Below are 56597 nucleotides of genomic sequence, written 5' to 3'. Positions count from 1 at the left end.
CCTACCCCCCCCCTTCACTCTTAACTTAACGTGTTCGGGTTGTGTTTCGTGGCCGGGGTGGGGGGGGGGGGGTGCCCCCCCCCCCCCGCGCCCCGACGCGCGTCACACGCCGGGGCCGTACCTCGGCGCGTCACACCCCCGGACCACGCCCTGGAGGCGTCACGACGCCAGCGTCAGCGCGATGTCCACGAGCATGTCCTCCTGGCCGCCCACCAAGCCGCGGCGGCCGCACTCCATGAGCAGGTCCCGGACGCCGACGCCGTAGCGCGCCGAAGCCGCCTCCGCGTGCCGGAGGAACGACGAGTAGACCCCGGCGTAGCCGAGCGTCAGCGTCTCGCGGTCCACCCGTACCGGGCGGTCCTGCAGCGGCCGGACCAGGTCGTCGGCGGCGTCCTGCAGCGCGAACAGGTCGCAGCGGTGCGCGAAGTCCGACAGGTCGGCGACCGCGACGAAGGCTTCCAGCGGGCAGTTCCCCGCCCCCGCTCCGTGTCCGGCCAGGAACGCGTCGACGCGGAAGCAGCCGTTCTCCACCGCGACCACCGAGTTCGCCACCGACAGCGACAGGTTCTCGTGCGCGTGGATGCCGATCTCGGTCTCCGGCCGCAGCACGTCGCGGTAGGCGCGCACCCGGGCGGCGACGTCGTTCATGGTGAGCCGGCCGCCCGAGTCGGTGATGTACACGCAGTGCGCGCCGTACGACTCCATCAGCCGCGCCTGCTCGGCGAGTTCGGCGGGCGGCGCCATGTGCGACAGCATCAGGAAGCCCGACACGTCCATGCCGAGTTCGCGTGCCGCCGCGATGTGCTGGGCCGAGATGTCCGCCTCGGTGCAGTGCGTGGCCACCCGGACCGAGCGGACGCCGAGGTCGTACGCCTGCCGCAGCTCGCGGATCGTGCCGACCCCGGGCAGCAGCAGCGTGGTCAGCCGGGCGCGTTCCAGGACCGAGGCGGCCGCCTCGATCCACGCCCAGTCGGTGTGCGAGCCGGGGCCGTAGTTGAGGGAGCTGCCGGCGAGGCCGTCGCCGTGCGCGACCTCGATGGCGTCCACGCCGGCCCGGTCGAGGGCGGCGACGATGCGCTGGACGTCCTCGGTCGAGATGCGGTGCCGGACGGCGTGCATGCCGTCCCGCAGGGTGACGTCCTGGACGAAGATCGGGGTGCTCACGAGGTCGCCTCCACGGGCTGCCGGACGGTGCTGCCGGACGCGCCCGAGGCCGCGATGCGGTCCCCGACGCGCAGCGCCGCCGAGGTCATGATGTCGAGATTGCCCGCGTACGCGGGCAAGTAGTGTGCGGCGCCCTCGACTTCGAGGAACACCGAGACCTGGTGGGTCGGCCGCGCGCTGCCCGGCTCGACCAGCGTGTCCAGCGGCTGGTCCGCGGGCACCGGGGCCACCTGGACTTCCTGCTTGAGCCGGTACCCGGGCACGTACTCGGCGACCGAGGCGACCATCGACGCGACGGCGCCCCGGATCGCTTCCTCGATGTCGGACCCGGCCTCGGAAGCGGCGTCGCCGCCCGGCGCGTGCACGAGCGCGAACACCGTGTCCCGCATGATCAGCGGCGGTTCCGCCGGGTTGAGCACGATGATCGCCTTGCCGCGCCGCGCCCCGCCGACCTCGACGATGGCCGCCGACGTCGTCTCGGTGAACTCGTCGATGTTCGCGCGCGTGCCCGGTCCGGCGGACTTCGACGCGATGGACGCCACGATCTCGGCGTACGCGACCGGCGCCACGCTCCCGATCGCCGCGACCACCGGAATCGTCGCCTGGCCCCCGCAGGTGACCATGTTGACGTTGTCCGCGTCGAGGTGCGCGTCCAGGTTGACCGCCGGAACGACGTACGGCCCCAGTGCGGCCGGCGTCAGGTCGACGAGCCGCTTGCCATACGGCCGCAGCCGCTCCGCGTTGTGCTGGTGCGCCCTCGCCGACGTGGCGTCGAACACGATCTCGATCTCGTCGAACCCGGGCAGCGCGATCAGCCCGTCGACGCCCTCGTGGGTGGTCGGGACGCCGAACCGGCGTGCGCGGGCCAAGCCCTCCGACTCCGGGTCGATGCCGACCATCGCGCCCATTTCCAGGTGCTCGCTGGTGCGCAGCACCTTGATCATCAGGTCGGTGCCGATGTTGCCGGACCCGATGACGGCGACCTTGGTCTTGCTCATGCGTCCTCCTCGACAGAGCCAACCGAACCGACGGACCCAACCGGACCGGCCGCTCCGACGGACGCCGGTGCGCCCGACGGCCCGAAAACCACCGCCACCGTCCCCAGCCCGCCGATGTCCGCCGTGACCGCGTCCCCGGCGCCCACCGGCCGCATCGGCCCCAGCGCGCCGGACAGGATCACCTGTCCGGCCCGCAGCGGCTCGCCCAGTTCGCGTGCCAGGCGGGCGAGCCAGGCGACCGCCTCGATCGGGTCGCCCAGGCAGGCGGCGCCGCTTCCGGTGGAGACCACCTCGTCTCCGATGCGCATCACCATCGCCGCGTCGCGCGGGGTGAACGCGTCGAGGCCCTGGTGGACGGTGCCGAGCACGTAGGCGCCCGCCGACGCGTTGTCGGCCACCGTGTCGGCGAAGCTGATGTCCCAGTCCGCGATCCGGCTGCCGCAGATCTCCAGGGCCGCCACCGCGTAGTCGATCGCCGCGTGCACCTGGGCGTAGTCGAGGGGGCCGTCGGCGAGGTCGGCGCCGAGGACGAAGGCCACCTCGGCCTCGACACGCGGCTGGAGCACGGCGTCGGCGGGCACGACATCGCCGTCGGCGTACGCCATGTCCGCGAACAGCACGCCGAAGTCGGGGCGGTCCACCTTGAGTTGCCGCTGCACGGCTTCCGAGGTCAGTCCGATCTTGCGGCCCACGACGCGGGCGCCGCGGGCGAGCCGGTCGTCGACGGTCCGTCGCTGGACGGCGTAGGCGGCCTCGAGGTCGTCGGGCGCGATCAGGTCGCGCACCGGGGCGCACGGGCGGCCCTTCGCGGCGGCCTCGAGGAGCCGTTCGGCGGCGTTCCGCACCGCGTCGGCACCGTGGGGGAGAGCACTGGTCATGGTCAGCATCGTCGGCGGCGCCGGGAAAGCGCGGCAAGCACCTCGTCTCGCTGAGCGATACGCTGCACGGATGTCCGCAAGCCCCGACCACGCCACCGTGCTGAGCAAAGCCACCGCGATCCTGGACGCGTTCACCGTCGACGACCGCACCGTCCCGCTCGCCGAGTTGGTGCGCCGCACGGGCCTGCACAAGGCCACCGTGCACCGGCTCGCGAACGAGCTGGTCGGCTTGCGGCTGCTGGACCGGGAGCCGGACGGCTACCGGCTGGGCGGAGGCCTGTTCGAACTGGGCATGCGCGCCTCGGCCGAGCGCGGGCTGCTGGAACTGGCGATGCCGTTCCTCCAGGACCTGTACGAGCGCACCCACGAGATCGTCCATCTCGGCGTCCGCGAAGGCACGGACGTCGTGTACGTCGCCAAGATCGGCGGCCACCGCCAAGCCCGCACCCCGTCCCGGGTCGGCGGCCGCATGCCCATGCACTGCACGGGCATCGGCAAGGTGCTGCTCGCCCACGCGGGCGACGACCTGCGCCGCGAGGTCCTTTCCGGGCCGCTGGTCCGGCGGACCCCGCACACCGTGGTCGCCCCCGGGGCGCTGCGCCGCCAGTTGGACGCGGCGCTGGAGACCGGCGTGGCGTTCGAGTACGAGGAGTCCACGGTCGGCCTGGTCTGCGTCGCCGCGCCTGTCCTCGGCCCGGGTGGCGAACCCGTGGCGGCGATCAGCGTCGCCGGCCCGTCGCCGCGGTTCCGCCCCGACACGCACGTGGCCGCGCTGCGCGCCGCGGCGACCGCGCTCGGCGGCGTGCTGGCGCGCCGCGACGCGCGGAGCTGACCCGGCCGGCCGGGCACCACCGAACGCCCGCCGCGCACGGCGCAACGCCGCAAGGCGATGTCGGCACCGCGGGCAGCGGGAGCCCGACGATGCCTGCCTTCAGATCGGCGGCTTCGGCGGTCCCCAGTCGGCCAAACGACTCGCTAGACCGCCCTCTGCCACGTCGCCGCGATCACGAACTCCGCGATGGCGTGCACAAATTCATCGTCGAGGGTGCGGTCGGTGACGACCGATCGGTGGACCATCGGGCCCGCGATCATCTCGATGACGAAGTCGGGGTCGCAGTCGGCGGCCACGTCGCCGCGGCGGCGGGCGCGGAGTGCGGGTTCGCGGAGTTGGCCGGCGATGCGGCGCCAGGTGGTGTGGAGTTCGTCGCGGAGGCCGTGGTCGTCCACGTTGGCGAAGACGATGGTGCGGAGCAAGGCCCGCGTGTACTCCTGGCGTTGGAGTGCCGCGAAGGCGGTGCAGAAGGCGCGGACGTCGTCGGGCCACGAGCCGGTGTCGGGCAGGTCGAGGTGGGTGCGCTGCCAGTCGGCGGTCGCCTCGCGGACCAGCGCGGTCCGGGTGGGCCAGTGCCGGTAGAGCGTGGCCTTGTGGACGTCGGCGCGTTCGGCGATGCGTTCCATCCGGAACCCGGCGTAGCCGTGCGCGACCAGTTCGTCGCGGACCGCCCCGAGGACGGCGTCGCGGACCCCGGCGGCCGGACCCGGCGGCCTCCCGCGTCCGCGTGCGGGGCGCTTCACCGGGATGCCGGTAGGCACGTCGGCCGGGGCGCCACTCGGGCCGTCGGTCGGAACGCCGCCCGCGACGTCCGCCGCATGTGCCGTCATCTCGATCCCCTCCCTCGCGTGCCCGTCACCCCTCGTGCGCCGCCTGCCGGTCGGAACGGTATCCCTTGCCGCCTCATCCATTATCTGCGACCATCCGTCGCAATTAATAGGGGGCGGCGTTCCGGGCCCGGGCAGGGCCTCGGCAGGGCGCCGCCGCGAGGACGGTAGAGGACGGTAGGAGACCCGTGACACGAGCAGTCCTGGCAGGCGCGGCCGGCGATGCGTCGGTGCTCGAGACCGCCGAGATACCCACGCCGAAGCCCGGGCCGGGCGAGGTCCTGGTGCGGACCGCCTACGCCGGGGTCAACTTCGCCGACGTGTTCATGCGCAGCGGTGCCGCCCACACGCCGTTTCCCCTGGTGCCCGGAGTGGAGGGCTCGGGCGTGGTCGCGGCCGTCGGGGACGGCGTGGACACGGTGGCGCCCGGCGACCGGGTGGCGTGGGCGCCGGTGAAGCAGGCGTCGAGCGTGGGCTCGTATGCCGAGTACACGGTGATCGGGGCCGCCCAGGCGATCCCCGTGCCCGACGACGTGTCGTTGGAGACCGCCGCGGCGGCGCTGCTCCAGGGGCTGACCGCGCACTACCTCGTGCACGACCAATTCCCCGTGGGGCCGGGCGTGTCGGTGCTCGTGCACGCGGCGGCCGGCGGGACCGGTCGGACAGCGGCGCGCTGGCTCAAGCGGCTGGGCGCGACCGTGTACGGCACGGTCGGCGGGCCCGCGAAGGCCGCCTCGGCCCGCGCCGCCGGGGTCGACCACGTCGTCGACTACACGAACACCGACTTCGCCGCCGAGATCCTGCGGCTGACCGACGGCCGCGGCGTCGACTACATCATCGACGGGGTCGGCGCCGGCACCTTCCGCGGCAATCTGAAGGCCGTCGCCGACCGCGGGCGGATCTGCGTCTTCGGGCAGGCGTCCGGCGCGCCCGAGGCGTTCTCGCCGCTGGAGCTGGTGCCGCGGTCGATCACCGTGTCCGGCGGGTACATGACGAACTTCCTCCGCGACCGCGCCGAGGTCCTCAAAAAGGCCGACGACGTGTGGCGCGGGGTCCGCGAAGGATGGCTGGCGCCGCACGTGCACGCCGTCCTCCCCTTGGCGGAAGCCGCGGAAGCGCACCGGCTGCTGGAGAGCCGCGGCACCACCGGAAAGCTCGTCCTGGCCGTCGGCGTTGCGGAATGAGCATCGAACTCACCACCAACTGCCTGCAGATCGAGTCCGCCGTCCGCGATGTCCCGGCCGCGTGCGCGGAGTTCGAGAGGCTGCTTGGGGCGGGGCCGATCGAGCAGGAGCTGGTGCGCCGTATCACCGGCGTCGTCCTGGACATCGACCACCGCGGGTGCGGCGACGCGATGTTCCAGTTCTGCAGCCCGCTGCGTGAGGGCATCTTCACCGCCGAGGAGCTGCGCCGTGCCGGGCCGTGCGTCAGCAACCTGACCTTCTTCGTGGCCGACGCGCCGGACACCCGCCGGATCCTGGAAGACGCCGGCGCCACAACGCGCATGGCCTGGCAGACCGTCGGCGGCTCGTGGACGAAGTACCTCGGCGAGGGCAACGCCAAACCGGACGGCGAACTCGCCGAAGGCTTCTACATGGGCGCCCGGCACCTGTTCGGCTTCGACTTCGAGTTCTCCGAAGCGCCGTGGATCGACGCGGCGAAGCAGCAGTACATGTACCCGGCCTTCACCTACCCGCGCCCCCGCATCGACGCCAAGGTCGGCCGGCTCCGGCGGCTGCGCGTCCTGGTCGACGACCTCGACCACTACCTCGGCAACCTGGTCCGCCTGATCGCCGCCGGGGACCGCACCGACCCGTACGGCCACCGGGCCGACGCGGCGTCCCGGTCCGCGCGCATCGCCCTGCGCGGCCTCGAACTGGAGTACGTCCAGCCGCTCGCGGACGGCCCCCTCGCCGAACGCCTGAACGAAACCGGCGCCGGGATCACCACCGCGGTGTTCGCGGCCGACGACCCCGCCGCCTGGCCGGCCACCGCCTTCACCCGGCGTGACGTCCTCGGTTTCGACGTGGAACTGGAGGGCCCGTCCGGGCCGGCCTGACCGGTCGGGGGTGAAGACCTCAGACGGCCCGCATCCCCCGCGCCTCGGCGATCTCGGCCCCGGCCGCGGAGCCGAGCAGGCCGAGCACCTCCCGGGCCCGCGCCGGATCCTCCGACACCGTCATCACGGCCCCGCCGAACGTGGACGCGATGGCGGTGTCGCCCGGCAGCGGGCCGACGACGAACACGCCAGGCAGATCCATCAGTTCGCTGTGCTGCTGCAACGCCAGGCCGGCCTCGCCGGACGCCAGCAGCGTGCCCACCGGCACCCCCGGCGGGGCCTGCACGAGCCGGTCGCCGAGTGCGTCGGCGAGCCCGAGGCGCGCGATCAGCTCGATCAGCGCTGTTCCGCTCGGGCCGGTCGAGTAGGCGATCCGCTCGGTGTCGAGGAGCGCGGCGCGCAGGTCGGCTTCTTTGGCCAGCGGCGGGACGGGTGCGCCGGTCGGCACGGCGACGACGACCTGCGACACCCACAGCGGCCGCACCGTGGCGGCGACGACATGGCCCTCGCGCGCCAGCTCGGCCAGCGCGCCTTCGGCCAGCACGGCCACGTCGCCCGGCGCGCCGTCGCGGACCCGCTGGGCGATCGCTACACCGCCGCCCGCCTCGAACTCCACGGGGATCCCGTGCGCTTCCCCGATGTGCGCGGCCAGCTCGGCCAGGATCTGCCGCGTCGCCATCGAGGACAGCCCACGGATCTGTCGGTTCTGCCGGTCCACGTTGTCGCCTCCTTGCGTCGGCGCGCATCGTACGGCCTGCGGCGGCGTCCGCGATCAACCGGTCGGTGCGATCACCCGGTCTGGGACACTGACCGGGTGAGCACAACGCGGAGCACGGCGGCGGGCAAAGTCCTCAAGGTCCTGTCGACCTTCGACCGCGAACACCAGACGCAGACGCTGTCCGAGATCGCCCAGCGCACCGACCTGCCGATGAGCACCGCGCACCGCGTCGTCATGGAACTCGCCGGGTGGGGCGCGATCGAACGCGGAGACGACGGGTCGTGGCACGTAGGGCTCCGGCTGTGGGAGATCGCGTCCGGCTGCCCGCAGACGCAGATCCTGCGCGATGTGGCGCTGCCGTTCATGCAGGACCTCTACGAGGGCACGCACGAGAACATCCAGCTCGCCGTCCGCGAGGGAACCGAGCTGGTGTTCGTCGAACGCATCGCCGGGCACCGCTCGGTCGAGCTGGTGACGATGGTCGGCTCCCGGTTCCCCATCGGCTCCACCGGCATGGGCCGGGTTCTCCTCGCACACGCCCCCCGGCACATCCAGGACGCGGTCCTCGACGCCCCGCTGCGCTCGTGGACCCCGCACACCGTCACCGACCCGAAGACGCTGCGCGGCCAGCTGGTCCGCATCCGCCGCGAGCAGGTCTTCGTCAGCGACCGGCAGCTGTCGGAGAGCACCGTCGCGGTGGCCGCCGCGGTGCGGATCGGCCGCACCGGGCCGGTGACCGCGGCGCTGGGCATCGTCATCGCGGCGGGCAACGCGAGCCGGGCGCGCGGGCTGCGCGAACCGGCGCTGCGGGCGGCCTTCGCCATCTCCGACGAGCTGGGCCGCCGGGCCAAGACCACCGGCTGACAGCGTTTCCGCCTGCCGGAATCCCGGCCGATCCGGCGGGTGGGTTTCCGTCTGACGGAAACGCGGCTGACCGCGGAGGGTGAAGGCTGCCAGCGTTCCGGGTAACCGCGCAGTTCAGCAGTCACCCGGGAGAACCCCATGGCCGATGCCGCCGTCGATTCCGTCACGCCGGTCCCCGTTGCGATAGTCGGGGCCGGTCCGGCCGGCCTGATGCTCGCGCACCTGCTCGGCCGCGCCGGAATCGAGACGATCGCCCTCGACACACGCACCCGGCACGAGATCGAGAACACCCAGCGGGCCGGCATCCTCGAAGCCGACGTCGCCCGCGACCTGGTCGAGACCGGCGTCTCCGACCGGATCCTGGCCGACGGCTACGAACACGAGGGCGTCGAACTGCGCTTCGGCGGCCAGGCGCACCGCATCGACTTCCAGGACCTGGTCGGCGAGTCCGTGTGGCTCTACCCGCAGACCGACGTCTTCATCGACCTCGCGAACGCCCGGCAGCGCGACGGCGGCACGGTCCTCTTCGGCATCAAGGACACCGAAGTCCTGGACATCACCACCGGCAACCCGCGGGTCCGCTACACCGCGGCGGACGGCACCCGGCACGAGATCCGGGCCCGGTACGTGGTCGGCGCCGACGGCTCGCGCAGCATGTGCCGCGGCCTGGTCCCCGAGGACCGCCGGGTGCGCTACGGCAAGGAATACCCCTTCGCCTGGTTCGGGATCCTGACCGAGGCGCCGATGAGCGCGCCCGAGCTGATCTACGCCCACTCCGAGCACGGCTTCGCGCTCATCAGCCAGCGCACCGAGACCGTGCAGCGCATGTACTTCCAGTGCGACCCGGAAGAGAACGTCGACGCGTGGCCGGACGACCGCATCTGGGAGACCCTCCAGGCCCGGGTGGCCGGCCCGGACGGCTTCCGCCTCAAGGAAGGCCCGGTCTTCGAGAAGTCCGTGCTGAAGTTCCGCTCGTTCGTGCAGGAGCCGATGCGCTGGGGCTCGATGGTGCTGGCCGGCGACGCCGCGCACACCGTCCCGCCGACCGGCGCCCGCGGCCTCAACCTGGCGCTGCACGACGTCAAGGTGCTCGCCAAGGTCCTCGTGCGGGCGCTCGGCAGCGAAGGCGAGAACGCGCTGGACGACTACCAGCCGCAGGCCCTGCAGCGGGTGTGGCGGGCGCAGAACTTCTCGTACTGGATGACCCAGATGCTGCACACCGCCCCCGGCGGCTCCGACTACGACCTGCGCCGCCAGCTCGGCGAGCTGGACAACGTGGTCGGCACCCGGGCGGGCCGGACCTACCTGGCCGAGCAGTACACCGGCTGGCCCATCCGCCCCAACGCCTGACCCGCCCCAAAGCCTGACCCGCCCGGACCCCTGACCCGCCCGACGCGCGACCCCCGAGGAGAGCACGCATGATCATCGACTGCCACGGGCACTTCACCACCGCCCCGCCGCAGCTCGCGGAATGGCGGGACCGGCAGGTGGCGGCGGTCGGCGACCCGCGCAACGCCCCCGACCCCGACGACCTGGTCATCAGCGACGACGACCTGCGCCAGGCCGTCGAGGGCAACCAGCTGCGGCTCATGGACGAGCGCGGCAGCGACCTGACGGTCTTTTCCCCGCGCGCCAGCTTCATGGCCCACCACATCGGCGACTTCGCGGTCTCCTCGGCCTGGGCGCGGATCTGCAACGACCTGGTCCACCGGGTGAGCACGCTGTACCCGGACCGGTTCGCGACCGGCGCGATGCTGCCGCAGTCGCCCGGCGTCGACCCGGCCACCTGTCTGCCGGAACTGCGCCGCGCGGTCGAGGAACTCGGCGCGGTCACGGTCAACCTCAACCCGGACCCGTCCGGCGGCAAGTGGACCGCCCCGCCGCTGACCGACCGCAGCTGGTATCCGATCTACGAGGCCATGGCCGAGTACGACATCCCGGCGATGATCCACGTCAGCACCTCGTGCAACCCGGCCTTCCACACCACCGGCGCGCACTACCTCAACGCCGACACCACCGCGTTCATGCAGCTCGTCCAGGGCGACCTGTTCCAGGACTTCCCGACGCTGAAGTTCGTGATCCCGCACGGCGGCGGCGCGGTGCCCTACCACTGGGGCCGCTTCCGCGGGCTGGCGATGGCCCTGGGCAAGCCGGACCCGGAGACGCTGCTGGACAACGTCTTCTTCGACACCTGCGTCTACCACCAGCCCGGCATCGACCTGCTCACCCAGGTCATCCCCAGCAGCTCGGTGCTGTTCGCCAGCGAGATGATCGGCGCCGTCCGCGACATCGACCCGCGCACCGGCCACTACTTCGACGACACCAAGCGGTACGTCGAAGCCACCCCGAACCTCACCGACGCCGACCGCGAAGCCGTCTACTCCGGCAACGCCCTGCGCGTCCACCCCCGCCTCGCCGCCCGCCTCGCCGCGGCCGGCCGCTGAACCGCCGATCCCAGGAGACAGGACACATGGAGCACACCGAGATCGGCGTCGTCCACACGGCGATCACCCGGGCCGAACCGGAAGCCGTCGCGGCACTGTCGCAGTTCGGCGTGGCGACGATCCACGAAGCCATGGGCCGCGTCGGCCTCATGCGCCCGTATATGCGCGGCGTCTACCCGAAGGCCCGCCTGTGCGGGACCGCGGTGACCGTGCTGCTGCAGCCCGGCGACAACTGGATGCTGCACGTCGCCGCCGAGCAGATCAAGGAAGGCGACGTCGTCGTCGCGGCCTGCACGACCGAGAGCGAGGACGGCTTCTTCGGCGAGCTGCTCGCCACGTCGTTCCGCGCCCGCGGCGCCAAGGGCCTGGTCATCGACGGCGGCGTCCGCGACGTCGCCGACCTGGAGGACATGGACTTCCCGGTGTTCTCCCGCGCGATCAACGCCAAGGGCACCGTCAAGGCCACCCTCGGCTCGGTCAACGTGCCGGTCGTCTGCGCCAACGCCCTCGTGCGCCCCGGCGACGTGGTGGTCGCCGACATCGACGGCGTCGTCGTGGTGCCGCGCGAGCGCGCCGCCGAGGTCGCCGCCGCGTCCGCGAAGCGCGAAGCCAACGAAGAAGGCAAGCGGCAGCAGTTCCGCGCCGGCGAGCTGGGCCTGGACATGTACGGCATGCGCGGCCCACTGGCCGAGCTGGGCCTGCGGTACGAGGACTGACCATGACCGACACGTTCGAGAAGACCCCCGGCTGGCTCGACTGGTACGCCGATCCGAGCCGCCCGCGGTACGAACTCCCCGAAGGCGCCGTCGACGCACACTGCCACGTCTTCGGCCCCGGCGCGGAGTTCCCGTACGCCCCCGAGCGCAAGTACACCCCGTGCGACGCGTCCAAGGCGCAGCTCTTCGCGCTCCGCGACCACCTCGGCTTCTCCCGCAACGTGGTCGTGCAGGCGACCTGCCACGGCGCCGACAACCGCGCCATGGTCGACGCCCTGAATGCTTCCGGCGACCTGGCCCGCGGCGTCGCCACGGTGAAGCCCGGCGTCTCCGACGAGGAGCTGCGCGAGCTGCACGAGGCGGGCGTCCGCGGCGTGCGGTTCAACTTCGTCAAGCGGCTCGTCGACGCGGCGCCGCGCGAGGACCTGTGGGACGTCGTCGAGCGGATCAAGCCGTACGGCTGGCACGTGGTCGTCTACTTCGAGGCCGCCGACCTCGCCGACCTGCGCGACTTCTTCCTCGGCATCCCGGTGCCGCTGGTCGTCGACCACATGGGCCGCCCGGACGTCGCGAAGGACCCGCACGGCCCCGAGTTCGAGGCGTTCGTCGACTTCATGCGCGCCCGCCCGGACATCTGGTGCAAGGTCACCTGCCCGGAGCGCCTCTCGGAGAGCGGCCCGCGCGCCCTCGACGGAGAGCGGAACGCCTACCGCGACGTCGTACCGTTCGCCCGCCGCATCGTCGAGGAGTTCCCCGACCGCGTGCTCTGGGGCACCGACTGGCCGCACCCCAACCTCAAGGACCACATGCCGGACGACGGCCTGCTGGTCGACTTCATCCCGCACATCGCCCCCACCCCGGAACTCCGGCACAAGCTGCTCGTGGACAACCCGATGCGCTTGTACTGGCCGGACGCCGGCTGACCCCCGGAACGATTGGAGCCGCCGCCATGGCATTGGACCGGACGTACCGCCTGGTTCCGGGGACGACGATCTTCGACGCCGACCAGGCCGCGAAGGGATACCACCTCAACCAGTTCTGCATGTCGCTCATGAAGGCGGAGAACCGCGCCCGGTTCCTCGCCGACCAGCGCGCCTACCTGGACGAGTGGCCGCTGCGCGAGGAGCAGAAGCAGGCGCTGCTCGACCGCGACCTCAACGCCGCGATGCGCGAGGGCGGCAACATCTACTTCCTCGCGAAGTGGGGCGCCGCGCTGGGACTGTCGTTCCAGCAGATGGCCGGGTCGATGACCGGCATGACCGAGCAGGAATACCGCGACATGATGGTCGGCGGCGGACGCGCCCTCGAGGGCAACCGCATCGACCACGCCGTCCTCGACGCCGCGTACGCCGACCAGGCGCCGCCCGCCGAGCACGCCGTGATCACCGGCGCCGTGTTCACCTCGCACGTGCCCGCGATCGGCGCGGCCCTCGACCACGGCAAGACCGAAGAGCCTTACTGGAAGCCGGTCTTCGCGGGCTACGACTACGCCAAGCAGTGGGAGAAGGACGACCTGCCCGACGTGGTCTTCCTGGTCTACAACGACCACGCCACCGCGTTCGACTCGTCGATCATCCCGACGTTCGTGCTCGGCACCGGCGCCGCCTACCCGACCGCCGACGAGGGCTACGGCCCCCGCCCGGTGCCCGGCATCGAAGGCGACCCCGACCTGGCCGCGCACATCGCGCACTCGCTCATCCAGGACGACTTCGACCTGACGCTCGTCAACGAGATGCCGGTCGACCACGGCCTGACCGTGCCGCTGTCCCTCATGTTCGGCGACGTGGCGAAGTGGCCGGTCAAGGTCATCCCGTTCCACGTCAACGTCGTGCAGTACCCGGTGCCGTCCGGCGCCCGGTGCTTCAAGCTCGGCCGGGCGCTGCGCAAGGCCATCGAGTCCTACGACCGGCCGCTCAAGGTCCAGGTGTGGGGCACCGGCGGCATGAGCCACCAGCTCCAGGGCCCGCGCGCGGGTTTGATCAACCGCGAGTGGGACAACGCGTTCCTCGACAAGCTGATCGAAGACCCCGCGGGCCTGGCGCAGGTGCCGCACCTGGAGTACGTCGAGCAGGCGGGGTCGGAAGGCATCGAGCTGGTCATGTGGCTCATCGCGCGCGGCGCGATGAGCGACGTCGACGGCTCGGGCGAGGTCGAGGTCAAGCACCGCTTCTACCATGTGCCGGCGTCGAACACCGCCGTCGGCCACTTGATCCTGGAGAACCACCCGCGGGCCGCGGAGCCCGCCGAAGGAGTGTCATGACTGACGAGCAGACCGTCCGCATCGCCCTCGCCGGAGGCGGCGCGTTCGGCGCCAAGCACGCGGCCGCGCTCAAGCGGATCGAGGGCGTCGAGGTCGTCGCCGTCGTGAGCAGCACCCTGGAGAGCGCCGAGCGGTTCGCCGCCGAGCAGGGCGTCGGCCGCGGCGTCGCCACCCTCGACGAGGTGCTGGCGATGGACGACGTCGACGCCGTCATCCTCGCCACCCCCACCCAGATGCACGCCGCGCAGACCATCGCGTGCCTGGAAGCCGGCAAGCACGTCCAGGTGGAAATCCCGCTGGCCGACTCGCTCGCCGACGCCGAGGCCTGCCTGGAAGCCCAGCAGCGCACCGGCCTGGTCGCGATGGTCGGGCACACCCGCCGGTTCAACCCGAGCCACCAGTGGGTCAAGCGCCGCATCGAGGCGGGCGAGTACGGCATCCAGCAGATGGACGTCCAGACGTACTTCTTCCGCCGCAAGAACCTCAACGCGCTCGGCCGGCCGCGCTCCTGGACCGACCACCTGCTGTGGCACCACGCCGCACACACCGTCGACCTGTTCGCCTACCAGACCGGCTCGCCGATCGTGCAGGCCAACGCGATCCAGGGCCCGATCCACCCCGAGCTGGGCATCGCCATGGACATGTCGATCCAACTGCGCGCGGAGAACGGCGCCATCTGCACCCTGTCGCTGTCCTTCAACAACGACGGGCCGCTCGGCACCTTCTTCCGCTACATCGGCGACACGGGCACCTACATCGCCCGCTACGACGACCTGTTCACCGGAAAGGACGAGCCGATCGACGTCAGCGGCGTCGCCGTCTCGATGGACGGCATCGAACTCCAGGACCGCGAGTTCGTCGCCGCCATCCGCGAAGGCCGCGAGCCCAACTCGTCCCTCGCGCAGGTGCTGCCCTGCTACCGCACGCTTGCCGCCCTCGAAGCGCAGCTCACCGCTGCCGCGACCGCGTGATCCCCGCCCCGGCGGCCGGTCCGGCCCGCACCCCGCGCCGGATCGGCCCCTTCGAGGTCCCCGCGATCGGGCTCGGCTGCATGAACGTCAGCCACGCCTACGGCATCGCCCCCTCCACGGAGGACGCCGAACGGCTGCTGCGCACGGCCGTCTCGGAGGGCGTCACGCTCTTCGACACCGCCGCGCTCTACGGCTTCGGCGCCAACGAGGAACTCGTCGGCCGCGTGCTCGCCGACCACCGGGACGCGGTCGTGCTGGCCAGCAAGTGCGGCATGACCGGCGTGAACGGGCAGCGCGTCATCGACGGCCGCCCCGACACCATTCGGCGCACCGCCGACGAGGCCCTGACCCGGCTCAAGACCGACGTCATCGACCTCTACTACCTGCACCGGTTCGACCGGCAGGTACCGATCGAGGACAGCGTCGGCGCGATGGCCGACCTGGTCGCGGCCGGGAAGGTGCGCACGCTCGGTCTCTCCGAGGTCTCCGCCGACACGCTGCGCAAGGCGCACGCCATGCACCCGATCGCGGCGCTTCAGAACGAGTACAGCCTGTGGTCGCGCAACCCGGAGCAAGGCACGCTCGCCGCGGCGGCCGAACTCGGCGTCGCCCTCGTCGCGTTCAGCCCGCTCGCGCGCGGCTTCCTGACGGCCGCTCCGCCGGATCCGGCGACGCTGCCGGAGAAGGACATCCGGCGGAACATGCCGCGGTTCGCCGCGGACAACTACGCCGCGAACCTGGAGCTGCACGCGCGGATCGCGGACATCGCCCGCGACGCCGGCTGCACCCCCGCGCAGCTCGCGCTCGCGTGGGTACTGTCGCGCGGCGAGCACGTCGTCGCCATCCCGGGCACGCGTTCGATCGCCCACCTGCGCGAGAACATGGCCGTCCTGGAACTCGACGTGCCCGCCGCGGCACTGGAGGCGGCCGGGCAGGTGCTGAACGCGGAGACCGTGCACGGGTCCCGCTACAACGACGCCACGCTGGCGGAGATCGACACGGAGCGCTGCGGCACCGCCGGGTGACCTGGGGCGACCTGGGGTGACCTGGGCTTTTGTCGGCCCCGGGCGGGAGGTTCCCCTCCGGCCCGGGGCCGTTTCGCGACCGCGGATGCAGTGATCAGGAATCGAGAAGCGCTGCCGTAGGCCCCGTCCCTAGCGTGGTTCACGAAGGAACGAACACAACGCAAGGGATACGGCATGAAGGCGAACGTCAGCGCGATCCTCCTCGGCGTCCGGGACATGGAGGCGTCGAAGCGGTTCTACACCGAAGGCCTCGGCTGGAAGATCGAGAACGACTACGGCATCTCGGTCTTCTTCGCCCCGGACGGCGGCACCCCCGTCGGCTTCTACGGCCGCGAAGGCCTCGCCGACCTGGTGGGCACCAGCCCCGAGGGCAACGGCTTCAGCGGGCTCGTCCTCACCTACGTGGTCCGCGAGCAGACCCGCATCGACGAGATCATGGAGGAAGCGGCCAAGGCCGGCGCCACGATCCTCAAGCCCGCCGGGGACCTGCAGTGGGGCGGCTACGGAGGCTCGTTCGCGGACCTCGACGGATACATCTGGAACCTCGGCTACAGCGCGCAGGGCGACAACCAGAACTACGCCGAGTAGCCCCGGAGACCGCCCGCCCCCCCCGCACCCGCGTGGTGCGCGGGGCCGGGCGCAAACGGTGCACTTCGCCTACGAGTTGGCCCGGAAGGACGTTTCCGGTTGGCCACCGTGCGGTTGGGCAAGGCATGTGACTATGCCTCTCGGACTCGCGCTCCCGCAGTACGGCCGCTTCGCCGACCCATCCGCGACCGTCCGCGTCGCCGCCGCGGCGGAAGACCTCGGATACGACCGCTTGTGGGTCGGCGACCGGATCCTCGTCGCGACCGCACCGCAGACCGGCTACCCGGGGGCCGGGACCGCGATCCCCGACGCGCACCGCACGTTCCTCGACCCCCTCACGCTGCTGACCGTCGCCGCCGGCGCGACCCGGCACGCCCGGCTGGGCACCAGCACGCTGAACGCCTTGTGGCAGCCGCCCGTGCTGTTGGCCCGCACCCTGACCACCCTCGACATCCTCAGCGGCGGCCGCCTCGACGTCGGCATCGGGCTGGGCTGGTCCCGCGACGAGTACCAGGCCGTCGGCGTGCCGTGGACGGGCAAGGGCGCACGGCTGGAAGAGACCCTCGACGTCCTGGACCGGGCCTGGACCGGCGGCGCCGACGTCCGGCACAGCGGCGAGCTGTGGACGGTGCCGCCGTCGGCGATCCTGGCGCGTCCGGTGCAGCATCCGCGCCCGCCCGTTCTGCTGGGCGGCCGGAGCCCCGCCACCTTCGCCCGCATCGGCCGCCGCGCGGACGGCTGGGCCGGCATCGCCCTCCCGGTTCCGGCGCTCCGGCAGGTCCGCGACGACATCCGCGGCCACGCCGCGGCGGCGGGCCGCGACCCCGAGGCACTGCGGTTCGTGGTGCGGGTCAACCCGGTGCTCACCGCGACCGCCGCGCCCGCCGACCAGGTGCCGCACCGCGGCACGGTGGAGCAGGTTGCCGCCTACCTCGGCGAGACGATCGAGGCCTTGGGCGCGGAGCCGCTGATCGACCTGCACTACGCTGCCGACGACGTGGACGAATACCTGGCGTTGGCCGCGGAGTTCCGGCGGTTGCTCGGCAAGGCGACCGGCTGAGGCACCCGGCCCGCGCTCGCCGGCCCGCGCTCACCGCCCCGTGCTGCCGTCCGCGAGTTCGCGGAGGATGTCGGCGTGGCCGGCGTGGCGGCCGGTCTCCTCGATCAGGTGGGTGAGGGCCCACCGGACGCTCGGCCCGCTGCCCGTGCGGCCGGCGCGGGGGAGTGCGGCGCCGAGATCGGCATGGGTGTCGAGGACGGCGTTCGCGCGGGCGACGGCGTCCCGGTAGCGGGCGACGACCTCAGCCGCGCTGTCGTCCGGGTCCGCGTGGAACGTGGCCTGCCAGTCGGCGACTTCGGCACCGAGGAAGGTCGCGCTCTCGACCGCGGTCAGGTGGGTGAGCAGGCCGAGCAGGTTGGTGCCCGACGGGACGGCGGCGGCGCGGGCCTGCGGCTCCGGCGCGCCCTCGACCTTGCGGGCGATGGACGTGCGGAGGTAGTCGAGGAAGCCGCGGAGGACGTCGGCTTCGGTGTTCGCGGTGCGCGGCGGCGGGGTGTCGGTGCGACGGGTGGGCATGCGTTCTCCGGGGGCTCGGGGGGCTCGGGGGCTCGGGCGTGATCGCGTGGTCGGGCGCAGGCCGCGTCAGGCGTTGCGGCGCAGCGCGATCACGTTGTCGGTGACGGTGGCCGTCTGTCCCTGCGGACCCGTGGCGGTGCGCTGCGGCGCATCGCAGCGCTCGACCCGCCAGCCGTCGCCGAGCTGCAGCGACGCCACGGTCTCCTCGGGGGTGGGGAAGCGGACCTCGGCGTCGGACCGCCAGGACCACGGCGCGAGCGAGGCGTGCTCCACGATGAGCAGCAGGCCGTGCGGGGCCACCGCATCGGCGGCGCGGCGCAGGACGGCCTCGCGGGGGATGTCGAGGGGCGTGTGGAAGTAGGCCGCGCCGACCAAGTCGAACGTGCCCGCGGGGAAGGTCCTGGCCAGGTCGTGGGCGACGGGGTGCACGCGGTCCGCGACACCGGCCGCCCGGGCCCGCTCGGCGACGCGGTCGAGCGCGGTCGGTGCGACGTCGACCGCGGTCACGTCCCATCCGCGGGCGGCCAGCCACAGCGCGTCGCCGCCGTGTCCGCAGCCGAGGTCCAGCGCGGCGCCGGGGGCTCCGGAGGCTCCGCGCGCTTCGGGGGCGAGTGCGGTGACGACCTCGGCGACCACGGGGTTGGGATTGGTGCCCCAGGCGCCGTCGAGCCGTGCGTAGTGCTGCTCCCAGAAGGCGGCGGAGTCGGTGTCGGTGTCGGTGGGCATCGTGGGAGCCTCGTTTCGGGGGTGGGCCGCCGATCGGCCCGCTGCCCCGAGATTGCGCCCCGCCGTGCCGCAGTTGCAAAGCTTCGTGCCGTTTCGGCAAGGTGGAGGGCATGGCGCACGCACGGAAGGACGTCCTGGACGCGGTCGGACCCCGCCTGCGCGAGCTGCGGCGGCGGCGCGGGCTGACCCTTGCCGACCTGGCACGGCAGACCGGGATCAACGAGAGCACGCTTTCCCGGCTGGAGGGCGGCACCCGCAAGCCGACCCTCGAACTGCTGCTGCCGCTGTCCGAGGTGTACGCGGTCCCCCTCGACGACCTCGTGGGCGCGCCCCGCACCGGCGACCCGCGCATCCACCTGCGCCCGGTGACCCAGGACGGCATGACGTACGTACCGCTCAGCCGCCCCGGCGGCATCCAGGCGCACAAGCTCCTCATCCCGCCCCGGCCGGGCGCCGAGCCGGAGACGAAGACCCACGAGGGGTTCGAATGGGTCTACGTCCTCGCCGGGCGGCTGCGCCTGGTGCTGGGCGACCGGAGCCTGGTCCTCAAAGCGGGCGAGGCGGCGGAGTTCGACACGCACGTGCCGCACTGGCTCGGCGCCGACGGCGACCGGCCCGTCGAACTCCTCGTCCTGTTCGGCCACCAGGGCGAGCGGGCCCACCTGAGGGCCCGCACTCCCTGAGCCGCAAGCGTCTCGTCCGGGCGCGTCGTCGGCAGCCGGACCGGGTCAGTGCGTCGTCGCGCGGGCGGAGATGCGGCCGGTCTTGTCGGCGCGGAAGAGCGCGTCGTTGTAGTGGCAGCCGGACGGGATCCACGCGAAAGTCTTCTCTTCGGCGAACTTGTAGTACAGCGCGCGTCGTCCGGCATCGGGGCCGGTCGGCGGCGGGGTGCTGTGCATGATGTCGCCGAAGTGCACGGTGAGGTCGCCGGGTTCGGTCTCGATCCGGACCACCGGCAGGTCGCCTTCGTCGCCCCACTTGAGCCAGTGGTTGACATGGCGGTGCGAGCCGGCCAGGACCATGAGCTGGCCGTTCTCCGGGTTGGCGTGGTCGAGTTGGATGCCCGCCTGGATCAGCGGGCACATCGCGGGGTGGCCGCCGATGCCGTCGTCGGTGTGCCAGCCGAGGTCGCCGTCGCCCTTGACGATGTGCGAGGACTTGACGAACACCATCGGCCCGTCGAGGCGGTCGTCGCAGACCCGGAATCCGGCACCGGCCAGCCGGGCGAACTCGGTCAGCCGCGGCTCGAAGCACAGTTCCTGGAGCAGCGGGGAGAAGCGGCCAAGGTAGTTGATCCGGGTGACCACCTCGTCGCCGGCGGCGTTGAGCGACCACCACGAGAAGCGGTCGCCGGGCGTGGTCTGCGTCCGCGCGTGTTCGACCTCCGCGCCGAACCGGGCGACCTCGTCGGCGCTGTAGACGCCCTTGACGTGCAGGAAGCCCGCGGTCAGGAGGAAGTGCCGCATCTCCTCGCGGTCGCCGTCGGCCGGGAAGCCGCGGTGCAGGTCGAGCGGCGCGCCGTCGCGGTCGACGAGGCCGTCCCGGACCGCGTTGGTGTAGATCGGCGTTCCGCTCAGCAGGGCCCGGATGGCGGGCTCCCACCGCTTCCAGTCCTGGAGCGTGCCGCGGACGAGTTCCGCCCGGTCCGTGCGCACGCAGCCGCTCGCGGTGAGGAGTTCGTTCAGGTGATCGGAGAACGTGCGTTCGTCGAGTTCCACGAGGGCGCCCGCGCCCGCGTCGCCTTCGACCGCGGAGATCCCCTCCGGGCCGGCGATCCACGTGTACGTGGGGCCGTCCGGCAGGCGGAACGCCAGCGGCGGCACGCCCGCCAGGTCGGCGGCGACCAGAGCGCCCCGCCCGGCGTTCAGCGCGGGCAACTCCGCGGTGTGGAACGCCCGGAACGAGCGCCGCGGAAAGGAGTCCGCGATCGCCTCGACCCAGGGAAGGCCGGTGCCGGTGGTGTCGGCGCCCATGCTGACACTCCTCATCCGTGTTACTCTGTAACACGATTGTGTTTCTTTTTGATGCTGGGAGTGCCGGGTGTCCTCGGTCAAGGAAATCCAGTCGGTCAAGAACGCCTGCCTGCTCCTGGCGGAACTCGCCCGGCGGCAGCCGGCCGGAGTCAGCGATCTCGCGCGGAGCACCGGGATCGACAAGAGCGCCGTGCACCGCCTGGCGGTGACGTTGGGGTCCACCGGCTGGCTCCGGCGCACCGCGGACGGCCGCTGGTACTTCGCCCCCGGGCTCCTCGCCGTGCTGCGCGCGCCCGCCGCGGCGTCGCTGGTCGAGGCCGCGCGCCCGTTGATGGAAGCGGCGCGCGACGCGACCGGGGAGACCGCGATGCTGGTGGTCCCGGACGGCGACCGGCTGGTGATCGCCGACGCCGTCGAAAGCACGCACACCCTGCGGGTCGCGGTCCCCGTCGGCACCGAGATGCCGGCGAAGTCGAGTTCGGCGCTGCGGGCGATCGCGGCCCTGCTGCCCGCCGAACTGCTGCCGGCCTGGCGCCGCGTCGACCCCGGGCTCACCGACGGGGTCCTGCGGGCGACCCGGAGCCGCGGATGGGGCGCCAACGACAACGAGGTCACCGACGGCACCCGCGCGGTCGGTGCCGCCCTCTGCGGTGCCGGCGGCGTACCAGTCGGCGCACTGGTCGTGGTCGGTCCATCCACCCGGTTCCGCAAAGAACTCATGCCGGTTTACGGTGAGTTGGTTGCGCGAATCGCCGCCGACTGGGAGCAAATCCACTCTCTCCAAAGATAGTTCGCGACCGTCGACAGCTGCCGTCCGGGCGAATTGCAGCACCGATGCAACCCCGGGTGAGCGGTTGGATTCGCGTGCGGGATCGCCGAGATTGATGGCAAGTGAACGGCGTGAAACGCGACTTGACCGAGAGGCGAAGCTTTGACGACGGTTGGTGTGGAAGAGGAGTTCCATCTTGTCGACCTTCGGACGCGCTACCTGAAGTCGGGTGCCCCCCTGCTCCTCGCCGAGCTGCCCGACGACGTTTTCTCCGCGGAGGCCAAGCAGGCCTGCATCGAAACCCGGACCGTGCCGCACACCGACATGGACGGCCTGCACGCGGAACTCCTGGCCACGCGCGGCACGCTCATCGCCGCCGCGGAAGAACTCGGCCTCGGCGTCATCGCCGCCGGGACCGCGCCGCTCATGCGCCTCGAGGACTCGGCGCTGTCCGACGGCGACAGGTACGCGCACATCGAGCACAGCTACGCCCGGCTGTTCCACGAGCTCCAGATCTGCGGCCTGCACGTGCACGTCGAGGTCGCCGACCGCGACCTTGCCGCCCGGGCACTGGCCTGGATCAACCCGTGGGTGCCCACGCTCACCGCGCTGACGGCCGGCTCGCCGTACTGGCTCGGCCAGGAGACCGGGTACGCGAGCTGGCGCACCATGATCTGGCACCGCTGGCCGAGCGCGGGCCCGACACCGGTATTCGCGTCGGTCGACGACTACGACCGGACCGCCGACGCCCTCGTCGACTCCGGCGTCATCCGGGACCGCGGCATGCTCTTCTACGACGTCCGGCTGTCCGACCACCTCCCGACCATCGAACTCCGGGCCTGCGACGCCGTTCCGGACGCCTCGACCGCGGTGCTCGTCGCGTCGCTCTTCCGCGCGCTGGTGCTGCACGCCTGCCACCGCGCCCAGACCGCCGAGCCGCCGCCGGACGTGCCGGAACGCTGGCTGCGCGCCGCGAGTTGGCGGGCCGCCCGCTCCGGCCTGGAAGGGAGCCTCCTCGACCCGTTCACCATGGTCGCCGGATCGGCCGACGCCATGGTCCGCCGCCTGATCGACACGGTCGCGGCCGAACTCGCGCAGTCCGGCGACCTCGACCGGGTCCGGTCCCTCGCCGGCGCCATGGTCGCCGCCGGTTCCTCGGCGAAACGGCAGCGCGCCCTCGGCCGCCGCCAAGGCCTGGCGGCCTTGGTCGACTCGCTGATCGCCGCCACCAAGCAGACCCGGCCGTACGACCGCCAAGGCCGGCGGATTCCGCCGAGCCGCCGGGCCGCTCCGTCACCCGGCGTGGGGTGACCGGGGCGGATCCTCCGCAGGCTCAGGGCGCCACGTCGGCACCGTCGCGGCGCCTCATGAGCGCGTCGATCATCGGGGCGAAGCCCGGCGAGGTGAGCCAACGCCCGCGCAGATCCGCCGGGAAGGTGACCTCGGGCGCGTGCCAGGACACCGGCACGGTGACGTGCGCGAGGTTGGCCTCCAGTCGTTCGGCGAGGTGGGCGCGGCCGGTGTTGCGGAGGTGGGCGGCGTAGGCGACCGGGTCGTTGTACTGCGGCCCGGTTTGCAGCGTGGACTGCATCGGGTCGGGGAGGCATCCGGGGCGGCCCGCGTACGCGAAGATCCATTCGGCCAGGTGGGAGCGCATCCGCGCGGCGAGTTCGGGTTCGTCGGGGAGGAGGTCGCGGGTGAGGTGCGGGTCTTCGGTGACGTTGAAGAGCTGCTCCCACTCGGTGCTGAAGCAGCCCGGGTGGAACGTGCGGATGTACATGTGGTCGCGGGTGCGCACCGACCGCTGGTAGGTGTGCGCACCGTGGCTGAGTACCAGGTAGTCGCGCGACGGGATGGCCTCGCCGCGCACGGCGTCCGCGAACGACGTGCCCTGCCAGGCACGCGGGACGTCGAGGCCGAGCAGATCGCACAGCGTCGGCGCGAGGTCGATGTTGTAGAGCAGCGCGTCGTTGCGGCGCGCCTCGTCGGGGAGTCCGTCGGTCACGCCGGGCCAGTAGAAGACCAGCGGGAGGCGGTGCGTCGGCTCGTTGGCGAGTCCGTGCTCGGCGTATGAGCCGTTCTCGCCGAACGACTCGCCGTGGTCGGCGCTGACGATGACGGCGGTTTCGTCGGCGATCCCCAGCTCTTCGAGAGTCGCCATGAGGCGGCCGAAGTAGTGGTCCCAGTAGGCGATCGCGCCGTCGAACCCGTTGATCAGGTGCTCGAACTCGGCGCGGTCGCGCACGGCGTCGGGCATGTTGTGGGGCACCGGGGACGAGGACTGCGGGCCGAAGCCGCTGTGCAGGTCGAGCGCGCTGTGCGGGCCGAAGGTCTCCGCCTTGTGGTGCTCGATGGTCTCCTGGTCCGGCCACGCGGGGGCGGGACCGGAGGCGGCCATGCGCTCGGTCCACTCGACGGGCTGGGTGTAGTCGGTGTGCGGCTCCCAGTAGGTGAGGTGGAGGTACCAGTCCTCTTCGTGCGCGTGGTCCCGCAGCCACTTGATCGCGGCACGGTTGACGTCCGGTGCCTCCTCGTCCCCCTGGTTCGCGGTCGCACGGATCGACTCGCGGAAGTTGGCGTGGAAGAAATACGCCCGATGCCGCTCGGCGAACACCGACACCGCCGCGGTGTAGACCCCGGCGAGCCCCAGGTGCTGCCCGAGCATCGGACGGTCCGGATCCGACATGTGCCCGCAGTCGAGCCGGAACTGCGCCGCGGCGCCGAAGTGGCCGATCACGCCGTTGGTGATGCCGAACTGCCCGCTGGTCAACGCCGTACGGGACGGCAGACAGGGGGAGTCGGAGCAGTAGTAGCGGTCGAACACGACGGACTTGTCGGCGAGCGCTTGGAGGTGGGGGGTCGTGGGGCGGTGGTAGCCGTACGGGGTGGTGTGGTCGGCGCGGAGCGTGTCCACGTCGACGTAGATGATGCGCACGGGCGGAGTCTCCTTGGCGCTTACTATGTACTCAGGAATCTATAACGTGAGGAGAGACTGCTTGTATTTGTTGAGAGAGTCAAGATTCTTGAGTACCTAGTTGTGTCACGCGAGCGCCGCACTCCGGCCGTCGGGCGCGGCGACGTGCGGGGCGCCACCGCGGTGTGCCGGGGGAGAGGTCAGTCCGCGTTGGGGCCGTTGTCGGGGTGGGGTTCGTCGCCGTTGCCGTTGCCGTTGCCGTTGCCGTTGGTGCGGTGGCGGAGGCGGGGGCCGGGGTGCTGTTCGCGGGCGGTGCGCCAGCGGGCGGCGCCTTGGGCGCGCAGTTCCCGCCACTGGCGGCGGACTTCGTCGTCCGGGGGGCGCTCGCCGCGTTGGATGCGGGCGAGTTCGTCGCGGATCTCGTGTCCCAGCGCGGCGGCGGCGACGAGCGCGACCATGGCGCAGAAGAGCGCGGACAGCATGGCGAAGACGGCGCCGATCGAGCCGTAGCGGTCGGCGTACGAGTCGAACAGGCGGGGCAGGTAGAGCGCGGCCACGATCGAGCCCCCGGCCGAGACCGCCGTGATGACCGAGCCGAACGGCAGCAGGTCGCGCCACGGGATCCGCTTGGCGGAGAGGACCCAGCCGCCCCAGACGAAGAAGACCCCGGTCAAGGGAGCGCAGACGATCGAGGCGGCGATGTCGCCGCGGCCGGTCTCGATGAGGGCGTGCAGCCAGCCGTTGGCGGCGACGTAGGCGATCAGGCCGGCGGTCCAGACGAGCCCGTTGCGGGTGTTGCGGACGCTGAGGGGGCGCAGGTCCCAGGTCCGTTCGAAGAGCCGTTGGACGGAGCGGGAGAAGCTGAGCAGCGAGATCACCAGGAAGACGAGGCTGAACACGTCGCCGCCGGTCCCGGCGGTGTCGGTGGTGGCCAGCACGTCCTTGACGGCGGAGGCGCCGCCGCCGGTGAGGCCGTAGCGGTTGACGATGCGGTCGGCGATGTCGGAGTTGCCGAGGTGCGACAGCAGCGAGCCGATCAGGATCGCGCACGGGATCAACGCGGTGAGGGCCGCGGACGCCAACGCCATCGCCCGGTCGAACCCGGCCACCCGCTGGAACCGGTTGGCGACCCGCAGGGTGAACGCCGGCCGCAACCAGAACGTCAACGACGCCACGACGGCATCGCGGTTGACCCTGGCCGTTGTTCCTCCCCCGATTGGTGGCGGTTGATGGTGGTTTGACGATAAGGGGAGGTGAGGGTGGGGGAGGGGTGCGACACGGCGGGTTCGGTCCCGCCTCGGTGCGTCTGCAGCCAGGGCCCGCCCCCTGTGCCGGAACGTCACGGCCGAGCCGCTCGCCCCGAGGTCGTTCGCCCCCGCCCGTCCCGTTTGAGGGCGGTTGGTCGACGCGAGGCGACGGGGCGTGTGCGGCTACCGCCTGGTCGCCACCCCGCGTGGCTCGATCCCCCGGCCCTCGATCCCAACCCCGTGGGTGGGCTGGGCTGTCCGCGAGGTTCGGCGGGGCCGGGTCTGGGCTCTGCTGCCGCGTGGCGTGCGGGTTGTGTGGCGCCGTTGGCCGTGTCGCGCGTCCGGCAGGTCCGCGCCGAGGCGAAGCGTTCGCGGGCGTTGCCTGTCTCTCGGGACGGTCGTGTCGTGGCATCGACTGCGTTGCTCGCCTGGCAGTCCCGTGCCGGGGCCCAGCCGCCCGCGCGATGCCGACGCCCCGCGAGCGCCGCACTGAGCCCGGTGGTGCCGCCCGCCCTTGACTTTCCCAGCAGGAAAGTGACACGCTTACTTTCCCAGCAGGAAAGTAAAGGGGGCGTCTCATGGACAACATTCCGGCCGATCAAGCTCGGGCCGCGCTCGATGTGGCCGAGCGGGCTCAGCAGCACGTCGCCGACGAAGTCGGACTGCCGCGGGGCTATTGGTGGGCGATGGCCGCGGGCTGGATCGTGCTGGGGGTTCTCGGCAGCGAGACCCCCGCCTGGGTCGCCGGTACGGCGACCTTCGTGTTCGGCGCCGGCCACGCCGCGCTCGCGTCGCGGCTGCTCGACGGACGGCGGCGGACCGGCGGCGTGCAGGTCAGCGCCGCGGTCGCCGGGCGGCGGCTGCCGCTCGTGGTGATCGGCATGCTGGTCGTGCTCGTTGCGCTCACCGTGCTCGCCGGGCTGGCGCTCGACGCGGACGGTGCCGGCCACGCCGCGATCTGGGCGGCCGTGCTGGTCGCTTCGGTCATCGGCTTCGGCGGCCCGGAGATCCTCCGGGTACTGCGCCGGTGGGTGCGGGCATGACCGACGCACGGTTCGACGAGCTGATCCACCCCAGCACCCGCCTGTCCCTCATGGCGACGCTGGCGGCGGCGGACTGGGCGGAGTTCGCGTTTCTCAAGGACCGGCTCGACCTGTCCGACTCCGCCCTCTCCAAGCAGCTCACGACCCTCGAAGAGGCCGGCTACATCGCCACCGAACGCCGGCTCAGCGGCACCCGCCGCAAGGTCCGCGCCCGGCTCACCGACACCGGCCGGACCGCCTTCGAAGGCCACATCGCCGCCCTGCAGGCCATCATCGCGGGCGCCGCGACACCGTGACCCGCGGCAGCACCCGAGCCGCTCCGCCGACCGACACGGCGGGGCGGCTCAGCCGCGTGTCCCAGCCGTGAACACCGTCGGCCGTCCCGGGCCCAGCGCCAGTTCCAGGCAGTGCCGCGTGTACGCGTCCAGTTCCGGCAGCTGCTCCAGTCGGAACCACCCCACGGCCGCAACCCCACCGACAGCCCCCACCCCCGCCCACACACCACACCCCCCACCCGCGTTTGAATCGCCCCCTTTCCGGGTTTCCTTCCCGCATGGCTGATCGCGGTGGATCCGGCAGGTGCCGCCCGGCCTGTGCGGGCGGGGGTGTCTCGTGAGTCGGCCGGGGGACGGGCTGCCGTTCGGGGTGTGGCGGTTGGCTGTGTGGTGGGTGATCGCAGCGCTGCTGGTCGTCTGTCTGCGCGTAATCACCGCGTCGTTGGCGGTGGCGCTGCTCGGGTCCGCGCTGCTTTATCCGTTCCGTCAGCGCCTGGTCCGGGCGGGCGGGTGTGTCGCGTGAGTCGGCCGGCGGACGGGCTGCCGCCCGGGGCGCGGCGGTTGGCTGCCTGGTGTGTGGTCGGGCTCCTGGTGGCCGCGGTGTTCGTGGTCGCGGCACTGCTGGTCGTCTATCTGCGGGCGGTCACCGCGCCGTTGGCGGTGGCCGTGCTCGGGTCCGCGCTGCTCTATCCGCTCCACCAGCGCCTGGTCCGCTGGCGGCTGCCGCACTCCGCCGCGGCGGCGCTGACCTGCCTGGTGCTGGTCGTGCTCATCGTCGGTGTCGGCTGGATCCTCGTGCGGCTGATCGCGGACAGCGCGCCCAAGATCGGGCGCCAGCTCTCCGAGGCCGCCGACCGGTTGCGCGAGCAGTACGGCTCCGCCGCCGACCCGGCCTCGCAAGCCGCCGACGGCATGCGCGCGTTCGGCGGCAAGCTCGCCTCCGCGCTCGCGTCCGGCGTGGTCGGCGGCGTCGGGATCGCGATCCAGCTCGCGACCGGCGGCATTCTCACTCTGGCGCTCACCTTCTTCCTGCTCCGCGACGCGCACAAGCTGCCCGCGTTCACCCGGGCGGTCGTCCCCGGCCGCTACACCGACCTGACCGTCAAGATCCTGCGCCGTGCGTTCCTCGCCGTCGCCGGGTTCATGCGCGGCACCACGCTGATCGCGCTCATCGACGCGTTGTTCATCGCGCTGGGTCTCGCGCTGCTCGGCGTGCCGCGGGCCGAAGGGCTGGCGGCGCTGGTGTTCGTCGGCGCGTACGTCCCCTATGTCGGCGCGTTCCTGTCCGGCCTGGTCGCGGTCCTCGTGGCGTTCGCCGACCAGGGGCTCGGCACCGCGCTGTGGGCGCTGGCCGTGGTCCTGGCCGTGCAGCAGATCGAGGGCAACTTCCTCCAGCCGGGTATCCAGAGCCGCACGGTGTCGCTGCATCCCGCGGTCGTCATGGTGTCGGTGGTCGCCGGCGGTGCGGTGCTCGGCGTGCTCGGCGCGATGCTGGCCGTGCCGACCGTCGCCATGGTCACATCGATCATCGCGTTGCTGCGCGAAGAGCGGGCCAAGCCGGACGGGCCGGAGAACGCAGGTGTGTCCGTGTGCGATACCTGACAAATGGTGCAAATCTATCGCCATGGCTTCGACGCCCAAGCAACCCGAGCCCGCCGTCGTCCGGCAGCAGGCCGACGTACGCGGCCGCCTGCCGTTCGGCGACACGCAGGACTTCGCCGACGCGACCCGCGGCCTGATCGCCCGTCGGGAACCGAACGCCGTGACCGCCGACGACGGAACGGTGGTGTGGGACAACGACACCTACGCGTTCCTCAAGGGCGATGCGCCCGACTCGGTGAACCCGAGCCTGTGGCGGCAGTCCCAGCTCGTCGCCGAACAAGGCCTGTTCGAGGTCGTCGAAGGCATCTACCAGGTCCGCGGCTTCGACCTGTCGAACATCACGTTCGTCGAAGGCGACAGCGGTGTCGTCGTGATCGACCCGCTGCTGGGCACCGAGACCGCCGCCGCGGCACTCGCGCTCTACCGGCAGCACCGCGGCGAACGCCGGGTCACCGGCGTCATCTACACGCACTCGCACGTCGACCACTTCGCCGGCGTCAAGGGCGTCACCACCCAGGACGACGTCGACGCCGGCCGCGTCCCGGTCCTCGCCCCCTCCGGCTTCCTCGAACACGCCGTCTCCGAGAACGTCTACGCGGGCACCGCCATGGGCCGACGCGCCGCCTACATGTACGGCGCCGCCCTCGCCCGCGGCCCGCAGGGCTCGGTCGGCGCCGGCCTGGGCCAGACGACCTCGACCGGCACCGTCACCCTCATCCCGCCGACGGTGGAGATCCACACCACCGGGCAGGAAGAGACCGTCGACGGCATCCGCATGGTCTTCCAGATGGCGCCCGACACCGAGGCGCCGTCCGAGATGCTCATCTACTTCCCGGCCTTCCGGGCGCTGTGCACGGCCGAGGACGCCACCCACACCCTGCACAACCTGCTGACCCTGCGCGGCGCGGTCGTCCGCGACCCGCACTCGTGGGCGCACTACCTCACCGAGGCCATCGACCTGTTCGGCGACAAGACCGACGTCGCGTTCGCCTCGCACCACTGGCCGACGTGGGGCCAGGAACGCGTCGTCCAGTTCCTCGGCATCCAGCGCGACCTCTACGCCTACCTGCACGACCAGAGCCTGCGCCTCATCAACAAGGGCTGGACCGGCGCCGAGATCGCCGAGCACCTGCAACTCCCGCCCGCGCTGGAGAACGCCTGGAGCACCCACGGCTATTACGGCTCGGTCAGCCACAACCTCAAGGCGATCTACCAGCGCTACATGGGCTGGTTCGACGGCAACCCGGCCCACCTCTGGCAGCACACCCCCGTCGAGCAGGGCAAGCGCTACGTCGACTTCATGGGCGGCGCCGACGCCGTCGTCGCGAAGGCCCGCGAGTCGTTCGCGGCGGGCGACTACCGCTGGGTCGCCGAAGTGCTCGGCCACGTCGTGTTCGCCCAGCCGGACCACGCCGCCGCACGCGACCTGCTGGCCGACACCTTCGAGCAGCTGGGGTACGGCGCCGAGAACGGCACATGGCGCAACTTCTACCTGTCCGGGACGACCGAACTGCGGGACGGACAATTCGGCACCCCGACGGTGGCCGCCGCTCCGGACATCATCGCGAACCTCAGCCCGAGGATGCTGTTCGACGCCATCGCCGTCCAGGTCGACGGGCCCAAGGCGTGGAACGAGAACCTCAGCATCGACATCGCCCTCACCGACACCGGCGACCGCTATCGGCTGCGCCTCGCCAACGGCGCGCTGACGTACAGCGGCGCGCCGCAGAAGGGCGACGCCGACGTCACCCTGACCGCCACCGCCAAGTCCCTTCCCGTGCTGGCCTCCGGCCAGGTCACCCCCGAGGCGCTGGCCGAGGTCGGCATCCGGGTCGACGGCGACGCGTCCGTGCTCGGCACCCTCGCCGCGGTGCTCGACCCGGGCGACCCGGACTTCCCGATCGTCACGCCGTGACGCGTCACGCCACGACACCCACGACGCCCGTGACACCCACGACGCCCGTGACGCCCGCCGCATCCACGACACCCCGCCGAGAGGATCCTTTGTGACCGCCATCCGCAGCGTCGTCATCCCCGTCGCCGACCTGGCCGCCGCCAAAGCCGTCTACACCGCGCTGTACGGCGACCCGCACACCGACGAGGCCTACTATGTCGGCTACTCGGTCGACGGATTCGAGGTCGGCCTGAACCCGCACGGCGACGCGGCCGAGGGGCCGGTCGTCTTCACCGACGTCGACGACCTCGACGCGGTCCGCACCCGCCTCCTCGCCGCGGGCGCCGTCGAGCGCTCCGCGCCGCGCGAGGTCGCGCCGGGCGTCCGGGTCTGCACGCTGTCCGACCCGAACGGCAACGCCTTCGGCCTGCGCGGCTGACACCCTTCCTGCGCCGGACCGCCGATCCCCGGGATCGGCGGTCCGGCGCATCCGTCCGCCGAGGAAAAAACCACCGCGGCGCTCCGATAGCATGATCGACTCATGCCGATTGCCTGGAGTGCCGTTCTTCGCGGGGAGACCGTGAAATTCGCGACGAAAGGCAATCTATTCCATAAAAGCGAACAAATCGAACACATCGGCCAAGTGATTGATGTCCAAAACAATGCGAACGTTCTCGCGAATAGGCCGCGGAACCGCCGCCGCGGTGCGGCGTAACCCGCGGTCGATTCTGTGGATCGTGGTCGCCGCGGGGGTCGTCGGATTCCTCGTCGCCCTGGAAATCGCCGCCCGCCATTACGGCGACGCGGGCCCGGTGACCAACCAGGCCCGAGAAGTGGTCCTCGCGCCCGATTCGGGACCGCTGCTCTATGCCGGCCTGGCGCTGATGATGGTCGTGCTGACCTGGCGGCAGCGCTTCTGGACGGCCGGCCTCGCGGTCGGGATCGACGTCGTCTTCTGGCTCGTGCGCTTGGCCGTCGGCGCCGACATGAATTTCGGCAACGGCGCGATGTGGGTGATCATCGGCTGGGTGGTCGTCGCGCTCACCCGCCGCACCGGCAACGAACGCATGCTGCTGCTCAAGGGCGCCGGTCTGGGGATGCTGCTGATCGCCGGGCACAAGACCGGCGACACCTGGCTGCTCATCACCTCGAAGACGCGCCCCGACGTGCTCGACCCGTACGTGGCGACCGCCGACCACGCGCTCGGCGACCCGTCGTGGCTGGTCGGCCAGGCGGTGGACGCGAGCGGACCGGTCGGCACCCACCTCCTCAACGGCGTCTACGGCCAGTTGCCGCTCGCGGCCGCCCTCATCGCGCTGTACCAGCTGCGCAATGTGGCGACCGAGCGGCGGTTCCCGGCCCACCACATGGTGCGCACGTTCCTGACGATCGGCTTGCTCGGCCCCGCGGTCTACATGATCTTCCCGGTGGTCGGCCCGGTGTTCGCGTACGGAGCCGACGGCGGGCAGTGGGCAGTGGCGAACGTGTGGCCGGACGTCGTCCCCGCGATCGGCACGCCGCATCCGATTCCGTTCGACGAAATCACCCCGCGCAACTGCATGCCGAGCCTGCACACCGCCTGGGCGACGACGCTGTTCATCCATTCCCGGCACGGCTCGCGGTTCTTCCGGATCGCCGGCGGGTTCTGGCTGGTCGCCACGCTCACCGCGACGCTCGGCTTCGGCTACCACTACGGCGCGGACCTGTTGGCCGGCGCGGTGTTCGCGCTCACCGTCGAAGCGGCGATGCGTTCGTTCGCCCGCGGCTGGGACCTCTCCAGCTACCGGCTCATCGGCTACGGCTCGGTGGTGTTCGTCGCGCTGCTCGTGTCCTACCGCTTCATCCCGGTGCAGATGGCCGACCACCCGTGGGTGTTCGGACCGCTGCTCGTGCTGCTCACCGCGTCCGTGGTCTACCTCTACATGCGGACGACCAAGGCGTGGGAGCAGCCCGACGAGCCCGCCGCCCCGGTGGAGCGGCAGGAATCGCAGCAGCTCCTGCCCGCCTGATCCGGACGGGTGCGGTCCGGCCGCACCCGATCGCAGCGCCCCGCGGCCGCTGCCCCTCGCGCCTCGTGCGCGGCATGGGGCGGCGGCCGCAGCCGTTCATCCGACGTTGCCGAACGCGTCGTCGCCGCGGAATTCGCCGAGGCGGTGCGCCGCCGCCACGGTCAGCGTGCCCGCGCGTGTGTAGACCTCCGCGCCGAACCGGCCGCTCGGGCCGCTCACCACCAGCGCCGCCACCGGCCGCCCGTCGGCATCGCGCACCGCCGCGCCCACGCTCGTCGCGCTGCTGTCCACCGCCCCCGCGTTGAGCGACCAGCCGCGGTTCCGGGTGTCCGCCAGTTCCCGGCGGAACACCGCGTCGTCCGGATCGAGGTCGGCCAAGTCCCAGTCCTCTTCGGGTGCCGCCGCACACAGCGCGAGTCCGGCCGCGCTGGTGGCCGGCGGGAACAGGAGCCCCACGCGCGGCGCCGTCCGCACCAACTCCGGGCTCTCCGCGACATCCACCGCGACGATCCGCCCCGAGTCGGGCACCGCGAGGATCGCCGTCTCGCCCGTCGCGTCGCGCAACGCCTCCAACACCGGCCGGGCGCGCGCGAGCAGTCCGTCGCGCCGCCGCGCCTGCGCCGCCACCACGAGCGGGCGCGTGGTGAGTTCCCAGCGGGTGGGCGCGCCGCCGGGGGCGGGGCGGATCCACCCGGACGCGTGCAGCGTCACCAGCACGCGCTGCAGCGCGCTCTTGTCCTCGCCGGTGGCGCGGGCGAGTTCGGCGACGCCCACCGGTTGCTGCGCGGCGACCGCCTCGATCACGTCGAGGGCGCGCGCGAGCGTCTGCAGGGGCTTGACTGCCACAGGGGGTGCTCCTACCGTGGGAATCACTATACAACACAGCATATCGCATGGCGACACATGCTGAAAGCGACACAGGAGTCCTGGTGACCGTTCTCGATCCGGACCTGTTCCTCCCCGACCCGGAGCCCGCCGACGTGCGGTACACGGTGATCTCGGTCGACGACCACGTCGTCGAACCGCCGCACCTCTTCTCCACCTACCTGCCCGCGGCGCTCCGCGACGGCGGCCCCAAGGTCGTGGCGAACGCCAAGGGCGCCGAGGTCTGGGAGTTCGAAGGCACGATCTACTCGCAGGTCGGCATGAACGCCATCGCCGGGCGCCGCCGCGAGACGATGGGCCTCGAACCCGTGCGCTTCGACCAGATGCGGCCCGGCTGCTACGACGTCCACGCCCGCATCGAGGACATGGACCTGGGCGGCATATGGGCGTCCCTCAACTTCCCGTCCCAGATCACCGGATTCTGCGGCCGCGTCTTCGCCCACGCCAAGGACACCGAAGTCGGCAAGGCGTGCGTGCGCGCCTGGAACGACTGGCTGTACGAGGAGTGGTACCGGGAGTACCCCGAGCGGATCATCCCCGGCGGCATCGTCTACCTCACCGACCCGGCCGAAGCCGTCCGGGAGATCGAGCGCAACGCCGCCCGCGGCTTCACCTCCGTCACCTTCCCCGAACGCCCGCACGCCATCGGCCTGCCGTCGCTGTGGGAACGCGCGCACTGGGACCCGATCGTGCGCGCCTGCGCCGAGACCGGCACCGTCATCTCGCTGCACGTCGGCAGCTCCGGCATGCACCCCACGCCCGCCGGAGCCCCCGCGCTCCAGCTCGGCGCCACCATGTTCGGGCAGCTCTCGCTCGGCGCGTGCAGCGAATGGCTGTGGTCGGGCTACCCCGTGCAGTTCCCCGACCTGAAGATCGCCATGAGCGAAGGCGGCATCGGCTGGGTCCCGATGCTCATCGACCGGCTCGACAACATCATCGACCGCTCCGGCTACGGTCTCGGCTGGGACGAGCGGCCCGCCGACGTGCTGCGCCGCAACTTCTGGTTCTGCACACTGGACGACCCGTCGACGATCGCGCTGCGGCACGTCATCGGCGTCGAGAACATCATGCTGGAAACGGACTACCCGCACGGCGACGGCACATGGCCGGACACCCAGGACGTCATCGCCGACGTGTGGCGCGACATTCCGCCCGCCGAACTGCGCGCCATGTGCAGCGAGAACGCGGCGAAGCTCTACCGCCACCCGCTGCCCGCGACCGTCCTGCCGCTCGACGCCTGATCCCGCCGCGATCCACCGGAGTCCCCACGTGACCTTCACCCCGACCGCCGACCGCCTGATCCCGGACCTCACGCCCGCCCAGCAGATCGTGGTCCTCGCCCGCACCCTGTGGCGCGAGGGCTACAACGACCACCTCGCGGGCCACATCACCGTCAACCTCGGCGACGGCACCCTGCTGTGCAACCCGTGGCTGCTGACGTGGCAGGAGATCCGCCCGCAGGACATCATCCGCATCGACCTCGAAGGCCGCGTCGTGGAAGGCGACTGGCCGGTGCCGCTGGGCATCCCGCTGCACCTCGAACTCCACAAAGCCCGGCCCGACGTGCAGGTCGCCCTGCACAGCCACCCGCGGTTCGGCACCGTGTGGGCCGACATGGGCGAGGTGCCGCCCGGCTACGACCAGAGCTCCGTCCTCGGCGGCGGCGACCTGGTGCTCGTCGACGAGTACGGCGGCGCCGTGAACAACGCCGAATCGGCCCGCGACGCCGTCAAGGCGATGGGCGACGCCGACCTCGCGCTGCTCGCCGGACACGGCGTCTTCGTCGTCGCGACCACGGTCCGCGCCGCCCACCAGCGCGCCGTCGCCCTGGAAACCCGCTGCCGCAACGCCTGGATGGTCCGTGCCGCCGACGGCCGCCGCACCACCCCGCTGCCCGACTCGTGGCTGGACCGCAGCCGCCGCAGCGACGGCGACGGCTTCATCGGCTTCTGGGAGGCCTCGGTCCGCGAGGAACTCCGCGCCGACCCGGGCCTCTTGGACTGAGACAGCGCGTGGGGGCACCTCTCGGACGAGAGGTGCCCCCGGTGCTTTTCGCGTAGCGGATCAGCGAAGCGAGCCCAGGTACTTCACGGCGCGGTACGCCGACTCGAGGGCGCCGTCGACGAAGCCGTGTGCGGCCTGGTCGGTGGTGGCGACCGTGAGGCGGCCGACCGGGGTGCCGATGATGTCCGCCGGGGTCGGGCCCTGCGGCCAGAACGCGTCGAACGGGGTGCTGTACCAGCGCGCGTAGCCGTGCGCCCAGCGGTTGGTGGTGATCGCGGCGATGTCCGCGGCCGGGTCGAAGCCCTGCGCGCCGAGGCTGCGCGCGAGGTTGTCGCGGATGGAGCGCTCCATCTCCTCGAAGGTCATCCGGGCGAGCGCCCCGCGCCCCGCCTTCGCGCCCTTCTGCCGGTTCATGTCCGGCTTGGTCAGCATCGCCTCCATGTGCACGACGATCGGCTCGTCCGGGTTGGCGGAGAACCGGTAGTCGCCCATGCTGACCGGGAAGTCGAGCGACGCGCTGCCCCAGAAGCCACCCGGGAAGGACACCCCGGAGACACCGAGGCGCTGCCACGCCCGCCAGTTGGTGAGGGCGATGTTGGCGTAGATCATCGGGTACTTGACCGCCTCGTGCCCGGCCGCCTTCTGCGCGTCGGACAGGTCCGGGGCGATGTACGGGATCATCGCGTTCCAGCACGCCATGACGACGCCGGCGGCACGCACGGTGTAGAGCTTGCCGCCCTGCATGTACGCGACGTCGACGCTGCGCCCGTCCGGCCGGTGCTTGACCCGGACGACGGTGCTGTTGAGCCGGATCCGGGTCGTCGACGCGTCGTGGTCGAGACGGTTGTAGTCGACCCGGGCAGTGACCAGGTCTTCCATCGTCGAGCCGGGCAGCGCCTTGGGGTTGAGCTTGCGGACGAGGGCGCGGGCGACGCCGGCGTTGCCGTCCGGGAAGTGGTAGATGTACGGGTCCTCGTGGCCCCAGAACCGCACGCCGGACTTGGAGATGCCGGGCCACGGGCCGTGGTCGTAGTCCAGGCCGAGCCCGGACATGCCGGGGTAGAACATCGACGCGGCGTCGAGGGCGGGGAACTGGTCGATGTTGACGCCGGTGCCGCCCGCGGTGGAGTGCCGGAGGTAGCGGTAGGCGTCGCCGGTGACGCCCGCGTACTGGGTGAAGTAGGTGCCGTAGCTGATGTCCCGCAGCCGGTTCACCTTCTCGTCGCGCGTCATGCCCGCCATCCAGTCGGTGTCGCCGTCGAGCACCTCGATGAGCTTTTGCTTGCTCGCGTCGTCGAGGGGCGCACCCGCGAGTGTCTGCGCCGCGGAGAAACCTTTGCCCACGTGGTCGCGGCCCCAGATCTCCTTGGCGAAGAAGGTCGCGCGGCCGCGGACGCCGTGGCGGGCGTAGAAGCCGCGGTCGAAGTACGTGGTCTCGAACTTCTTCAGGTCGATGCCGAGGTCCGCGAAGATCCCGAACGCCTCGGGCGGGTAGGCGCTCGGGTTCTCGATCGACTGCGAACCGCCGTAGCCGATCAACGTGCGGCCGTTGACGGTGAATTCGTTGCGCTTGGCATGCCCGCCGAAGTCGTCGTGCGGGTCGAGGATGAGGATCTTCGCCTTGGGGTTCACGTCGCGCAGGTAATAGTGCGCCGCGGACAGGCCGCTGATGCCGGCGCCGACGACGACGAGGTCGTACGGCCGGTCGGTCTGCGTCGGCTCCCCGGCCTTGTCCCAAAATGTGCCGTCGCGCAGGGAGTGCGCGACCTCGAACGACCCGGCGTGGCTGCCGCGCATCCCGGTGAGCGCGGGCGGGTACGGGCCGGCCGGTTTCCCGGCGGGGGAGGCCCCCGCTCCGCCCGGGGCTGCCGCACCGGGCTCTTCCGCGGCGGAGGCGGAGCCGGCGAACGCCGTGCCGGCGGCCGCGGCGCCGACCGCCACCGCCACGCCGTCGAGGAAGTCGCGCCGGGTGATCCGGCGCTTCATCCCCAACTCTTCGTCCGACCAAGAGGATTCGTGCATGAGTAGACCGCCCTCGGAACAGGTGGCTGGTATGCCAGGGGACTGTAACGAGGCGGCGGCGTAAGCGGAAGGCCTAATGCCCACGGCGTTGACGTAATTTGTGGGCGGGGCGGAACAGGCCGCGGGCTCCGGCGCCGCCCGCGGGCCGGGCGCTGTGAAGTCCCCGAAACGCGAGGTCTACAAGCGGAGTTTGCGGCGCGGCGGGGGGACGTCGAGGTCGGTGGCCCGGGGCGGTTCGGGGCCGTCGGGGCCCCAGCGGAGCAGGCGGCGGATCGGGAGGATGACGTGCGTGTGTCCGTACATCTGCGCGGGATAGGTTCGTCCCGCCGCGTCGAGGACCGGCACGGCCTCGTCATATGCCGCGCGCACCGGATGACCGGCGGGCAGCCGTTCCTCGGCCATGGGCACGTCCTGGAAGGGGCGGCAGCGGAGCACGGCCGACCGCGGGGTCGAGCAGGGCAATCCGATCGGGATCCAGCCGTCGCCGCTCCGCCGTACGACCCGCCAGCCCCACGGGAGGAAGAAGGCGTCGGGGTACCGCGCCTGCACCGGCCGGTCGGGCGCCGGCCCCGACGGTTTCAGCAGCGCCGGATCCAGGAAGTAGGGGTAGTCCAAGGCGACCGTTCCTTCGCCGGACGCATCGAGCGGGCGCGTCACCGCCGCATGGCGATCGACAGGAGGTTCGCCGCGGCCGGGCGCGTCCAGACGCACATACCCGTCCGCCCGGACCACGCGGTAGCGGGTTCCGTGCACGACGAGATCGTTCGCCCGACCCTCCCGGAGCATCCGAATGCCGGCCTTGACCCGTCGGCGGTGTGCGCGGTCGTGCCGTTGTTGCAGGGCCGCGATCCACAGCCGGAAAACGAGGCTGTTGCGCGCATCCTGCGGCGTCTCGCTCATGATGCCGCACATGACGTCCCGGCGGTCCGCGTCTTCCGGCGCCTCGGCGAGCACGCCGAAGAAGGTGTCGAGCCGCAGGAAGCAGCCTGAGCCGGCCGACGCGTTCGCGCTGTCGGCCGGCCGCTCGGGCGGTGTGGCTTCCCGGTGTTCCCGGGATGCGTCCGCGCGGCGCTCGATGGCGCCGGTCCCGTAGATGTTCATGAATCGGATCGTGGCGCAGTCCGCGTGAATCCGGCAGGTGTTCGGCCCCCTCGGCGCGCGGCGGGCGTGACCCGTTGCGTCAGGCGTCCGGGCGGGCCAGCGCGACCAGTTCGTACTCCTCCATGGCCACCAGCTGGACCTTCGTCACCTTCAGGCTCTCGCTGCGGACCGCGGCCTGCGCCGCGCGGGAGGCGGCCATCGCCGCCCGGTCGCGGAAGAGGGTGCCGACGAGGGCGCAGCCGGCCTCGGCGTTCATGAAGAGCGTCGCGCCGACCAGGCCGTCGATGGCCTCCAGCTTCGGGCGGCCGACGCCGACGAAGGTGTCGGCGAAGTGCTCGGCTTCGGAGGGGTCGAACTCCAGGCGGCCCGTGCGCATTCCGGCGCCCGGGCCGAGCTGCGGGGCAGGGGTGTACGACACCGCCTCCCACTCCTCGGTGGCCACCGTCGCAGCGAACGGCGCCAGCAGCGCCCGGCGCCGCTCGCCCAGCTGCCGGTCGCTGGCCGCGCGGGCGTGGTCGCTGTCCCACCACGAGCCGATGAGGATCTTGCCGAGGTCGCGGTCGGCGAACAGGCCGAAGCGGCGGAAGCCGGGCTGGGCCTGCAGGAGCCCGGGGGCTTCGCTGCGCAGTCCGTCGAGTGCGGCGTCGATCCGGGCGGGGTCGCCGGTGGCGTACGTGGTGCGCACGTACATGGGGTCCTGCATGGTTCGTCCCTCTCTCGTCCCGCTCCGGGGCCGGCGGACCGGCGCCGATGGCTTTCCGTTCCATCGGACGCCGGAGAACCATGACGCGCAACGCCGGTGCGCCGTCCGGGGCAGCGGGGACCCCCGGTCGGCTCAGGCGGTCGCCGCCGCGCCGGCCGGCGGGATGGGCGCGAACAGCGGCGGCTCTTCGTGCGGGAAGAGCACGGTGGGGCCGTAGAGCCAGTCGACGAAGGAGTAGTCGTAGGTGTCCCGGGCCCGCAGCAAGGCGTTGCGCCGAGTGCGCGGGACGCCGTCGAGGTGCCAGAGTTCGCCCCACTTGCGCGACGTGGTGACGACGCGGCGGCAGTGCTCGGGGCGGTGGTCGCCGCCAGCGAGGTCCTTTCGGATCTGACATGGCTGGTCGCCCAGGCCGAGGCGTGATCCGCCCCGCGAGGCTGCGCAAGACGGGTGAAGTCCGGACGCCGTCCCGGTGATCCGCGTTTGCCTCCGCATCCCCCGGGAAGCCCTGGACCCGCGGCCGAGCGAGGGATCGGAGGCATACCGTGCTGGACCAGGACAGCGGGAAGCCCACTGTCACGACACGCGTACCCGGGCGGTTGGACCGGCTGCCGTGGTCGGTGTGGCACACCCGGATTCTCATCGGTCTGGGTTCGGTATGGATCCTCGACGGGCTTGAGGTCACCGTCGTCGGGAACGTCGCCGGGCGGTTGTCGGAGCCCGGGAGCGGGCTGGACATCACCTCCGCGCAGGTCACCGGCCCGGCCGCGGCGCTGTACGTTGCCGGGGCCTGCGTCGGCGCGTTGGTGTTCGCGTGGCTGACCGACCGCTATGGCCGCAAGAAGCTGTTCATGGTCACCCTGGGGGTGTACCTCGCCGGTACCGCGCTGACCGCGCTGTCGGTCGAGGCGTGGATGTTCTTCGCGTTCCGGTTCGTCACCGGCTTCGGGATCGGCGGCGAATACGCCGCCATCAACTCGGCGATCGACGAACTCATGCCCGCGCGCTTCCGCGGGCGGGTCGACCTCGCCGTGAACGGCACGTTCTGGGCGGGCGCGGCGGCCGGTGCGCTGCTGTCGGTGTTCATGCTCAACACCGCCTACTTCCCGATCAACGTCGGTTGGCGGCTCACCTTCGGACTCGGCGTGGTGCTCGGCTTCGTCATCCTGCTGGTGCGCCGCCACGTGCCCGAATCACCACGCTGGCTCTGCCTGCACGGCCGGGCCGACGAGGCCGAGGAACTCGTCGACGACGCCGAGGAACGCATCGTCGAGCATGCGCGGGAGCACGGCAAGGACGTGGAACTCGCGCCGGTCACCCGGGATCTGACGATCGACCCGAACAAGGACGCCGGGCTGGGGGCGATCGCCCGCACCCTGGTGCGCGACTATCCCAAGCGTTCGGTGCTGGGCTTCGCGCTGTTCGTCGGGCAGGCGTTCCTCTACAACGCGATCACCTTCGGCTTCGGCTCGATCCTGGAGAAGTTCTACGACGTCCCGAGCGATCGCACCGGCTACTACTTCGCGGTCATCGCGGTCGGCAACCTGCTCGGCCCGCTGCTCCTCGGGCACCTGTTCGACACCGTGGGCCGCCGCGTCATGATCACCACGACGTACATCGGCAGCGGCGTGCTGCTCTTCGGCACCGCGTGGCTGTTCGGCGCCGGGCACCTGAACGCGGTGACGCTGACGGCTTGCTGGTGCGCGGTGCTGTTCGTCGCGTCGACCGGGGCGAGCAGCGCGTACCTGACGGTGTCCGAGATCTTCCCGATGGAAGCCCGGGCGTCCGCCATCGCGCTGTTCTACGCGGTCGGCACCGCGGCCGGCGGGATCGCCGGGCCGCTGGTGTTCTCCGACCTCACCAAGACCGGCGTCGTGTCGGACACCGTGCTGGCGTTCTGCATCGGGGCCGCGCTGATGGTCGCGGCGGGCCTCGTGGCGGCGTTCCTCGCGGTGCGCGCGGAACGCCGCTCGTTGGAGGACATCGCCGCGCCGCTGACCTCCGTGCCGCGGAAGGCGGTTCCGTAGCGGTCCGGCGGCCGGCGCCGCGGTCAGGCCGGGATCTTCACCGGTTCCTCGCTCCGCGCGTCCGCGGGACGGTCCGGCGGGTCGACCGCGAGATGCGGGAGGATCCGGTCGAGCCACGCGGGCAGCCACCAGTTCGCGCGGCCGAGGAGGTGCATGACGGCCGGCACAAGGATCATGCGCAGGATGAACGCGTCCAGGGCGACGGCGCCCGCCAGGCCGATGCCCGCCATCATGCCTTCGCGGTCGCCCGTCAGGATGAACGAGCTGAACACGAAGATCATGATGAGCGCCGCCGAGTTGATGACCCGTCCGGTGCCCGCCTGGCCCACCCGGACCGCGCGCGCGTTGTCGCGGGTGTGCAGCCACTCCTCGTGCATCCGGCTGACCAGGAACACCTGGTAGTCCATCGACAGGCCGAACAGCAGCGGCAGCATGACGACCGGCAGGAAGGACACGATCGGGCCCTCCTTGCCCAGCCCCAGCAGGTCCATGCCCCAGCCCCACTGGAACACCATCACCAGCAGGCCGAACGACGCCGCCGCGGCGATCAGGTTCATCACCGCCGCGGTCACCGGCACCAGGAGGCTGCGGAACGCCACCAGCATCAGCAGCGCGCCCAAGCCGACGATCAGCGCGACGAACCCGGGCATCCGGTCGCCGACCACCGCCGCGAAGTCCTTCTGCAGCGCGGTCTCCCCACCGACGTGGACCTTCAGCGTGGTGCCGCGTTCGGCATCCGGCACGGTCTCGTCGCGCAGCCGGTCGACGAGCCTGTCGGTGGCGAGCGCCTGCGGCGACGTCGACGGGACGACGCGGAGCGCGCGCGTCGCGGAGGCCAAGCCGCCGTCGTCGGGCAGCGGCATGACGTCCGCACGCACCACCCCGGGCGTGCGCCGCACGTCCTCGACCAGCGTGTCGAACGCCCGGGCGTCGCCCGGTCCGTGCAGCTCGGCGACCATCAGCAGCGGTCCGTTGAAGCCCGGCCCGAAGCCTTCCGCGAGCATGTCGTACGCCTGCCGCACGGTCTGCGACGTCCGCTGGTTCCCCTGGTCGTTGGCGCCCAGCCGCAGCGACAGCACCGGCACGGCGAGCGCCGCCATCACGGCCAAGGCGACCGTGCCCAGGACCCGCGGGTGACGCTGGACGAAGCCGGCCCAGCGGGCGGCACCGCTGCCGGCCTCCGCGGAATCCGCCGGGTCCGGTCCGGACGCGGCCAACGCCCGCCGCTCCTTCCGGCTGAGCGCGCGAAGGCCGAGGACGCCGAGCAGCGCGGGCAGCAGCGTCACCGCGGCCAGCACGCTCACCACCACGACCAGGATCGTGGCGACGGCGAGGCCGTCCAGCAGCGTGATGTCGACGGTGAACAGCGCCAGCAGCGCCACCCCCACCGTGCCGCCCGCGAACAGCACCGCCCGGCCCGACGTGTCCAGCGACCGCACCGCCGCTTCCTCGGGAGACAGCCCGGCCTTCAGCCCGTTGCGGTGCCGCGTCACGATGAACAGCGCGTAGTCGATGCCGACCCCGAGCCCGATCAGGCTGCCCAGCAGCGTGGCGAACTCCGGGATGTCGGTGACGTGGCTCAGCAGAACGACCGCGGACAACCCCGTGCCGACCGCGAACACCCCGCTCACCAGCGGCAGCAGCATCGCGAACAGCGAACCGAACGCGAAGAACAGGATGACCCCGGCCGCCACGATGCCCACGATCTCGGCGAGCCCGGCCGGCGGCGCCTGCGCGTCCGCGATCGCCGGACCGCCCAGCTCGACCCGCAGGCCGGGCATGCGGGCCTCCTTCGCCCGGTCGACCAGCCGCTTGGTGTTCCCCTTGTCCAGTTCGAACTGCTGCTTCACGAACGTGATCTCGGCATAGGCGACATGCTCGTCCGCACTGACCTGCGCGGCGCCGGCGGGCTCGTACGGGCTCGACACCTTCCCCACGTCCGGCATACGCGCGACGTCCGCGAGCAGCGCGTCGATGCGCTCGCGAACCGCCGGGTCGCGGACGCTGCCGCGCTCGTTCTCCCACACGATCGTGTCGACGTCGCCCGCCTGGTCCGGCACCGCCTCCCGCAACCGGTCGTACGCCGCCGACGAGCCGGTACCCGGAATCCTGAAGACGTTCGAATACGCCGTCCCCGCGCTCACGGCCGCCGCCACCGTCCCGAACAGCAACCCCACCCACAACACGAGCACCACCGAACGGTGCTTGAGACACCACCGTGCCCAGGCCGCCATGGCCGCCCTCCCGATCGTCGTCCGGGACCCGCCCGGAGATCCGTCTGCCGGCCCCAGACTCGGTCGGCGGCGGCCGCGGAACGACCGGCGGTACGGCGACTCACAAGAAGCTCACAACCTACGCCCCGGAGTTCCGCAAGCCCGCGGTCGATAATCGGAACATGAGCAGCAGTCAGGCACGAGGCGGAGCAACCGTGTTGGTGGTCGAAGACGAGCCGAGCATCGCGGACGTCCTGGCCATCACCCTGCGGTTCCACGGATTCGACGTGGTCACCGCCGACGGCGTCCAGACGGCACTCGCCGCCGCCCGCAGCACCCGGCCCGACGCCGTCCTCCTGGACATCTCCCTCCCGGACGGCGACGGACGCCAGGTGTGCCGCATCCTGCGCGCCGAGCGGCCCGAACTGGCCGTCGTCTTCCTCACCGCCCGCGACGCCCCCGCGGACATCGTCAAAGGCCTCACCCTCGGCGGCGACGACTACATCACCAAACCGTTCAACGTCGACGAACTCGTCGCCCGCACCCGCGCCGTGCTGCGCCGCACCCGCCCCGCGGCGGCCGAGACCGCACCGCCCGCGCCGCGCCCGCCCGTCCTCCGGCACGGCGACCTGGAACTGGACGAGGCCACCTACCTGGCCCGGCGCGGCGACCACAGCGTGGAACTCACGCCCACCGAATTCGCGCTGCTCCGCCACTTGATGCGGCACGCCGACCGGATCGTGCCCAAGGAGCAACTGCTGCGCGAGGTGTGGCGGTACGAGCACACCGTCGAATCCACCGTGGTCGAGACCTACATCAGCTACCTGCGCCGCAAGCTCGACCCGCTCGCCGCCGACGGGACGCCGCTCATCACCACGCGCCGCGGCGTCGGCTACGGGCTCGCCCCGGCGGTCGGCGGCGCCGCGTGAGACGGCACCACCGGCCCGGCTCCGCCGAACGGCGCCCGCACTCCGTCGCGATGCGCGCCAAACTGGCGCTCAGCAGCATCGTCGTGCTGGCCGTCGGACTGGCGCTGCTGATCTGGTTCAGCATGATGGGCATCCGCCACTACCTGCTGTCCGGGATCGACAACGACCTGACGTCCGGGCGCGACAGCATCGAGCAGACCCACATGACGCGGGCGCAGCTCTCCGTCATCGGCTCGGTGCTGGGGCTGCACGACGCGCTGGAGGCGGCCGGGCTGCACGGGAACACGTTCGTCCTCGTCGACGCGCAGGGCACCGCGCTGCCGCTGGCCGGGAGCGACCCGAGCCCGGTGCAGCGCGCCCTCGCCGCGGCGATCCGCGGCCCGAGGGGCACGCCCGCGCACGAGAAGCCGTTCGACGTGTCGGCCGGCGGGAAGTCCTACCGCGCGGTGGTCGCCGCGCTGCCCGACGGCGAGTTCGTCCTGCTGGCCCGGACCATGGACGACGCGAACGGGGTGGTGGACAAGGTCGTCCACATGGAACTCGCCGTCGGCGGCGTCCTCGTGCTCTTGCTCGGCACGTTCATCTACTGCGGTGCCCGCTGGCGCCTGCGGCCCCTCGAGGACATGGTCGACACGGCCTCCGGCATCGCGGAAGGCGGACCCGACCGGCCCGACTTGTCCGCGCGGGTGGCGCCGCGCAAACGCTCGTTCGCCGAAGTCGAACAACTGCGTACCGCGCTCAACGCGATGCTGCACCAGGTCGAAGGAGCGTTCAAAACCCGCGAGCACGCCGCCGCCCACCTCAAACAGTTCGTCGCGGACGCCTCCCACGAGCTGCGCACGCCGCTCGCGGCCATCCGCGGATATTTGCAGCTGTACGAGAAGGGCATGCTGACCACGCCGGAGGAGGAGCGCCGCGCGCTGAGCCGGATGAGTTTCGAAGCCGAGCGGATGGCCCGGCTCGTGGACGAACTCCTCGCCTTGGCCCGGCTCGACCAACGGCCCAGCGTGCAGTGCCGGCCGGTCGACCTGGCGGCGCTGGTGCGCGGCGCGGCCGCCGACCTGAGCGCGCAGCAGCCGGAGCGGCGGGTCGAGGTGGACGTGCCGGACGCCTGCCTCGTCCTCGGCGACGAGGCGACGCTGTGTCAGATCGTGGCCAACCTGCTGGCAAACGTGCGGACGCACACGCCGGTGTCCGCGGACGTGCGGGTCACCGTCGCCGACGACGGCGACCGCCGGCGCGTGCTGCGCGTCCGCGACGAAGGCCCCGGGATGCGCCCGCAGGACGCCGAACGGATCTTCGACCGGTTCTTCCGCGCCTCGCGGGACGGGGGAGCGGCGGTCGACGGCGCCGCCCCTGCCGAGACCGGCAGCGGCCTCGGCATGGCCGTGGTCCGGGCCGCCGTCGCGGCGAACGGCGGCACGGTCTCCGTCGACACCGCCCCGGGCGCGGGGCTCACCGTCGAGGTCCGGCTGCCCGCGGCGGCGGCCGTGCCCGCCGACGACCGGGCGGCGGAACCTGCGGTGCGGTCGTGACGCCGTGCCGTGCTCAGGCGCTGATCGCGCCCGTCCCCAGGAGGCCGAACAGCAAGACGCCGACGACGATCCGGTAGACCACGAACGCATTGAACGTGTGCCGGGCGACGAACTTGAGCAGCCACGCGATGGACGCGTACGCGACCAGGAACGACACCAGCGTGCCGGCCACGAGCGGCCCGGCACCGGCCCCGGAGCCGAGCGCGTCCTTCAGCTCGTACAGCCCGGCGCCGGTGAGGGCCGGGATGCCGAGGAAGAACGACAGGCGCGTGGCGGCGACCCGGTCGAGGTCGAGGAAGAGCCCGGTGGAGATCGTCGCGCCGGAGCGGGAGAAGCCGGGGAACAGCAGCGCGAGGATCTGCGAGCAGCCGACGAGCATCGTGTCCATGAGGGAGGTGTCGTCGTCGCCGCGCTTGTGGCGGCCCACTTGGTCGGCCGCCCACATCACCGCACTGCCCGCGATCAGCGACCCGGCCACCACCCACAAGGAGGCGAGCGGGCCGTTGATCAGCGGCTTGGCGGCGAGGCCGACGACCACGATCGGGATCGTGGCGTAGATGACCCACCAGCCGAACTTGTAGTCGTGGTGGTACCGCTCCTCCGGCTCCCGCAGACCGCGCGTCCACGCGGTGGCGATCCGGGCGATGTCCTGGGCGAAGTACACCAGCACGGCGGCGATCGCCCCGACCTGGATGACCGCGGTGAACCCCACCACGGCGGTGTCGTCGACCGGGATGCCCATGATCCCTTCGGTGATCTTCAGATGCCCGGTCGAGGACACGGGCAGGAACTCCGTGACCCCTTCGACGATGCCGAGGACGACCGCTTGGCCGAGGCTGATGGCGCTCATGGGTCCTTCCGGGGTGGAGCGGAGGCGTCGCGCTGCCGCGATCGGCGGCGGGGCGGGGGAGACGGAGTCTGCCTCCGGTCCCCGGATACAGGCTTACCGCCGCAAGGCCGGTCGTCGGCCGTTCGGCACGTCGGCCATTCGGAGGAATCCGCCGGGGCGGCTCAGCCCCACACGGCCTGGGCCGCCGCGGCACCCGTGAACGCGGCGCCGAGACCGGCGGCGACGCGCCAGCTCGGCGGGCGGGATCTGGGCGGTCGACGTGCGCCGGGCCCGGGGTGGCACGGCGCTACGTTGAGGAGGTGGGAGAAAGGCGTCGGGCGTGGCCGGGGGCGCTTCCCGCCGGGCGCTGGGCGGCCGTGGGAGAGGCGCTGTGAGCGGGCGGTCCGCGAGTCGGCGGATGATGTGGCCGCTGTATGCGGCCGGGTTCACCACGGCATTCGGCGCGCACGGTATTGCCGCCAACCTCGGGGCGGAGCCGCTCCGCTCGGTGCTCTACCTCGGCGTCCTGCTGGCGCTGTACGACGGCGCGGAGGTGGTGCTGAAGCCGGTGTTCGGGACGCTGGCCGACCACGTGGGCGCACGGCCGGTGCTGGTGGGCGGACTGATCGGCTTCGCGGGGGCATCGGCGCTGTTCGTCGCCGTCCGCGACCCGGGCTGGCTGTGGGCGGCACGGCTGGGACAGGGCGCGGGGGCATCGGCGTTCTCTCCGGCCGCGTCCGCGCTCGTGGCCCGGCTGAACCCCCGGGCCGGGCACGGGCGGGCGTTCGGCACGTACGGCTTTGCGAAGAGCATCGGTTACACGGCGGGCCCGCTGCTCGGCGGCGTACTGGTGTGGACGGGCGGCCTGACCCTGCTGTTCGCGGTCCTGACGGCGGTCGCGGCGGCAGTCGCGCTCTGGGCGGCGGCCGCGGTGCCCACCGTACCCCCGCTGCCCAAGACCCGGCAGACCTTGGCCGACCTCGCCCGCCGCCTCACCGATGGCGCGTTCCTCCGCCCGGTCACCGCTCTGGCGGCGGCGACGGCGGCACTGTCCGTCGGCGTCGGCTTCCTCCCCCTGGCCGGCCGCACCGACGGCCTGTCCCCGGTGGCTACGGGCGCCGCGGTCTCGGCCCTGGCCCTGTGTGCGGCCGTGACCCAACCCCAGGCGGGTCGCGCGCTGGACGCGGGACACCTGACGGCTCGCACCGGAGTGACCGCGGGTTTGGTGTTGATCGCGTGCGGCTTGGCGGCGGCGGTGCTGCCGGGCGTCCTCGGCTTGCTCCTCGCGGCTGTACTGATCGGCATGGGGACGGGTGTCATCACCCCGTTGGCTTTCGCCGCGTTGGTTGCCGGCACGCCGCGGGAACGTCTGGGCCAGACCCTGGGGACCGCCGAGCTTGGGCGGGAACTCGGCGACGCGGGAGGCCCGTTGCTGGTCGCGTCGATTGCGGCGGGGGCCTCGCTGGGGTGGGGGTTCGTGGTGCTGGGGGTGGTGCTGGGGGTGTCGGCGGTGGTGTCGTCCGGTCGGTGGCGCGACTGACGCTTCTCGGTGGGGTGCCGACACCCGGACGCTCTTCGGCAGCGGGCCGCTTCGCGCGCACTGATTGCGGAGAATAGTCGTCAGCCACCCCCGCAGCCGCCGTTCCCGCTCAGCTCTGAGGACCTCCCTTGCCCACCACCCGCCTCCTCCTCACCACCGACACCCACATCCCCCGGCGCGCCCGGCTCCTCCCCGAGCCGCTCCTCGCGGCCATCAGCGCCGCCGATGTCGTCGTGCATGCCGGGGACTGGGTGGACGAGGCCACGCTCGACCTCTTCACCGCGCGGGCGCGGCGGCTTGTTGCCGTGTACGGCAACAACGACGGGCCCGAGCTGCGGGCCCGGTTGCCCGAGGTCGCGCGGGCCGACGTCGACGGGCTGCGGTTGGCGGTCGTGCACGAGACCGGGGCCGCGGCCGGGCGGGAACGGCGTTGTGCGGCACGGTTTCCGGACACCGACCTGCTGGTCTTCGGGCACAGCCACATCCCGTGGGACACCACCGCCCCCGGCGGCCTGCGCCTGCTGAACCCCGGCTCGCCGACCGACCGGCGCAGTCAGCCGCAACACACGTACATGACCGCCGACGTCACCGACGGCGTGCTGACCGACGTGCGGCTGGTCGCGCTGTAGCGGATCCGGGCGTTCGCCTTCCGCTTCCGCAACGGCCCGTTGGTCCGATGTGGTGAATTCGTGCGGGCAACGGAGGAGTTGTGGTTTCGGCCGGGGAGGACATCTCCGCCAGGGTGCGCGGACGCGTACCGGTTCCACGAAACGACCCCGGGGTGTGCTTTGACGACCGCCGACCGCACGAAAATCGACCGCCGGAGCATGTTCCGCCTGACCTCGGCCGCCGCGGTCGGCGCCGGCCTCGCCGTCGGCGTCGCGGGGGCCGCGGAGGCCGCGCCGGCGCGTGCCGGGCAGTTCGTGCTGACGGGCAAGCGCTCCGGCGCGAATATCCCGAACGTGCTGACCCCGGGCGCGGGCTACTTCGTGCACTACGACCTGACCGACGCGAACGGCAAGGCGGCAGGCACCGAGAGCGCGTTCACCGTCCCGGTCACCGTCGGCCTCGACGGCGCCCTCGTCGTCTCGACGCTCGTCCTGGTCCTGAACGACGGCCAGATCACCGCCAACGCCGCCTTCCAGCGTCCGCTGCCCTCGGTCACCGAGATCGCGACGACGTACACCCCGTGGTCCCACACCTTCGCCGTCACCGGCGGCACCGGCACGTACGTCGGCGCCTCCGGCACGATCACCATCGACCACCCGACGAAGGACGACGACAAGCTGACGATCGACCTGAAGTAGCGAAGCCGCGCGGGAGAGGCCCGCGGCGTCCCGGGCCCATCGGCCCGCGGACGCCTTTCGCGCGGCCCGACGTAGGCTGCCGATGTGGGACCAACGCGTGGTGGCGGGCGCACCCCGGCGGGGCCGGTGGTGCCGGACCCGTATGTCTCGGTGGTGCGGCGGCCCTCGCTGCCGTCGCTCGCGCCGTTCGTCCGGGTGATCGGGTACGCGGGGGAGGCGGGCGGAGGCTCATTCCCGCAGGCCGCTGAGCTGGTACTGCCGAACGGCGGGCTCCAGCTCCTGGTGAACCTCGACCGGGACGAGCTGGGCTCCCGCGCGGCCGGTGCCGATCGGCTCACCCGCGGGGCGGCGTTGCAAGGCCCGCAGTCCGGGCCCGTCGTGGTCGAGCCGGAGCAGCAGCGGGCCGTCGTGTGGGCGGCTTTCCATACCGCCGGGGCGGGGCCGTTCGCCGCGGTGCCGTTGGCCGCGGTGCGGGAACGGCTGGTCGGGCTCGAGGACCTGTGGGGGCGGGGCGGGGCCGTCCTGCGCGAACGGCTGCTGGAGGCCGCGGCGGCCGGGGGACCGCAGGCGTGCCTGCGGGAACTCGAGGCGGCTTTGGCGGAGGTTGCCGCACCTGAGCGCGCGCCGGACCCCGCGGTGCGCATGGCCGCCGCGCGGCTCGGCCGCGGCGTGTCGGTGGCCGAGGCCGCGGACGGGATCGGCTGGACCACGCGGCGGCTGTCCGCCGCGTTCGCCGCGCAGGTCGGGTTGTCGCCGAAGCGGTACGCACGGATCCGGCGCTTCCAGCGGCTCCTCGCCCGGGTGAACGGCGAACCCGAAAGCCACGATTGGGCGTTGCTCGCGGCCGAGGTCGGCTACCACGACCAGGCCCACCTGATCCACGAGTTCCGGGCGCTCGCCGGGATGACGCCGACCGCGTACGCCCCGCGGTCCGCCGCCGCGCTCAACCACGTGCCGCTGCTCGGGTGACCGCGCCGCGCCCGCGCCGATTCCTACAATCCCGGGCGCCGGTCACGGGCAATCCTGGACCCATGACGAACACCGACATCCACGGCCTCTACGCACGCCTCGTCGTCTCCGACGCCGCGCGGGCGATCGACTTCTACCGCTCGGCGCTCGGCGCCGAGGAGGTCGAGCGATACACCGACAAGGACGGCCACATCGTGCACGCCATGCTGCGCATCGGCGGCGTGCCGATCGCTGTCAAGGACGAGGGCATCGACCCCCACCCGAACGCGCTCGGCGGCACCCCCGTGATCATCGCCCTGGAGGTGGCCGACGCCGACGCCGTGGCCGACGCGATGGTGCGCGGCGGCGCGACCGTCGTGTTCCCCGTGAGCGACCAGCACTACGGCCAGCGCAGCGGCCGCCTCGCCGACCCGTTCGGCCACGTGTGGATGATCGCCCAGCCCCTCGAATCGCTGACTCCCGACGAACTCCAGCAGCGCATGCAGGAACTCGACGGCTAGGGCGTTTCTGGTGTGAATATCCACCAGAAACGCCCTGGTGCGTCCGGTCGCCAGGCCCGGAGTGCCGGTCGCCCGGCGAGTGAGCGGCCGGCCTCGCGGGCCGCGGTGAGGGCCTCGGGGCGCCTGCTCGAGACCGCCCGCGAACTCGTCGTGGAGCACGGCGTGGAGCAGGCGTGGAGCACGTGACGATGGACGGCCTGGCCGAACGTGCCGGGCTGGGCAAAGGCACCGTCTTCCGTCGCTTCGGCGCCCGGGCGGCATCTTCCGGGCCCTGCTGGGCGCGGCCGAGCGGCAGTTCCAGGAGCAGGTCCTCTCCGGCCCCTCGCCGCTCGGTCCCGGCGCCGACCCTGTGGCGCGGCTCGCCGCATACGGCCGCGCGCGCATCGCGTCCTTCTCGACAACCACGCTGTCGCCCGCGCGGCACTCGACCGCGCCCAGCCGATCCGGGCCGGCGACGCTTCCGTGTCCCAGCTCCATATCCGGGTGCTGCTGGGGCAGGCCGACGTACGGATGCCCAGCCTGGACGGCCTCTCCCTCCAGCTCACCGCCGCGCTGGAGGGCCCGCTGCTGGTCTACCTGTCCATGTCCGGATCGAGCGTCCCTCCGGCGCGGGACGTCGACGGCCTTCTCGGCGACAGCTGGCAGGCCCTGGTCGAACGCGTCACCGCGCCTCCCCTGACCCCCGAGGCCCGCGTCGGCCGCGATGCCGTCCACGCGGATTCACTCCCCGGCGACCGATGATTTCCCGGTCGCCGGGGAGTCGCTTCTTGCACGGACGCAATTTCGCGAAAGCCGAGCGGAAGTGGAAAGGGATCCCATGGCCATCACCCACGTCCTCGCCGTCGCCCCCGTGCGGGACATCGAGCAGTCGGTCGCGTGGTACGAGCGGCTCTTCGGCCGGCCCGCCGATCTGAGGCCCATGCCCGGGCTCGCCGACTGGCACCTCGCGGTCGGCGGGTGGCTGCACGTGTTCCAGGACCCGGAGCGGGCCGGGGCGACGCTGGTGAACTTCGCCGTCGAGGACCTCGACAAGGAGACCGCCGCCTTGGCCCAACGCGGTCTGGTGCTCGGCCCGGTGCAGCCCGGCGCGGGCGGCACCGCCCGGTTCGCCGCGATCGAAGACCCGGACGGGAACCGGGTCACGCTGATCGAGAACCCGGCGGCCTGACCCGTCAGACCTCGGCCTGCCGCCCTGCCGCGTCCAGGTAGGCCACGGTCGTCGCGTCCGCGTGCGGCAGGAGGAGCACGCGGAGTTCCTCGGCGGCCGCCTTGACCAGGTGGCCGTCACGCGCGGCCTGGACGGTTTCGAGCAGGAAGACCACGCGGCGGGAGTCCTCGGTGACCCGCGTGCGGTCGGCGTCGCGGTGGTTCCAATGGCGGGTGAGGACACCCGACGCATCGCTGTAGACGACCTCGCCGGGCTTGGGCGTCTCGACCGTGCCGGGTTCGCCCAGCGGGGTGAACCGCTCGGTGCCGTCGGCGTAGTGGATCGCGATGTCGCCCGCGACGCGGTCCAGGTCGAACGCCCCCGCGGGCAGTCCGTGCCGCACCGAAACGGCGTTGTACGAGTCGACCGCCGGGTTGATCCGCGGCAGCGCGCCGCGCTTGGCGAGGCGGCGCCCGAGGGCGTCGACACTGGGCCGGATCCGCCGCGGGTTGGTCCCGAAAGCCCGGTAGGCCGCGTGCCAGGCCTCGATGCGCGGGTCGGTCTCGTCGGCGGGCTGCCACGTGCCCGCGGCCAAGTCGCCTTCGAGCCCGGCGACCGCCGCCTCGGTGACGGGCCACGGCTCGTGCCCGCGCAGTCCGGTGGCGACCACGAGGGCGATCAGCGTGTCGGGGAAGGCGTCGGCGACGGCGGCGTCGAGGCGGAGAGTCGGCAAGGCACGGATTCCGTTTCCTGAGGCGTCCCGAGGGCGGAGACGCCCCGACCTTGCCGCGCCGCGGCGGCCGGACGCAACCGGACGCGCGGTGGGCGGCGACGATCTGTTCTCCCCGGCTCGCGGCGAGGGCGGACCAACCCTCTCAATCCATCGCCCCCGTGACCAGCTCGTGCCCCAGCAGAGCCCCGCCGAAGACCACGAACCCGGCGCCGATGAACCACGACTCGACGACGAGGAGCGTGCCGACGGTGCCGTAGGTGACGGCATTGCTGACGATCAGGGGAGCGAAGACCAAGGTGGAGAAGAGCCGCAGGCCGACCAGTCCGACGATGGTGGCGATAGCGCCCGGGGACAGGAAGCGGGCGGGGACGCGGCCGCCGAGGAGGAAGTAGGGGCTCCACCAGAAGAACAGCCAGCCGCCGATGACGATGACGACGACCCGGATCACGCTGTGGGACGCGCTGTCGAGGGGCAGGTCGCGGCTGGCCGCCATGCCGAACAGGTAGAGGCTGAGCACGGCGAGCCAGATCGTGCCGCGCCACGCCCGGTGCCACGCGCCGACGGTCAGGCCCCAGATCTTGGCGTAGCCGGTCTGCACGCTGGAGGCGAAGGTCAGGCCGAACACCGCGAGGATGGCGAGGCTGAACGCGCTCGTGGTGCTCAGCACCTGGCGCGGCGCGGTGAACAGATCCTGCACCGAGGCGGCTGATCGGCCGGAGATCCCCATCGCGTCCACGATCCACCCGCCGAACCCGGGATAGGCCACGTCCTCGGGCAGCGGGTTCGCCGCGGCCATGACGATGAGCAGCGGCACCAGCGTGACCAGCCCCAGCGCGGCGAAGCCCATCGAACGGTGCATCAGCTCCACGTCGGTGGCGTGCTGGTAGCAGCCCCGCGCACTGGCCACCGACCGCCGGACGCCCGCGTTCCCGGACAGTCTGCGCCCTGCCGCCTGCCGGGCCGCGGTGCGGCGCTGTCGGCCGTCCTGGGCGGGCTCGTCGCGCCGCTCGCTCATGGCGCCCTTCCGTTTCGGTCCGCCGTCTGCCGGCCCGGCGCCGTCGCCGTGGCCTGAATGTGCGCTACCCGGTTGGCGCTCGACTATCCCGCGGGACATGACCGCCACCCCGGTCGGGCGGGCCGTGCCTGTCCGGGCCGCACCCCTCGCCACCTGCACGGACGATTCAATCGCCGGACGTGATTTTCGGCATATGACGGAGCGTCAGATAATGCGTCCGAAAGCGTTGCCTTCGGGGGAGGCTCGTCCCTAGGCTCCCGGCATGTCCGAGAACCTCAAGCCGGAGGAGTTCGTCACACCCTCGCGTGACGACATCCCCGCGATCAGCCGCCAGCACGTGCAGGGCCTGGAAGCCACCGACGACGACTCGGTGTGGATCTACGGCGGGATGAACCACGTCCTCATCCACACGGTCGGCCGGCGCACCGGAAACCTGCACAAGGTCGCGCTGCCGTTCTGGGCGGACAAGGACGGGCACCGCGTCGTCGTCGCGTCGTTCGCGGGCGCGCCGCAGAACCCGGCCTGGTTCACCAACCTCTCGGACCGCACCGCCAACCCGCAGCTGCTGGTGCGCGTGCAGGGTGCCACGTACTGGAGCGACCACGAGGTCCTGGACGGCGACGAGTACACCGCCACCTGGGCCGCGCTGACCGCCGAGCGCCCGTTCTACAAGGACTACCAGGCCAACTGCGACCGCCGGATCCCGCTCGTCCGCCTGCCCGAGACGGTGCGGATCGCCAGCCGCGGCTGAGCACCCCCCTGTGTGGCGAAAACGCCCGCTGCGCCCGGAATCTCCCCGGGGGCGGCGGGCTTTTCCTGTGCCCGGGACCCGTGATGGGGTGGGGTCGCGACGTCGGGACCGCACCACGATCCGTTTGCCCGACCCTTGCGCTTGCATAGTTGCTTAACTGTTGAAGTGTTGTGCATGCTGCATGGTCGACGCCTTGTAGCGCGTACGTGCGGCCATCGCCGTCGGTGTAGGGATTTCGCAACTACGGAACTACTCGCCGCCGGTAACCGTCTCCATCGTTGGACGCGCGCGGCTGCGGGCGCCGGCCGTTGGTACGACGAGCGATGGAGACCCGTGACCGTCCGAGAAGAACAGCAATCGCGTGCCGCGGCCCGACGCGCGATACGCGGCGACCGGCGACGCATCCGGTGGCGCCGGCGATTGCGCACCGCCGGAATCACGACGCTGGTCCTCCTCGTGGTGATCTTCTCCGGCGCCGGCTGGATCTACTACAAGCTGAACAAGGACATCAACACGTTCAGCGACGACGGCGTCGCCCAGGATCGGCCGCCGGACACGTCGCCGGGGCAGAACATCCTGATCCTCGGCTCCGATTCGCGGTCGGGCGACAACTCGGACTTCGCCGGGGGCAGCGCGGAGAACGTCGGCGGGTCCGACACGACGCTCCTCATGCACGTGTACGCGGACCACAAGCACGCCGTCGCGGTGTCCATCCCGCGTGACACGCTCGTCACGGTGCCGTCGTGCCGCCAACAAGACGGAACGTGGACCAAGCCCAAGAACAACGTCAAGATCAACTCGGCGTTCGAGGTGGGGCTGTTCAAGGACGGCAACCCGGCCTGCACCCAGAACACGGTCGAGAAGCTCACCGGACTGCGCGTCGACCACACGATCGTGGTGAACTTCGCCGGGTTCGCCGCCATGACCTCCGCGGTGAACGGCGTCGACGTGTGCATGCCCAAGGACGTGTACGAGGGCGACCTCAACCCCAACCTCGGGCACAAGGGCGCACTGGTCTTCCCCAAGGGCCCGCAGAAGGTCTCCGGGCAGAAAGCGCTCGACTACGTCCGCATCCGGCACGGCATCGGCGACGGCTCGGACATCGGCCGTATCAAGCGCCAGCAGGCCTTCATCTCCAGCCTGCTCAAGGCCATCAAGGCGAAGGGCCTCAGCCCCACGACGCTGCTGCCGCTCGCCGAGTCCGCCGCGAAGTCCATGACGTTCGACCCCGGACTCAACTCGGTCGACAAGCTGCTGTCCTTCGGGCTCGGCCTCAAGGACATCGACCTGCACAACATCAAGTTCAGCACCGTACCGTGGCGCTACCAGGGTGAAGACGTCGCGATCGTGCAGCCGGACGCGAACGCCGTGTGGGCCGCGATCCGCGACGACCGGACCCTCGACAACCAGGACGCGAGCGGCCAGAACGGCCAGAACCCGTCCGCCTCGGCCACCCCGCCCGCGGCGCCCACCACCGCCCCGCCGACGGTCAACGGCAGCGGCATCCGCGTCGGCGTCTACAACGGCACCGTCACCCCCGGCCTGGCCGGCCGTGCCTCGGACATGCTCAAGGCCCAGGGCTTCACCGTGACCGCGGCGGGCACCGCGAAGGTGCAGGACCAGACCACCACGCTGGTCGAGTACGCGGCCGGCAAGGCCGAGCAGGCGAAGACCGTGGCCGCGGCGTTCCCCGGCGCGCAGGTGCGGCAGGCCGACGGCGTCACCGGCATCCGCGTCGTGCTCGGCGCCGATTACGCCGCCACCGGGCCCAAGGCGTCCGGCTCGCCGTCGGCGCCCGCCCCGACCTCGGTGCCCACGAAGGTCGCCGACGACGCGCGGTCGGCGGACGAGGACGTGTGCGCGGACCTGTCGTACGGGTGATCGGCGCCTGACAGGCGAGCATGCCGCGGGGGGCCCGGGGGGGGGGCCCGGGGGCGCCGCCGCCGGAGGGGGCGCCCCCCCCGCCGGCCGGGGGGGGCCCCCCGGGGGGGTGAAAACAAAAAAACACCCCCCCCACC

56 protein-coding genes are annotated in these 56597 nt (G+C 72.1%); 37 read left to right on the top strand and 19 right to left on the bottom strand.

What is annotated here, in order from left to right; genetic code table 11:
- Positions 1-159: 159 nt before the first annotated feature.
- From dmpG to ACPA54_RS34580, 3 genes are read right to left on the bottom strand one after another with little or no spacing between them, the layout of a single operon-like run.
- Positions 160-1164, bottom strand: a complete 1005-nt coding sequence (gene dmpG, locus ACPA54_RS34590) for a 4-hydroxy-2-oxovalerate aldolase (protein ID WP_423535827.1) — start codon at positions 1162-1164, stop codon at positions 160-162.
- The gene (locus tag ACPA54_RS34585) at positions 1161-2162 is read right to left on the bottom strand and encodes an acetaldehyde dehydrogenase (acetylating) (RefSeq protein ID WP_423535825.1); all 1002 of its coding nucleotides are present in this window, start codon (positions 2160-2162) and stop codon (positions 1161-1163) included. Before ACPA54_RS34585 ends, dmpG begins: the two co-directional genes overlap by 4 nt.
- A complete protein-coding gene (locus tag ACPA54_RS34580; RefSeq protein WP_423535823.1) occupies positions 2159-3040 on the bottom strand; it encodes a 2-keto-4-pentenoate hydratase in 882 nt (293 codons plus the stop codon). The genes ACPA54_RS34585 and ACPA54_RS34580 overlap by 4 nt, the downstream gene beginning before the upstream one ends.
- A gap of 70 nt (positions 3041-3110) precedes the next feature.
- Here ACPA54_RS34580 and ACPA54_RS34575 point away from each other — a divergent pair, with 70 nt between their 5' ends.
- A complete protein-coding gene (locus ACPA54_RS34575) occupies positions 3111-3872 on the top strand; it encodes an IclR family transcriptional regulator (protein ID WP_345680445.1) in 762 nt (253 codons plus the stop codon).
- Positions 3873-4015: 143 nt separating this feature from the next.
- Here ACPA54_RS34575 and ACPA54_RS34570 read toward each other — a convergent pair whose 3' ends face one another.
- Positions 4016-4702, bottom strand: coding sequence for a TetR/AcrR family transcriptional regulator (locus tag ACPA54_RS34570; protein WP_423535821.1), 687 nt, complete (start codon positions 4700-4702; stop codon positions 4016-4018).
- A 185-nt stretch (positions 4703-4887) separates the two neighbouring features.
- Between ACPA54_RS34570 and ACPA54_RS34565 the strand changes: the two genes are divergently transcribed.
- Together ACPA54_RS34565 and ACPA54_RS34560 are read left to right on the top strand one after the other, a co-directional pair.
- Positions 4888-5883: a quinone oxidoreductase family protein gene (locus ACPA54_RS34565; RefSeq protein WP_423535819.1), complete on the top strand. Its 996-nt coding sequence runs from the start codon at positions 4888-4890 to the stop codon at positions 5881-5883.
- Entirely contained in the window at positions 5880-6758 is an 879-nt protein-coding gene (locus ACPA54_RS34560; protein ID WP_423535817.1) for a hypothetical protein, read from the top strand. The genes ACPA54_RS34565 and ACPA54_RS34560 overlap by 4 nt, the downstream gene beginning before the upstream one ends.
- 19 nt (positions 6759-6777) lie before the next feature.
- On the opposite strand, the gene ACPA54_RS34555 is transcribed toward ACPA54_RS34560, so the two are convergent.
- Positions 6778-7476: a substrate-binding domain-containing protein gene (locus ACPA54_RS34555; RefSeq protein WP_423535815.1), complete on the bottom strand. Its 699-nt coding sequence runs from the start codon at positions 7474-7476 to the stop codon at positions 6778-6780.
- A gap of 96 nt (positions 7477-7572) precedes the next feature.
- On the opposite strand from ACPA54_RS34555, the gene ACPA54_RS34550 reads away from it, so the two are divergent.
- The 10 genes from ACPA54_RS34550 to ACPA54_RS34505 all read left to right on the top strand — a co-directional run bounded on the left by ACPA54_RS34550 (position 7573) and on the right by ACPA54_RS34505 (position 17404).
- Positions 7573-8340: an IclR family transcriptional regulator gene (locus ACPA54_RS34550; RefSeq protein ID WP_423535814.1), complete on the top strand. Its 768-nt coding sequence runs from the start codon at positions 7573-7575 to the stop codon at positions 8338-8340.
- A 138-nt stretch (positions 8341-8478) separates the two neighbouring features.
- A complete protein-coding gene (locus ACPA54_RS34545; RefSeq protein ID WP_423535812.1) occupies positions 8479-9690 on the top strand; it encodes a 4-hydroxybenzoate 3-monooxygenase in 1212 nt (403 codons plus the stop codon).
- A 68-nt stretch (positions 9691-9758) separates the two neighbouring features.
- The gene (locus ACPA54_RS34540; RefSeq protein WP_423535811.1) at positions 9759-10784 is read left to right on the top strand and encodes an amidohydrolase family protein; all 1026 of its coding nucleotides are present in this window, start codon (positions 9759-9761) and stop codon (positions 10782-10784) included.
- Between the two features lie 26 nt (positions 10785-10810).
- Positions 10811-11500 (top strand): 4-carboxy-4-hydroxy-2-oxoadipate aldolase/oxaloacetate decarboxylase, encoded by a 690-nt coding sequence (gene ligK, locus ACPA54_RS34535; protein WP_423535809.1) that lies wholly within the window; start codon positions 10811-10813, stop codon positions 11498-11500.
- Positions 11501-11502: 2 nt separating this feature from the next.
- Positions 11503-12423, top strand: a complete 921-nt coding sequence (locus ACPA54_RS34530) for an amidohydrolase family protein (protein ID WP_423535807.1) — start codon at positions 11503-11505, stop codon at positions 12421-12423.
- A gap of 26 nt (positions 12424-12449) precedes the next feature.
- Positions 12450-13760: a protocatechuate 4,5-dioxygenase subunit alpha gene (ligA, locus tag ACPA54_RS34525; protein ID WP_423535806.1), complete on the top strand. Its 1311-nt coding sequence runs from the start codon at positions 12450-12452 to the stop codon at positions 13758-13760.
- On the top strand, positions 13757-14731 hold the full coding sequence (locus tag ACPA54_RS34520; protein ID WP_423535804.1) for a Gfo/Idh/MocA family oxidoreductase: 975 nt from the start codon (positions 13757-13759) through the stop codon (positions 14729-14731). Before ligA ends, ACPA54_RS34520 begins: the two co-directional genes overlap by 4 nt.
- Positions 14728-15756 (top strand): aldo/keto reductase, encoded by a 1029-nt coding sequence (locus ACPA54_RS34515; protein WP_423535802.1) that lies wholly within the window; start codon positions 14728-14730, stop codon positions 15754-15756. The genes ACPA54_RS34520 and ACPA54_RS34515 overlap by 4 nt, the downstream gene beginning before the upstream one ends.
- A gap of 174 nt (positions 15757-15930) precedes the next feature.
- Positions 15931-16344, top strand: coding sequence for a VOC family protein (locus ACPA54_RS34510; RefSeq protein WP_423535800.1), 414 nt, complete (start codon positions 15931-15933; stop codon positions 16342-16344).
- Between the two features lie 133 nt (positions 16345-16477).
- Entirely contained in the window at positions 16478-17404 is a 927-nt protein-coding gene (locus ACPA54_RS34505) for a TIGR03619 family F420-dependent LLM class oxidoreductase (RefSeq protein ID WP_423535798.1), read from the top strand.
- Between the two features lie 30 nt (positions 17405-17434).
- Here ACPA54_RS34505 and ACPA54_RS34500 read toward each other — a convergent pair whose 3' ends face one another.
- Together ACPA54_RS34500 and ACPA54_RS34495 are read right to left on the bottom strand one after the other, a co-directional pair.
- The gene (locus ACPA54_RS34500) at positions 17435-17920 is read right to left on the bottom strand and encodes a DinB family protein (RefSeq protein ID WP_423535797.1); all 486 of its coding nucleotides are present in this window, start codon (positions 17918-17920) and stop codon (positions 17435-17437) included.
- Between the two features lie 66 nt (positions 17921-17986).
- Positions 17987-18646 carry an SAM-dependent methyltransferase gene (locus ACPA54_RS34495; RefSeq protein ID WP_423535795.1) on the bottom strand — a complete coding sequence of 220 codons (660 nt, stop codon included), beginning with the start codon at positions 18644-18646 and terminating at the stop codon, positions 17987-17989.
- 110 nt (positions 18647-18756) lie between these two features.
- Here ACPA54_RS34495 and ACPA54_RS34490 point away from each other — a divergent pair, with 110 nt between their 5' ends.
- Complete coding sequence (locus tag ACPA54_RS34490; RefSeq protein WP_423535793.1) at positions 18757-19329, top strand: helix-turn-helix domain-containing protein; 573 nt, start codon at positions 18757-18759, stop codon at positions 19327-19329.
- A gap of 45 nt (positions 19330-19374) precedes the next feature.
- Here ACPA54_RS34490 and ACPA54_RS34485 read toward each other — a convergent pair whose 3' ends face one another.
- A complete protein-coding gene (locus ACPA54_RS34485) occupies positions 19375-20619 on the bottom strand; it encodes a phytanoyl-CoA dioxygenase family protein (protein WP_423535791.1) in 1245 nt (414 codons plus the stop codon).
- A gap of 67 nt (positions 20620-20686) precedes the next feature.
- On the opposite strand from ACPA54_RS34485, the gene ACPA54_RS34480 reads away from it, so the two are divergent.
- Both ACPA54_RS34480 and ACPA54_RS34475 read left to right on the top strand, forming a co-directional pair.
- Positions 20687-21409: an IclR family transcriptional regulator gene (locus ACPA54_RS34480; RefSeq protein ID WP_423535789.1), complete on the top strand. Its 723-nt coding sequence runs from the start codon at positions 20687-20689 to the stop codon at positions 21407-21409.
- Positions 21410-21550: 141 nt separating this feature from the next.
- Entirely contained in the window at positions 21551-22699 is a 1149-nt protein-coding gene (locus ACPA54_RS34475) for a carboxylate-amine ligase (RefSeq protein WP_423535787.1), read from the top strand.
- Between the two features lie 22 nt (positions 22700-22721).
- Here the strand turns inward: ACPA54_RS34475 and ACPA54_RS34470 are convergent, their stop codons facing one another.
- Entirely contained in the window at positions 22722-24323 is a 1602-nt protein-coding gene (locus tag ACPA54_RS34470; RefSeq protein WP_423535786.1) for a sulfatase family protein, read from the bottom strand.
- 179 nt (positions 24324-24502) lie between these two features.
- Positions 24503-25477: a YhjD/YihY/BrkB family envelope integrity protein gene (locus ACPA54_RS34465; protein WP_423535784.1), complete on the bottom strand. Its 975-nt coding sequence runs from the start codon at positions 25475-25477 to the stop codon at positions 24503-24505.
- Between the two features lie 650 nt (positions 25478-26127).
- Between ACPA54_RS34465 and ACPA54_RS34460 the strand changes: the two genes are divergently transcribed.
- The 7 genes from ACPA54_RS34460 to ACPA54_RS34430 all read left to right on the top strand — a co-directional run bounded on the left by ACPA54_RS34460 (position 26128) and on the right by ACPA54_RS34430 (position 32372).
- Positions 26128-26592: a hypothetical protein gene (locus ACPA54_RS34460; protein WP_423535782.1), complete on the top strand. Its 465-nt coding sequence runs from the start codon at positions 26128-26130 to the stop codon at positions 26590-26592.
- Entirely contained in the window at positions 26589-26888 is a 300-nt protein-coding gene (locus ACPA54_RS34455) for a transcriptional regulator (RefSeq protein WP_345680467.1), read from the top strand. Before ACPA54_RS34460 ends, ACPA54_RS34455 begins: the two co-directional genes overlap by 4 nt.
- Positions 26889-27204: 316 nt before the next feature.
- Complete coding sequence (locus ACPA54_RS34450) at positions 27205-27390, top strand: hypothetical protein (protein WP_423535780.1); 186 nt, start codon at positions 27205-27207, stop codon at positions 27388-27390.
- On the top strand, positions 27387-28469 hold the full coding sequence (locus ACPA54_RS34445) for an AI-2E family transporter (RefSeq protein ID WP_423535778.1): 1083 nt from the start codon (positions 27387-27389) through the stop codon (positions 28467-28469). The genes ACPA54_RS34450 and ACPA54_RS34445 overlap by 4 nt, the downstream gene beginning before the upstream one ends.
- Before the next feature lie 22 nt (positions 28470-28491).
- A complete protein-coding gene (locus tag ACPA54_RS34440) occupies positions 28492-30384 on the top strand; it encodes an alkyl/aryl-sulfatase (protein ID WP_423535777.1) in 1893 nt (630 codons plus the stop codon).
- Between the two features lie 91 nt (positions 30385-30475).
- Positions 30476-30802, top strand: a complete 327-nt coding sequence (locus ACPA54_RS34435; protein ID WP_423535775.1) for a VOC family protein — start codon at positions 30476-30478, stop codon at positions 30800-30802.
- Positions 30803-31010: 208 nt separating this feature from the next.
- A complete protein-coding gene (locus ACPA54_RS34430; RefSeq protein WP_423535773.1) occupies positions 31011-32372 on the top strand; it encodes a phosphatase PAP2 family protein in 1362 nt (453 codons plus the stop codon).
- Between the two features lie 96 nt (positions 32373-32468).
- On the opposite strand, the gene ACPA54_RS34425 is transcribed toward ACPA54_RS34430, so the two are convergent.
- Complete coding sequence (locus ACPA54_RS34425; protein ID WP_423535771.1) at positions 32469-33218, bottom strand: IclR family transcriptional regulator; 750 nt, start codon at positions 33216-33218, stop codon at positions 32469-32471.
- Positions 33219-33301: 83 nt separating this feature from the next.
- Between ACPA54_RS34425 and ACPA54_RS34420 the strand changes: the two genes are divergently transcribed.
- Positions 33302-34498 carry an amidohydrolase family protein gene (locus ACPA54_RS34420; protein ID WP_423535769.1) on the top strand — a complete coding sequence of 399 codons (1197 nt, stop codon included), beginning with the start codon at positions 33302-33304 and terminating at the stop codon, positions 34496-34498.
- A gap of 28 nt (positions 34499-34526) precedes the next feature.
- On the top strand, positions 34527-35261 hold the full coding sequence (locus ACPA54_RS34415; RefSeq protein WP_423535767.1) for a class II aldolase/adducin family protein: 735 nt from the start codon (positions 34527-34529) through the stop codon (positions 35259-35261).
- A 60-nt stretch (positions 35262-35321) separates the two neighbouring features.
- On the opposite strand, the gene ACPA54_RS34410 is transcribed toward ACPA54_RS34415, so the two are convergent.
- The 4 genes from ACPA54_RS34410 to ACPA54_RS39055 form a co-directional block, all read right to left on the bottom strand.
- Positions 35322-37283, bottom strand: coding sequence for an NAD(P)-binding protein (locus ACPA54_RS34410; protein ID WP_423535765.1), 1962 nt, complete (start codon positions 37281-37283; stop codon positions 35322-35324).
- Positions 37284-37460: 177 nt separating this feature from the next.
- On the bottom strand, positions 37461-38384 hold the full coding sequence (locus tag ACPA54_RS34405; RefSeq protein WP_423535763.1) for a DUF5954 family protein: 924 nt from the start codon (positions 38382-38384) through the stop codon (positions 37461-37463).
- Between the two features lie 79 nt (positions 38385-38463).
- Entirely contained in the window at positions 38464-39087 is a 624-nt protein-coding gene (locus tag ACPA54_RS34400; protein ID WP_423535761.1) for a hypothetical protein, read from the bottom strand.
- Positions 39088-39219: 132 nt separating this feature from the next.
- Positions 39220-39579 carry a hypothetical protein gene (locus ACPA54_RS39055; protein ID WP_479729427.1) on the bottom strand — a complete coding sequence of 120 codons (360 nt, stop codon included), beginning with the start codon at positions 39577-39579 and terminating at the stop codon, positions 39220-39222.
- Positions 39580-39629: 50 nt separating this feature from the next.
- On the opposite strand from ACPA54_RS39055, the gene ACPA54_RS34390 reads away from it, so the two are divergent.
- On the top strand, positions 39630-41111 hold the full coding sequence (locus ACPA54_RS34390) for an MFS transporter (protein ID WP_423535759.1): 1482 nt from the start codon (positions 39630-39632) through the stop codon (positions 41109-41111).
- A 23-nt stretch (positions 41112-41134) separates the two neighbouring features.
- Here the strand turns inward: ACPA54_RS34390 and ACPA54_RS34385 are convergent, their stop codons facing one another.
- A complete protein-coding gene (locus ACPA54_RS34385) occupies positions 41135-43345 on the bottom strand; it encodes an MMPL family transporter (protein ID WP_423535757.1) in 2211 nt (736 codons plus the stop codon).
- 161 nt (positions 43346-43506) lie between these two features.
- On the opposite strand from ACPA54_RS34385, the gene ACPA54_RS34380 reads away from it, so the two are divergent.
- Both ACPA54_RS34380 and ACPA54_RS34375 read left to right on the top strand, forming a co-directional pair.
- Entirely contained in the window at positions 43507-44253 is a 747-nt protein-coding gene (locus tag ACPA54_RS34380) for a response regulator transcription factor (protein WP_345680482.1), read from the top strand.
- Positions 44254-44303: 50 nt separating this feature from the next.
- Positions 44304-45788, top strand: a complete 1485-nt coding sequence (locus ACPA54_RS34375; RefSeq protein WP_423535755.1) for a sensor histidine kinase — start codon at positions 44304-44306, stop codon at positions 45786-45788.
- A 13-nt stretch (positions 45789-45801) separates the two neighbouring features.
- On the opposite strand, the gene ACPA54_RS34370 is transcribed toward ACPA54_RS34375, so the two are convergent.
- Positions 45802-46638 (bottom strand): undecaprenyl-diphosphate phosphatase, encoded by an 837-nt coding sequence (locus tag ACPA54_RS34370; protein WP_423535753.1) that lies wholly within the window; start codon positions 46636-46638, stop codon positions 45802-45804.
- A 400-nt stretch (positions 46639-47038) separates the two neighbouring features.
- Between ACPA54_RS34370 and ACPA54_RS34365 the strand changes: the two genes are divergently transcribed.
- The 7 genes from ACPA54_RS34365 to ACPA54_RS34335 all read left to right on the top strand — a co-directional run bounded on the left by ACPA54_RS34365 (position 47039) and on the right by ACPA54_RS34335 (position 52101).
- Positions 47039-48157 (top strand): MFS transporter, encoded by a 1119-nt coding sequence (locus ACPA54_RS34365; protein ID WP_423535890.1) that lies wholly within the window; start codon positions 47039-47041, stop codon positions 48155-48157.
- 128 nt (positions 48158-48285) lie between these two features.
- Entirely contained in the window at positions 48286-48786 is a 501-nt protein-coding gene (locus tag ACPA54_RS34360) for a metallophosphoesterase family protein (RefSeq protein ID WP_423535751.1), read from the top strand.
- Positions 48787-48984: 198 nt separating this feature from the next.
- Positions 48985-49464 carry a hypothetical protein gene (locus ACPA54_RS34355; RefSeq protein WP_423535749.1) on the top strand — a complete coding sequence of 160 codons (480 nt, stop codon included), beginning with the start codon at positions 48985-48987 and terminating at the stop codon, positions 49462-49464.
- 84 nt (positions 49465-49548) lie between these two features.
- Positions 49549-50433, top strand: a complete 885-nt coding sequence (locus tag ACPA54_RS34350) for a helix-turn-helix domain-containing protein (RefSeq protein WP_423535747.1) — start codon at positions 49549-49551, stop codon at positions 50431-50433.
- A 62-nt stretch (positions 50434-50495) separates the two neighbouring features.
- The gene (locus ACPA54_RS34345) at positions 50496-50933 is read left to right on the top strand and encodes a VOC family protein (protein WP_423535745.1); all 438 of its coding nucleotides are present in this window, start codon (positions 50496-50498) and stop codon (positions 50931-50933) included.
- Between the two features lie 462 nt (positions 50934-51395).
- Positions 51396-51674: a hypothetical protein gene (locus ACPA54_RS34340; RefSeq protein ID WP_423535744.1), complete on the top strand. Its 279-nt coding sequence runs from the start codon at positions 51396-51398 to the stop codon at positions 51672-51674.
- 76 nt (positions 51675-51750) lie between these two features.
- Positions 51751-52101, top strand: a complete 351-nt coding sequence (locus ACPA54_RS34335) for a VOC family protein (RefSeq protein WP_423535742.1) — start codon at positions 51751-51753, stop codon at positions 52099-52101.
- A gap of 4 nt (positions 52102-52105) precedes the next feature.
- Here ACPA54_RS34335 and ACPA54_RS34330 read toward each other — a convergent pair whose 3' ends face one another.
- Positions 52106-52813, bottom strand: a complete 708-nt coding sequence (locus ACPA54_RS34330; RefSeq protein ID WP_423535741.1) for a B3/B4 domain-containing protein — start codon at positions 52811-52813, stop codon at positions 52106-52108.
- A 142-nt stretch (positions 52814-52955) separates the two neighbouring features.
- Positions 52956-53828, bottom strand: a complete 873-nt coding sequence (locus ACPA54_RS34325) for a ribonuclease BN (RefSeq protein ID WP_423535739.1) — start codon at positions 53826-53828, stop codon at positions 52956-52958.
- 262 nt (positions 53829-54090) lie between these two features.
- Between ACPA54_RS34325 and ACPA54_RS34320 the strand changes: the two genes are divergently transcribed.
- On the top strand, positions 54091-54579 hold the full coding sequence (locus tag ACPA54_RS34320; protein WP_345679795.1) for a nitroreductase/quinone reductase family protein: 489 nt from the start codon (positions 54091-54093) through the stop codon (positions 54577-54579).
- A 420-nt stretch (positions 54580-54999) separates the two neighbouring features.
- Positions 55000-56460: an LCP family protein gene (locus ACPA54_RS34315; RefSeq protein ID WP_423535737.1), complete on the top strand. Its 1461-nt coding sequence runs from the start codon at positions 55000-55002 to the stop codon at positions 56458-56460.
- The last annotated feature ends 137 nt before the right edge of the window (positions 56461-56597 follow it).

Origin of the sequence: Uniformispora flossi (assembly GCF_049534875.1) — a bacterium.
In the GTDB taxonomy this organism is placed as follows: Bacteria; Actinomycetota; Actinomycetes; order Streptomycetales; family Streptomycetaceae; genus Yinghuangia; species Yinghuangia aomiensis.
Note: the sequence above shows the minus strand (reverse complement) of the source record. Positions and strands in the feature narration are given on the sequence as shown.

What these genes read in the sequence shown, in the direction of transcription:
- ACPA54_RS34580 (WP_423535823.1), bottom strand. Translation starts at nt 3,040, where the DNA reads ATGACCAGTGCTCTCCCCCACGGTGCCGACGCGGTGCGGAACGCCGCC.
- ACPA54_RS34520 (WP_423535804.1), top strand. Translation starts at nt 13,757, where the DNA reads ATGACTGACGAGCAGACCGTCCGCATCGCCCTCGCCGGAGGCGGCGCG.
- ACPA54_RS34335 (WP_423535742.1), top strand. Translation starts at nt 51,751, where the DNA reads ATGGCCATCACCCACGTCCTCGCCGTCGCCCCCGTGCGGGACATCGAG.
- ACPA54_RS34460 (WP_423535782.1), top strand. Translation starts at nt 26,128, where the DNA reads ATGGACAACATTCCGGCCGATCAAGCTCGGGCCGCGCTCGATGTGGCC.
- ligK (WP_423535809.1), top strand. Translation starts at nt 10,811, where the DNA reads ATGGAGCACACCGAGATCGGCGTCGTCCACACGGCGATCACCCGGGCC.
- ACPA54_RS34370 (WP_423535753.1), bottom strand. Translation starts at nt 46,638, where the DNA reads ATGAGCGCCATCAGCCTCGGCCAAGCGGTCGTCCTCGGCATCGTCGAA.
- ACPA54_RS34325 (WP_423535739.1), bottom strand. Translation starts at nt 53,828, where the DNA reads ATGAGCGAGCGGCGCGACGAGCCCGCCCAGGACGGCCGACAGCGCCGC.
- ACPA54_RS34400 (WP_423535761.1), bottom strand. Translation starts at nt 39,087, where the DNA reads ATGCAGGACCCCATGTACGTGCGCACCACGTACGCCACCGGCGACCCC.
- ACPA54_RS34440 (WP_423535777.1), top strand. Translation starts at nt 28,492, where the DNA reads ATGGCTTCGACGCCCAAGCAACCCGAGCCCGCCGTCGTCCGGCAGCAG.
- ACPA54_RS34540 (WP_423535811.1), top strand. Translation starts at nt 9,759, where the DNA reads ATGATCATCGACTGCCACGGGCACTTCACCACCGCCCCGCCGCAGCTC.
- ACPA54_RS34380 (WP_345680482.1), top strand. Translation starts at nt 43,507, where the DNA reads ATGAGCAGCAGTCAGGCACGAGGCGGAGCAACCGTGTTGGTGGTCGAA.
- ACPA54_RS34385 (WP_423535757.1), bottom strand. Translation starts at nt 43,345, where the DNA reads ATGGCGGCCTGGGCACGGTGGTGTCTCAAGCACCGTTCGGTGGTGCTC.
- ACPA54_RS34530 (WP_423535807.1), top strand. Translation starts at nt 11,503, where the DNA reads ATGACCGACACGTTCGAGAAGACCCCCGGCTGGCTCGACTGGTACGCC.
- ACPA54_RS34490 (WP_423535793.1), top strand. Translation starts at nt 18,757, where the DNA reads ATGGCGCACGCACGGAAGGACGTCCTGGACGCGGTCGGACCCCGCCTG.
- ACPA54_RS34365 (WP_423535890.1), top strand. Translation starts at nt 47,039, where the DNA reads ATGTGGCCGCTGTATGCGGCCGGGTTCACCACGGCATTCGGCGCGCAC.
- ACPA54_RS34570 (WP_423535821.1), bottom strand. Translation starts at nt 4,702, where the DNA reads ATGACGGCACATGCGGCGGACGTCGCGGGCGGCGTTCCGACCGACGGC.
- ACPA54_RS34410 (WP_423535765.1), bottom strand. Translation starts at nt 37,283, where the DNA reads ATGCACGAATCCTCTTGGTCGGACGAAGAGTTGGGGATGAAGCGCCGG.
- ACPA54_RS34485 (WP_423535791.1), bottom strand. Translation starts at nt 20,619, where the DNA reads ATGGGCGCCGACACCACCGGCACCGGCCTTCCCTGGGTCGAGGCGATC.
- ACPA54_RS34375 (WP_423535755.1), top strand. Translation starts at nt 44,304, where the DNA reads ATGCGCGCCAAACTGGCGCTCAGCAGCATCGTCGTGCTGGCCGTCGGA.
- ACPA54_RS34495 (WP_423535795.1), bottom strand. Translation starts at nt 18,646, where the DNA reads ATGCCCACCGACACCGACACCGACTCCGCCGCCTTCTGGGAGCAGCAC.
- ACPA54_RS34355 (WP_423535749.1), top strand. Translation starts at nt 48,985, where the DNA reads ATGTTCCGCCTGACCTCGGCCGCCGCGGTCGGCGCCGGCCTCGCCGTC.
- ACPA54_RS34545 (WP_423535812.1), top strand. Translation starts at nt 8,479, where the DNA reads ATGGCCGATGCCGCCGTCGATTCCGTCACGCCGGTCCCCGTTGCGATA.
- ACPA54_RS34510 (WP_423535800.1), top strand. Translation starts at nt 15,931, where the DNA reads ATGAAGGCGAACGTCAGCGCGATCCTCCTCGGCGTCCGGGACATGGAG.
- ACPA54_RS39055 (WP_479729427.1), bottom strand. Translation starts at nt 39,579, where the DNA reads ATGCGGAGGCAAACGCGGATCACCGGGACGGCGTCCGGACTTCACCCG.
- ACPA54_RS34585 (WP_423535825.1), bottom strand. Translation starts at nt 2,162, where the DNA reads ATGAGCAAGACCAAGGTCGCCGTCATCGGGTCCGGCAACATCGGCACC.
- ACPA54_RS34575 (WP_345680445.1), top strand. Translation starts at nt 3,111, where the DNA reads ATGTCCGCAAGCCCCGACCACGCCACCGTGCTGAGCAAAGCCACCGCG.
- ACPA54_RS34320 (WP_345679795.1), top strand. Translation starts at nt 54,091, where the DNA reads ATGTCCGAGAACCTCAAGCCGGAGGAGTTCGTCACACCCTCGCGTGAC.
- ACPA54_RS34560 (WP_423535817.1), top strand. Translation starts at nt 5,880, where the DNA reads ATGAGCATCGAACTCACCACCAACTGCCTGCAGATCGAGTCCGCCGTC.
- ACPA54_RS34505 (WP_423535798.1), top strand. Translation starts at nt 16,478, where the DNA reads ATGCCTCTCGGACTCGCGCTCCCGCAGTACGGCCGCTTCGCCGACCCA.
- ACPA54_RS34500 (WP_423535797.1), bottom strand. Translation starts at nt 17,920, where the DNA reads ATGCCCACCCGTCGCACCGACACCCCGCCGCCGCGCACCGCGAACACC.
- ACPA54_RS34455 (WP_345680467.1), top strand. Translation starts at nt 26,589, where the DNA reads ATGACCGACGCACGGTTCGACGAGCTGATCCACCCCAGCACCCGCCTG.
- ligA (WP_423535806.1), top strand. Translation starts at nt 12,450, where the DNA reads ATGGCATTGGACCGGACGTACCGCCTGGTTCCGGGGACGACGATCTTC.
- ACPA54_RS34345 (WP_423535745.1), top strand. Translation starts at nt 50,496, where the DNA reads ATGACGAACACCGACATCCACGGCCTCTACGCACGCCTCGTCGTCTCC.
- ACPA54_RS34405 (WP_423535763.1), bottom strand. Translation starts at nt 38,384, where the DNA reads ATGAACATCTACGGGACCGGCGCCATCGAGCGCCGCGCGGACGCATCC.